Here is a 57,671-nt window from a genome sequence, read left to right on the forward strand (position 1 = left end):
AAAGCAGAATTGATGGTACCCCGTGCCACGTAATCCTCCCCATATTGCCGGTCCGCTAAAAACGTGCCAGCCTCGGAAGTACCGGCGGAGGAGGAGAGCCCATGCCTGAAATTTCAAGCGACCGCGATTGCCAGACCGTCATTACCACTTTCGAAATGACACCGGGCACATGCTACGACCTTCTGGACGAACTGAAGGACGCCTACGAGAATTTCATTAGCCATCAGCCGGGCTTCATTGGTGCCGGGTTGCATGTCAACGATGCTCAAACCCGTATCGCCAATTATTCGCAATGGCGCCGACGGGAGGATTTCCTGGCCATGTTGCGTTCACCGGAAATGCGTGAGCGCAACCGGCGTATCAGTTCATTGTGCAAGAGTTTCGAACCGGTGATGTACGACGTCGTGGACGCCTACGACTGACCTCACCTTCATGACAGAAATCGTGATGGGGCCGGTCATGAACGACCGGCGTAGCACATTGCTCCGGGCTCCTGGAACAGGGACCGGAGGTTCCTTGCGGACCTCCCGCATTATTCGGAAACTTCCATGTCCTACCAGATTGTCGATTGCCGCTCGTTTGGTGCTGACCAGCTGTGCGAGGCCTTGAACATTGCTTTTTCGGACTACGTCACGCCACTGCATCTGAGCGAGAAGGATTTCCGTGAGTTTCAGCGCCAGCGCGGGTTTTCGGCAGAGCTTTCCTTCGTTGCGATGGCAGGGGAAGAGATTGCAGCCTTCTGGTTTTCGAGCTTGCCGAACTCCAGATATGGCGACAGGGCCTATACGTTGTCCGTCGGGACCAGTCCGGCACATCGTCGCAAAGGCCTGTCGAGAAAGCTCCTTGCAGCGGTCCTCGAAAAGCAGCTTGAGGTCGGTGCGAAAGGCCTGCAGCTTGAGGTCATCACGACAAACGAAAAGGCGGTTTCTGCTTATGAAGCCTTTGGCTTTCGCCGCGAAAGGACACTTGGTGTCTTTCGGCTCGTGAACAGCAAGGCGCTCAAGGCGCAGGTCGGAGAGTGGGTGCTAGAGCGGATCGGCTTGAACGATCTTCCTGATGATACCGGCCCCTATTTCGATACCTTGCCGACCCCCCAGAACAGTATTGCCGGGCTTCGTGGTTTGAGCCCGGATATCCATCTTCTGGCTGTTCGTCTGGACGATGAAATTCTGGGGTGGGGGGCGAGTTTTGCCGATGGCGCGGTCGCGCAGATCGCTGTTCACAAGAACCATCGTCGCCAAGGCATTGGCCGAGCCTTGTTGCAGGGGCTGATGGAGGCCCTGGGCGGATCCGAACTTCGGTTTGTCAACGTCGACACCGCTGCGCAAAGCGCCAACGCATTCCTGCGCCTGTCAGGTGCGGAAGAGCTGCTGCAACAATACGAAATGCGGCTTGATTGCTAAGTGCACACCAAGGTTCAGGTCTCTTGGTCGATCTTGCGGAATGGCGCGTGTTCGGCCAGCGCCTCGTTCTCGCGTTCGACGGCAAGGCGTTCGTGTTCCAGAAAATCGGCGACAGCCTGATGTAGCCCTTCATGGGCGATCCAGTGGGCGGAATAGGTTGTGGTCGGCAGATAGCCGCGCGCCAGCTTGTGGGCACCTTGAGCGCCGGCTTCAACGCGCTTCAACTTGTTGGCGATGGCAAAGTCGATCGCCTGGTAGTAGCAGAGCTCGAAATGCAGGAACGGATGGTGCTCGGTGCAGCCCCAATGGCGCCCGAACAAGGTGTGCGAACCGATGAAGTTGAGGGCACCGGCAATGTATTCGCCATGCCGTTTGGCAAGAACCAGCAAGGTGCGGTCAGCCAGCCTCTCATTGATCAGCGAATAGAATTTTCTGTTCAGATAGGGGCGGCCCCACTTCCGTGAACCCGTGTCCATGTAGAATTTGTAGAAGGCGTCCCAATGGGCCTCGGTCAGATCGGACCCGGTGACCCATTCCACCTCAATGCCCTCTGCGCTCAGGGCTTCGCGCCGCTCTTTCTTGACGGCCTTGCGTTTGCGCGACGCCAGATCTGCCAGAAAGCCGTCGAAATTGTCGTAACCGTGGTTTTCCCAGTGAAACTGCTGATCGGTCCGTTGCAGATATCCTAGTTCACCCAGACTGTCCCATTCCGGTTTGGTCAGGAAAGTGGCATGCACGGATGAAGCCCCGGAGCGCTGACACACCTGTACCAGACCGGCGGCAAGCGCTTGCAGGCCCGCTTCACGGTTGACACCGGCACCTGTCAGGAACCGGCGTCCGGTTGCCGGCGTGAAGGGCACGCTGATCTGAAGTTTCGGATAATAGTCACCGCCTGCACGGTAGAAGGCGTCGGCCCAACCGTGGTCGAACACATACTCGCCTTGCGAATGGCTCTTGAGATAAGCCGGCACGGCACCGAGGACCTCGCCGCCGCTATCTTCCAGCACCATGTGTCTGGGCAGCCAGCCTGTCGCTTCCGTTGCACATCCGGAAGCCTCCAGAGCCTCCAGAAAAGCGTGGGACAGAAACGGGTTGAAATCGATGTCCTCACCGGCAAATTCGGAACTGCCGCCAAGTGCCCCGGAAAGCTCGGCCAGCGCCTCGCATTTCGGGTCTTTCTTCAAGAGCCCCCGTCCGGAAAGCTGCCAGCCTGGATTGGCCACCTGATCCCAGTTGGAGGCAGTGACATCCTTCAAGGAAGACAGGATTCGCAAGGTCGCTGTCTGTCCGCCGTCATCTGTAGCCGGGGAGTTGCCGTCCGTGGACCGGGAGGAGGTCATGCGTCAGAAGAAACCAAAGTTTGAAACCATACTCTTGATGTAGCGCTGGCATTTTGCAGTGCAAGAGGTTGATGTCGTGTAATGGTTATTTCTAAAGGGAACGGGCTGCGCTCCTGTCCGGATCAAAGCCCTCGAAAACGATCTGGTCTGCGTAGCGATCAGCCTTTTCACGTTGTTCGGTGGTCCTCACCGTCCAGGACATCAGCGGCACCTTGAACACAGAGCGCAGCAGACTGGGTCCAGCCTTTGGCAGGTCCTTGACACCGTAGGAAATGAAATGCGGGCGCGTGCGCGGTGCATGCAGGATATGGCGCAGGATGAACCGGTCGACACGGCTGTAGCGGGCATAGTCAGGTCCGGGCTCGGCGCCGTCGGCGACGATACCGCGCAGCACCGAGGCGTTGCGTGCCTTTGCTATGGACAACATGTCCGGATCGAATGACTTGATGCATGCAGGGCCCTTATAGCCCGCCACCTGGTCCGTCACGTGCCGGACAAAGTCCATTTGCGCATCACGGCGCATCAACGACTTGATCTCGACCACCAGCGGGACGCGGCCGTCGACAAGATCGAACAGATCCTTCAGGAGCCAGAGCTTGTCTGTGCCGGTCTTCATGTGAATGCTGGTGAGCTCGGATGCGGCCAGATCGATAACCCTGCCGGTTCCCTCCGCAAGGCGCTCCAGCGTGTAGTCATGGAACACAAGAGCTTCGCCGTCTGCCGTTTCCTGAACATCCACCTCGATCGCGAAATTTTTGTCGATCGCATGCTGAATTGCGGTAGGCGTGTTCTCAATGACGCCGTTGTCGGCATCGTGATAACCCCGATGGGCGATCGGGCGGGCGAAGATGGCTTCGAGTTCCGGTGTCATGGCGGGGGCTCGTCAGGAAGGAAAATGCCTCACCGGCCGGTGAGGCTTCGGGAAGAGTGTGGGGGAGGCCTGGCTCCCCGCAATCAGTCAGTCTTCGATTTCGAAAATCGCTTCGATCTCGACAGCAGCACCGAAGGGCAGGGACGCGGCGCTGACGGCGGAGCGCGCATGGCGGCCCTTTTCGCCCATCGCTTCCACCAGGAAGTCGGATGCGCCGTTGATGACCTGCGGCTGGTCGACGAATTCGGCCGTGGAGTTCACGAAGCCGACGATCTTCACCAGTCGGGCAACCTTGTCGAGATTTCCGGTGGCAGCCTTAGCCTGGGCAAGCAGGTTGATGGCGCACAGCTTGGCAGCGGCCTTGCCTTCGTCGATGCCCAGACCGTCACCCAGCTTGCCGGAGATCTGAAGCTTGCCGCCTGCCATCGGCAACTGGCCGGAAACGAACAGCTGATTGCCGGTCTGCAGGAAAGGCACGTAGTTGGCCGCGGGTGCCGCCGCTTCCGGAAGGGTGATGCCAAGTTCGTTCAGCCGGGCTTCGATCGCGCTGCTCATGGGGGTCTCCAAGTTTGAGAGCTTTCGGCGTGTCTTGGCGTAATTCGTCACAGGTGACAAGGTCAAAATGGGGTGTGTACGGTAAAAGGAAACTGTGGAGGAGCTTGGTTTCGATTGCCACGGTCACCACTTGAGAAGGACGATTTGTGAAATAACAGGCCAGCGGGGCTTGGGGCATGGCTGCACATTCGCGGTGGCGGAATGTGCAGTTTGCCGCATAATGTGTGGAACCGGTCCAGGTGGCGTTTCCACCAGGACGAGAATGAGGTTTTTTTGATGCAATGCGTTCCGAAGTCAGTGTCCTCGACCGTTGGTGCGATCGTTTTGGCCGCCGCAGCTTTTGCGGTGTCTGGCGTGACCGACGCCGATGCGAGCGGCACTGCCGGCTTTAAACTCGTGCCCCATCGCGCCGTTTACGACATGAACCTGGGAGACAGCGAGGAGCAAGCCGGGATCGCGGGCCTCAACGGACGCATGGTCTACGATTTCTCCGGAAGCGCCTGCGAGGGCTACAGCGTAAACTTCCGCTTTGTCACCGAGTTCCAGAATACCGACGGTGGTTCACAGATCACTGATCTGCAGACGACTTCCTTCGAAGAGCCACGCGCCGAGAGCTACCAGTTCCTCTCCAAGACCTTTGTCGATCAGAAATTGGTCGAAGCGACCCGTGGAACGGCACGGAGCGGAAAGAAAGCACGTACTGTCGAACTGAAGGAACCTTCGGAAAAATCGCTGGAGATTGGCCGGGAAGTGCTGTTTCCGACGGAGCATCTTCTGACGATCATGAAGTCAGCCGAGGCGGGCGTCCATTTTGTTGCAGCCGACATCTATGACGGCGCCGAAACCGGAGAAAAGGTTTATGCAACGACGACGGTGATCGGTGCCAAAGCCGTCAACGACGCAAAAACCGATGCTGACCACGTGGATGCACCGCTGTCCGGCAAGGGCTACTGGCCCGTTACCGTCGCCTACTTCGACCCGAGTGCCGAAGACGCAAGTGGAGAGCTTCTGCCGGTCTATCAGCTGTCATTCTGGCTGTATGAAAACGGCATCAGCGGACACCTGAAGCTCGACTACGGCGATTTCACCATCCAAGGCAAGATGGCATCGCTGGAGCTTTACGATGAGACCGAGTGCCCGCAGCAGTAACCGGCAAGACCGCTTCTTGAAATGATCGGATGACAGGCGGACTACTTGTCACCCTGCTTCTTTGCTTCCTTCGCCGCGCGCGCTGCGTGCGTAAGGCCGAGTTCGACAGCTGACGTTCCGAACTTGTCCCGAAGCCGATCCACGGCCAGTTCCGCATTCTTCCGTCGTTCGGCCGACTGGTCGAGCAGGTCTCTCGGATCGGCGCGGTCCGCATTTTCCAGATCGCTGACGCCGATGCCGATAAGCCGGAAACGTCGGCCATCGGCTTCGATCTGAAGAAGATTTTCACCCGCCGCGTAGATCTTGTCGGCCAATTGGGTCGGATCGGAAAAATGCCTCGCGCGGGTGATCGTCTTGAAGTCGGCGGTCTTCAGTTTCAAGGTCACACCGCGCCCTGAGAGTTCCGCCTTCTTGAGCCTCGCAGACACTTTCTCGGCCAGGTTTCTGAGTATGGGGCGCAGGGTATCGAAACTCGAGATGTCGGTGAAGAAGGTGGTTTCCGCGGAAACGCTTTTTGCACCCCGTTCAGGAGTGACTTCACGGCTGTCGTCTCCATGCGAAAGACGGGCCAGACGCAGGCCGATGGTGCCGTATCGGCGGGCGAGATCCGTCGCTTCCATTTCCTGCAGCTGTCCGATTGTCCGAATGCCGTCCCTCTCCAGTTTCTGCTGGAACACCTTGCCGACACCCCAGATGCGGCCCACAGGCATGGCCGCCAGAACGTCTTCGGCTTCCGCTGCGCCGATGACGGAGAAACCACGCGGCTTTTCGAGATCGGACGCAAGTTTTGCCAGAAACTTGTTGGGGGCAAGGCCGACAGACGCCGATATGCCGATATCGGCTTCCATGTCGCGTATGAAGCCGGCGAGTGTTTCCGCCGGAGACTTCTTGTGAAGGCGTTCGGTGCCCGTCAGATCAAGAAAGGCTTCGTCGATGGACAAAGGCTCCACCAAGGGCGTGAGCGCACGCATGCGTTCACGGATCTCCTTGCCGACACTCGCGTATTTGGCCATGTCAGGCTTGATCACGATCGCTTGCGGGCAAGCCTCAAGCGCCTTGAACATGGGCATTGCGGACCGCACACCGTAAATGCGGGCGATGTAGCAGCATGTGGAAACCACCCCGCGCTGACCTCCGCCAACGATTACCGGCTGGTCCTGCAGCTCCGGATTGTCGCGTTTTTCGATCGAGGCATAAAAGGCGTCGCAATCAATGTGGGCAATGGCCAGCGTGTCGAGTTCCGGATGCTTGACCAGCCTCGGGCTGCCGCAGCGGGTGCACCTGGCTGCGGACGGGGCGAGGCGTGCACCGCAGTCTCGGCAAAGGGCACGTAAGGGCGGAACGGGTTGGGACACGGTGTTGGCAATCGGCTGCGGTGCGGATGGGCAATCAGCCGCTCTGCTGGTTTCGGTTCGAGCCCTGCAGAATAGCTCCGATAAAGGCGGCCGTCTCCTGCCAATCGCTGCTCAACAGATCGATGTAACCTGCCTTTTCAGTGGTCTGCAGAAATCTGGCGTCAGCTATGAACTGTATCTGGACAGCAGACGGCAGGGTCGCGTTTACGGAGGTGTGGTTGGTCGGACTGTCGTCAATGAAGACAACCGGCTCCGGACGTCCACGAGACAGAGCAGCAACCGCACCACCTTTGGGACCGGAATTCGTCAGCAACGGAAAGGTGATACCGAGCCCGGTGAGCAGCTTTTCCCGCACTGGCTTGTTGTGACCTCCGGGCAGATTGGTCAGCAGGATAACGTCCCATTGCTGTGCAAGTGCATTGAGCGCATCGCCTGCACCGGGGACCATGTCCTGACGATGGCTGACCTCGTCGAAGAACTCCAGAAGCAGTCTGCGAACGTCGTCGGATGACAGGGGTTCACCGTTGTCCTGCCGGCCAATATTGCCGGTCAGCCTGTACTCGTACTTCAGGAAAGCCAGGTCACGAGCGTGAAGATAGTCTTCCAGATGAGCGATCAGATGCAAAATCACTTCATCCACATCGCAGATGATCAAAGGGCGGTTCGAAAACGGCAGTGCCTGGATCTGCGCAAGAACTTCTGGCAGCACTTGCGTCGGTTCAGGCATGGTCTTCCTCTCCGCCGGCAATTGCGTAGCGTGCAGCGGCCATCATCGTTGGCCGTATCCCGGCATTTTCACAAAAGGCAAGCAGCAGCGCTTCATCCATCATGTAGAACTCGAGCACACCGGCAAGAAACCCAGGTTCTCCCGCCGCTTCTCGAATCATTTCCGGTCCAATTCCAGAAAAAGCAAGAAACCTGCCGATCTGTTCCGGGTCACGGCTGAGCTGGAGAAGAGCTTCAGTAGCAATTCCTTGTGCTTCTTCAACGGACAATGACTTGCTCTGTATATTTTTCATTGTGTTTTTTTGCCTTTCTGAAACGATTCCGGGTTAGAAGAAATTTAATGCGGACCGGGGAAGGGTTCTACCGCGGACTAAAAAGTGCTGCGAAGATAAAATGGGACCGGCAAGAGGCCGGGTAAAGGGCCGGACATATGGCAAAATCCGTGTTGATCGTCGAAGACAACGAGCTGAACATGAAGCTGTTTCATGATCTGCTCGAAGCGCACGGCTATAATACATTGCAGACCCGGACCGGCATCGAAGCCTTGCAGTTGGCCCGTGAGCATCATCCCGATCTGATCCTGATGGATATTCAGCTGCCGGAAGTGTCGGGCCTGGAAGTCACGAAATGGATCAAGGAAGACGAGGATATCGCTTCCATCCCGGTTATCGCCGTGACCGCTTTCGCCATGAAGGGTGATGAGGAGCGTATCCGGCAGGGCGGGTGCGAAGCTTACATATCCAAGCCGATCTCCGTAGCGAAATTCCTGGAAACAGTTCGGGCATATCTCGGCGAAGCGTAACGGGCCACCGCCGGCGGTAGAACTGCGGCGGGTAAAGATTTCTGCAAGGTTTCACGGTTGTTTGGCATGGCTGCGTGCAACCAATTCCTGCGAATCGTAAAACCTCGCGTTCACGCGCTCTTCATATTAAGGTTACGGATTTACTAAAACGGCATTGTTTCTGTGCATATTTTGCGGAAAATATTGCAATCAGGCAACATTCAGGTAGTGTGACCGCAGATTAGTGTTTTTCCTGATCGCCTCAATGACGTGGTAAAGAATGCCGTAGCGTCAAAACGGGCAATACAGTTTCCCCTCGGAGTGCTCAGGTCCGCCGCATCTCCTGGGTCCGTGGGGCAGGTCGGCAGGGAACCGGCCGATGAGTGGCCTCCTCGAATGCCGTGTTCCCGCCGACCACTAATCTTTCAACCGAAAATCAAGAAGCAGCACCAGCAGCAATGCTGAAGCTGCGTCGTCGTGCCTCTGCGTCCGCACAGTAATCATTTGTGGAAACAGGTTTCACGACGCTGGCCTGCGCCGACAAAATTTCAAAATCACATTCGGCCACGCATGAAAAAACCCGCCGTTTCCGGCGGGTTCTTTAAAAATCATCAGGAACCAGATCTTACTTGATCTTGGTTTCCTTGAACTCGACGTGCTTCTTGGCAACCGGGTCGTATTTCTTTTTGACCATCTTCTCGGTCATCGTACGGGAGTTCTTCTTGGTGACATAGAAGAAGCCGGTGTCAGCCGTGGAGAGGAGCTTGATCTTGATTGTTGTCGCCTTGGCCATGGCCTTGGATCCTGTTCTCTGTTGTCGGGCAAAGAGTTCTTGCGGCCAGATGGCTGGCGATGAATCTGCCCCAATGTCTGAAATCAGCGCGCAAACTACTCATCGCAGCGCGAAAGTCAAGCACTTGCTATGGTTCAGCCGCCTTTTCGAACCATGTCAGCCATTCTGCCGCAGTGCTGTCAAAGCCTTCGTTATCGTATCAACCGATTGGCCCACGCTCAGGCTGGAACTATCCAGCTGGAGACATGGTTCCGTCCACGGTTCGAATTCATGACTTCGTACCTCAGGCCACCGGGGCAGGGTCAGTCCGTCAATCTCGGTTTCCCTGCTTTCAACGCGCTTGCGGTGTTCGCGCTCATCCGAGCAGACAATCTCGACATTCAGCAGTGTCGCGCCGGTTGATTGAGCGGTCTCCCTCCACAATTGCCTGGATTCGGCAACCGGGTTGACCGTATCGGCAACGACGTTGTGACCAAGTTCCAGGTTTCCGGCAGCGATAGCAGCAAGGGCGAGGTAACCCGCGTCTTCAGCCGGATGAATGTGCAAGACACTGCGTTTGAGGGCAGCTTCAACCGCATCCACACGCAAAAGAAATGCGGGCAGCCGCCCGCTCAGATCCTTTGCTATCGTCGACTTGCCGACGCCGGGTAAACCGGAAAAGGCAATCAGGAAAGGCATAAGCCTGGACACACCTTTGTGTGTTGCAACGGCCGGCAATCCGCCAGGTACAGGTAGCTTCAGAGCTCCTGCTTAACGAAACCGCCCTTGCGAAAGAAATAGTAGGGGACAGGCGTCGTCGGTGAAAGCTCAGGGTCTTTCGCCAGCCTGTCTTCCAGGTCGGTCAGGATCTTGTTGGTGATCATCGGCAGATCCTTCTGCCTCGCCTCTTCGAAAGTCAGCCAGGCACAATCTTCCAGTTCGCCGGACGGGCCGGTTCCATCGGGCAACCTGTCGGCAATGGCGTCCGCCCAGACGGCCAGAAAACGGGTGTCGAAGCGTCGCGGGCGTTGCGGTGGGGTGATGGCCCTCGCAATCATCCGAAGGCCGCTCAGGTCGGGTTGTATGCCGCGCTCGGCAAATGCCTCGAAGCCGGTACCAAGGTGCAGGTGGCTGTTGTGTGCCTGACGGCCGATAAACAGCCCGGCCTCTTCATAGGTTTCCCGAATGGCGGCCAGGGCCAGCGCACGAACGCGTGCGGCCGACTTGGCGTTCTTCAGGTCCTGCGTAAGCTTCGCCTCGACGTCCGGATGATAGGGAAGCACGTTGGTCACACGGGAATCGGAGACATCCACTCTGCCACCAGGGAACACGAATTTTCCCGGCATGAAGGCATGGCGCATGTGACGACGGCCCATCAGCAGCTTCACGGAACCCCGATCGTCGCGGTCCAGAATGAGCAGCGTCGCGGCATCCTTGGGACGGATATACGGGTAGTTTCCGGCTTTTTCGTCTTTTGCCAGCTGCTTTTCGAACGAACCGCTCATGTGATCCTTTCGGAAGGCACCGGAATGGGAGGCGTGTCGTCTTCCGCATCCGGGTCAAAACCATGCATGTAGAGCGCCCACTGCAGACCGATCAGCGCGCCTTTGATCGGTCGCAGAAGCGACAGCGACAGGATCAGCGTCAGCGGTACCCAGAGAGACATATGGATCCACAACGCGGGATGCCACAACACTTCCACGGCCAGAAGGCCGGGAACGATAATGTGGCCGACAATGGTGATTGTGAAATAGGGCGGGGCGTCGTCCGCGCGATGGTGATGGAACTCCTCACCGCAGACAGAGCAGGCATAATGTGGCTGAAGGAAGCCGTCGAACACCTTGCCTTTTCCGCAGTTCATGCACCGGTTGCCGGCACCGCGCAGCATGGCCTGAAGAACATTGCGCCGCGGTTTTTCGGATGCTGCTTCCGGCGTTTCCAGTTTGTCGTGCAGTTCATACCGGACCGTCACGAAGATCTCCTTCGACCCTGTTTCTTCGGTGAGGTCTTGCTGCGTCCGCCCTTCGGCGGCCCGCGCCGTACCTTTGGCGCGGCTTTCCGGATGCGTTTGCCGGCAATGCTGCCGTGGCTCAGCAGCTCGAATGTCAGTGCACCGGCAAAGGGGGCTGCTTCCACCAGCCGGACCTCCACTTGATCGCCAAGTTGGTAGGTCTCGCCGGTTTTGTCACCTATCAGGGCGTGCGACCCTTCGTCATAGCGATAATAATCGAGGCCGATTGTGGAGGCCGGTACGAAGCCGTCGGCACCTGTATCGGACAGGCGAACAAACATGCCGGACTTGACCACCCCTGCAATTCTGCCCTGAAAACTCGCGCCGATCTGGTCGCTCATCCAAAGGGCAATCAGACGGTCGATGGTGTCGCGTTCGGCAAGCATTGCCCGCCGTTCAGCGGCCGAGATTTCAGCGCCGATGGCCTCAAGTTTCGTCTCGATACCTTCCGGCAAGCCATCCTTGCCAAGCCCGAGCGCGGATATCAGCCCACGATGCACGATCAGATCGGCATACCGGCGGATTGGTGACGTGAAGTGCGCGTACCGCCGCAGGTTCAAGCCAAAATGGCCGATGTTCTGCGGGGCGTATTCTGCCTGGGCCTGGCTGCGCAAGACCACCTCGTTGACGAGATTGGCCTGCGGTGTGTCCTTCACCTTGGCAAGTATGCCGTTGAAGGCGGAGGGGCGGAGACCACCGGAGGACGGCAGCTTCATGTTGATCGTCGATAGAAAGTCTTTCAGGCTTTCCAGTTTTTCCGGGGTCGAGGCATCGTGGATCCGGTAGAGCAGGGGCGTTTTCTTCTGCTCCAGCGTTTCGGCGGCTGCCACGTTCGCCTGGATCATGAATTCTTCGATCAGCTTGTGGGCGTCCAGACGCTCCGGAACATAGACATGATCGACAGTTCCATCCGGTTTCAGCTTGATCTTGCGTTCCGGCAGATCGAGTTCCAGCGGTTCGCGCGCCTCACGTCCCCTCTTCAGCACGGCGTAAGCGGCCCATAGCGGCTTCAGGACGCCGTCGAGCAGGGTTTCGGTCTTCTCGTCTGTTGTGCCGTCAATCGCCTTCTGAGCCTGCAGATAGGAGAGTTTTGCCGCCGAACGCATCAGCACCCTGTGAAAGGTGTGCCCGGTCTTGCGTCCGGTCTTGTCGAACACCATCCGCACGCCAAGCGCCGGCTTGTCTTCCTTTTCCCGGAGCGAGCAGAGCTGGTTGGAAATTCGCTCCGGCAGCATCGGGATCACCCGGTCGGGAAAATAGACCGAGTTGCCGCGCAGGTTCGCTTCCCGGTCCATCGGAGAGCCGGGGGTGACGTAGTATGCGACATCCGCAATCGCCACATAGCAAATATAGCCGCCTTCGTTGGAAGGGTCCTCGTCCGCTTCGGCGTAGACGGCGTCGTCGTGGTCTTTTGCGTCGGGCGGGTCGATGGTGATCAGCGGCACCTGCCGCCAGTCCTCGCGCTTGCCGAGTTTCTCCACCGGCTTTGCGCTCTCGGCCTGCGCTTCTACAGCTGCCGGAAAGACATGCGGAATGCCATGCGATTGCAGGGCGATCTCTGAAACCGCCTTTTCCGAATTCATCGAGCCGAAGCGCTCAACCACCGACGCGACGGGATGGCCGTAGCGGCCGGAGCGCGTCACCTGAACGCTGACAAGATCTCCGTCCTCTGAGTCCTTGAGTTCACGCGGATCAATGTCGAGTTCCCGCTGCTTGCGGTCAATCGGTTCGAGATAATGCGGGCGGGTGCCGTCACGCTTCCGCAGAATTCCGAGGATTGCACCCTGACGCTTTTCCAAAACGCGGATGACGCGGGCAACATGTTCTGTTTCGGGGCCGCTCTCAGCTTCGGTCAAGCGCACGAGTGCGCGGTCACCCAGGCCGGGTTGCGTCGCCTTGGTCTTGCCGGTCAGCACCAGAATTTTCGGCGGAGTGCCAGCCTCGTCGTCCCAGTCGACAGGGGTCGCGATCAGCTCACCGTCCCGGTCGCGTGCAATAAGATTGGCCACGAAAACCGGTGGCAGATCGCCAGGACGGATCATGCGCTTGTTGCGCTTTTCCATCAGGCCGTCGTCGGTCAGGTCCTTCAACATCTTTTTCAGATGGATGCGGGCCCCGCCGATAATACCGAAATGACGGGCAATCTCGCGCTTGCCCGCACGCCCCGGGTTATCTGCAACAAACGCGAGAATATCCTCGCGTGATGGCATTTCACCCGGAACCTTGGCGTGTTTTCGATTGGTGTGCTTGCGCGTGTTAATCCGTTTTGCGCTCAACTCGCATCATCCCAGGGCACCTCTTCGGACGACGCATCGACCTTTGCCTTTGCGGATGACTTTGCCGTCGTCTTCTTGGTGGCCGTCTTTTTGGTTGCTGTTTTCTTCGCAGCAGGTTTCTTGGCAGCCGCCTTCTTCTTGGTGCCGCCCTTGGAGGCCTTTGCCGCGATCAGCTCCAGCGCCTGTTCCATCGTCACGGCCTTGGGGTCGGTGTCCTTCGGTAGCGTGGCGTTGATCTTGCCATGCTTGACGTAAGGACCATAGCGCCCGTCATAGACATTGATCGGGCCGCCTTCGGACGGATGCTCACCAAGCTCCTTCAGCGGCGTTGCCGCTGCACCACCGCGGCCACCCCCCTTGGCGCGTTTCTGCGCCAGCGCATCAACTGCACGGTTGATGCCGACGGAGAAGACTTCGTCTGGCGTGGACAGGTTGGCATAGGTGCCTTCATGCAGCACGAACGGCCCGTAGCGACCGATGCCGGCCGAGATCATCTTGCCGTCTTCCGGGTGCGGCCCCACCTCGCGCGGCAGCGACAGAAGCTGCAGCGCCTTTTCCAGATCCATGTCCGGTGCGGACCAGCCACGGGGCAGCGAGGCTCGCTTCGGCTTGGCTTCCTCGCCCAGCTGAACATAGGGGCCGAAGCGGCCGTTGCGCAGGGAAACGTCAAGGCCGGTTTCCGGATCGGTGCCGAGAACCTTCGGGCCGTCATCACCTTCGCCGTCTTCACCGCTCGGCTTGCCGAGCTGCCGTGTAAAGCCGCACTCGGGATAGTTGGAGCAGCCGATGAAAGCGCCCCAGCGGCTGACCTTGAGCGATAGCTGACCTGTGTCGCAGGACGGGCACTTGCGCGGATCGGTGCCATCTTCCTTCGGCGGGAAGATATGCGGCCCGAGCAGTTCGTTCAGCGCGTCGATGACATGGGCAACGCGCAGGTCCTTGATTTCATCGACCGCGCCGGAGAACCCGGTCCAGAAATCACGTAGCACGTCGAGCCAGGAAAGCTCGCCTGCGGAAATCTTGTCGAGCTGTTCTTCCAGGCTCGCTGTGAAGTCGAATTCGACATAGCGCTGGAAGAAGCTTTCCAGGAACGCGGTAACAATGCGGCCCTTGTCCATCGGAACAAGCTGCTTCTTGTCGAGTTCGACATAGTCACGGTCGCGCAGGGTCTGAAGCGTCGAGGCATAGGTGGACGGCCGGCCGATGCCAAGCTCTTCCATCTTCTTGACCAGGCTCGCTTCGGTGTAGCGCGGCGGCGGTGTCGTGAAATGCTGCGAGGCTTCGATGGCTTGTGCGGTCCCGTCGACAGAGGCAGCCGTCAGCGCGGCACCTTCATCGACTGCCGGCAGGCGCTTGGAGTTCTCGTCTTCCTCGTCGTCCCGACCTTCCTGATAAAGCGCAAGAAAACCGTCGAAGCGGACGACGGAGCCAGTGGCACGCAGATTAGCGCGTTTACCGGAACCGTCGGCGAGAATCTCGATGGTGGTCCGTTCCAGAACGGCTGACTCCATCTGAGAGGCCATGGTCCGTTTCCACACCAGCTCATAAAGCTTGGCCTGGTCCGGATCCAGGAACCTGGCGACATCCTTCGGGCGACGCGAAAGGTCCGTTGGCCGGATCGCTTCGTGTGCTTCCTGGGCGTTCTTTGCCTTGGAGGTATAGACGCGCGGGCTTGCCGGAACGTAATTGTCACCGAAATCCTTGGCGATTACGGAGCGGGCGGCAGCGATCGCTTCGCCGGCAATCTGAACGCCGTCGGTACGCATGTAGGTGATGAGACCGGAAGTCTCGCCACCGATTGAGATGCCCTCATAAAGCTTCTGCGCCACCTGCATGGTGCGCGATGCGGAAAACCCGAGTTTGCGTGAGGCTTCCTGCTGCAGTGTGGAGGTGGTGAACGGTGCCGCCGGATTGCGCTTCGCAGGTTTGGAAGCCACGCTGTCGACCTTGAAGCTGGCACTTTCCAGCATGGTCTTGATCGCGGTGGCTTCCGCTTCGTTGTTGATGTCGAGACGGCCGATTTTCTTGCCGTCAAACCCGGTCACGCCAGCCTGGAACATGTCCCCGGTCGGTGTTTTCATGTTGGCGAAGATCGACCAGTATTCCTGCGGCGTGAAGGTTTCGATCTCCATTTCCCGGTCGCAGATCAGCCGCAATGCGACAGACTGCACGCGCCCGGCGGAACGGGCGCCGGGCAGCTTGCGCCACAGGACCGGAGACAGGGTGAAACCGACCAGGTAATCCAGTGCTCGGCGGGCGAGATAGGCATCGACCAGCGGTGTATCCAGCTGGCGCGGATTGTCCATCGCTTCCAGGATCGCCTTCTTGGTGATCGCGTTGAAGACCACGCGCTCGACCTGCTTGTCCTTCAGCACCTTCTTCTTTTGCAGCACTTCCAGAACGTGCCACGAAATTGCTTCCCCTTCGCGGTCGGGGTCAGTCGCGAGAATGAGGCGGTCGGCATCCTTGACCGCATTGGCGATTTCGCTCAGCCGTTTCTGCGCCTTCGCATCCACTTGCCAGCTCATGGCGAAATTGTCGTCCGGCAGCACCGAGCCGTCCTTGGCCGGCAGATCTCGCACATGGCCGTAGGAAGCCAGCACCGTATAGTCGGAACCGAGATATTTGTTGATCGTCTTGGCTTTCGCCGGCGATTCGACAATGACGACGTTCATTCTTACCCAAAATATTTTTGCCGGATACGGAGCCCCCGCCCGGTGGAGAAGGTGATCTGAGTGCTAATTCAGTGGCGCAGACGATCAAGGATCAAGCGCCGCCTGTCAAATGGACCTTTGATCCTTCCGGGTCAAGCGGTTCGGTCCAGATACGGGTTATCCACTGAGATTCAAGGAAAAACGGCCCCTTACATCAAAGCGGAGATTTTGTTGCCGCGGTGTCTTTCGAGGCGCCCGGCAAGTTCGAGTTCCAGCAGCACGACATGAACCGACCTCGCATCACCATCCGCAAAGCGTATCAATTCATCCATGTCCACCGGGGTTGGACCAAGCGCCGCAAGGACGCGGTCACGCAGCTTTCCGTCCGGTTCGGAGCGGGAAAGAGGAGCAGTTTCGCTTTCTTCGCGGAACTGCCTGCCAAAGGGAAGGGTTGGTGCCAGTCGACCACCAAGACCTTCCAGCACATCGTCGGCGGTCGAGACAAGTGCCGCACCCTGCCGGATCAAGCCGTTGGCACCTTCCGAACGCGGATCCAGGGGGGAACCCGGTACGGCGAAGATGTCCCTGTTCTGCTCAAGAGCATAACGAGCGGTATGAAGAGAGCCGGAGGCCTTGGCGGCTTCGATAACGATGACCCCCAGAGACAGTCCTGAAATCAGCCGGTTGCGCCGGGGAAAATCGCGGCTGCGGGGTTTCCAGCCAAGAGGCATCTCGCTGATGACGGCGCCCCCTGTGTCGAGAACGGCAGCAAGCAACCTGTCGTGTTCCGGCGGGTAGAGCACATTGATGCCTCCCGCAAACACGGCAATGGTACCTGTTTGTAGTGAGGCTTCATGGGCGGCAGCATCGATCCCGCGGGCGAGGCCGGACACGATTGAAAAGCCTTCTGCTCCAAGCCCCTGTGCAAACCTTGTCGCAAGTTTTCTGCCCGAGAGTGAAGCGTTGCGGGCACCGACGATCGCAATCATCCGTTCCCGGGTCAGCGCGGAGGTGCCGCCCATTACGGACAGGAGCGGCGGTGGACCGTCGATATGTCGAAGATGTTGCGGATAGTCGGGTTCATGCAGGCCAATCAACCGGGCCCCGATCCGCCCATGGGCGTCCAGCTCGGCTTCAGCGTCTTCAAGCGGACAAATCCGGCTTGCCTTACCGCCGCGCCTTGCAAGATCGGGAAGCAGCTCAAGCGCTCGTTGAGCGGAGCCTGCGTGTTTCAGAAGTTCCGCGAATGTAACGGGACCGACGTTTTCCGATCGTATTAGGCGGAGCCACGCCAGACGTTCCGCCTCGGAGAGGTTGCCGGGAGTTATATTTTCAGGGACGCGGTTCACGCGCTTTCATCGCCGGACGGAGACGAAGCATTGGCCGCCGGTTTGGATTTCGAGCCGATCTTGCTTTCTTCCCCGCGCAGAAGCCGGCCAATGTTCTCGTGATGCTTGGCCCATAGCAGCACCGACAGCAAGACGAACATCTGAGCTATCTGGACCTGATGGAAAACGAGATAGAGCACGATCGGGGTCAGCAGGGTAGCCGTCAGTGCGGACAGAGACGAATAACGGAACAGAAAGGCCATACCGATCCAGATGCCTGCCGCGAGCAGGAACATTGGCCAATAAAGGCCAAGCAGAATGCCTAGGTAGGTTGCGACACCCTTGCCGCCCTTGAACTTCAGCCACACCGGGAAGAGATGCCCGAGAAACGCCCCAAGGCCGGCGATAAGAGCCATTTCCTGGCCGTAGAAGTGATTGACGATCAGAACGGCAACGGTGCCCTTCAATCCATCCCCCAGCAACGTGGCAGCTGCCAGAGATTTGCGGCCGGTGCGCAGAACGTTGGTGGTGCCAATGTTGCCCGAGCCGATTTGGCGGATGTCTCCAAGTCCGGCCATGCGCGTGAACAGCAGGCCGAAAGGAATCGAACCGAGCAGATAGCCGAAGGCGAGGGCGGCGAGATAGTAGGGCCAGGCAAAGGCCCAGCTGATCGGTTCTGGCACGCGATACTCCAATGACGTGCATAATAAATAGCCATCGCAATGTAACGGCATGGCAGCCCGGATCAAGTCCGGCAACTGAGAAAAGAGTGTCTTTGCAGGGAAATAGCGCGGGGTCTATTCCGACAGCTTGTATTTTTCCGCTTCCACCAGCAGCGATCCGAACGGAAGGGAAATACTCGCCCGGAGCGGGACGAGATACGGCTTGTCACCAACCGGTGCGAGCCAGACTTCCATGGACTTGTTTGCCGCGAGTTGCTGGATCGACTTGCGCTTCGGCCGGTGGCCGGAAATGGGTTCGTACCGGACACCGCAGACTATGACGTCGCCCTTGAACCGGCCATCAGACGTTCTGGTGGCCTTGCGGGATTTGTACTGCAGGTGAACGTCGTAACGTTCCTTGCCGTCGAAGATGCGCAATGTCCTGTTGCAGCTCTCCTTGGCAAGGCCTTGCGGGGCAGGAAGCACGGCGGCGGTCAGGGGATCGAGAACACTCTTAAGATGCTCTGCGGTTACCTTGACCCGTTCCTTCATCCGATCCTGCGGCGGCCGAACTTCGATAGCATCGATACTGCCCTTACGCATCCGCATGGTGATGGTTCCGGTCTCGTCTTCACTCTTGAGGTCAAGAGCGTAGCGGGCTGGCTCCAGGTCGAGTTTTTGTGCGGTTCCCGCGACTTCAACTGTGCCTTTGCCGTCAGACACCAGCCGTCCGAAGGCGGCGGTCTGGCCGTTGGCACTGACGGAATAGGACTTGCTGTCGACATCCAGTGACAGGACGCCGGAGCCGATAGGCAGCCCAAGGGCGTAAAGCTTGTACTTAATGTAGAGATCAGCCGCCGAAGCGCTGCCGGTAAACAGCGCGGTTATCAGAAAGGCAAGGGCGATCGGGCGCATCAGCATGTTCCGTTGGAAGTTCCGTTCGCGCCAGATTCAGGGAGAATTGTGGCGCGAACAGGATCAACGTTGGAACGGAAACAAGGGCTTGTTCAGGTGTGGCTGAAAACCGTTTTCCCACCGACAACCGTGCGCAGCACCCGCCCCGAGAACCGTGCATCCTCGAAGGGAGAATTTTTCGAACGTGACTTGATGGTACTCTTTTCCAGCACCCAGGGACGCTCGGGATCGAACACGGTCACATCCGCCGGAGCTCCCTTGGAGAGACGTCCGGTTTCCAGCCCCAGCCGGTCCGCCGGGCGGCAGGTCATCGCGCCAAGCAGGGTGACAAGGTCGACCTGCTCGGAATGATAAAGCCGCAAGGCCGCCGCCAGAAGGGTTTCAAGGCCGATGGCGCCGTCTTCTGCTTCCGCCCACGGATGACGTTTGGTTTCCACGTCCTGCGGGTCATGATTGGAGCAGATGATGTCGATTGTGCCGTCGGCAACAGCCGCGATCATCGCTTGCCGGTCGTCTTCATCGCGCAGCGGTGGCGACATCTTGAAGAACGTTCGATAGGCGCCGATGTCGTTTTCATTGTGGGTCAGGTGATTGATCGACACACCGGCGGTGATGTCCAGCCCTTTCGCCTTGCCTGCTCGAACCACGTCTGCGCTGTCGGAGGTGGAAATGAGGTTTGCGTGGTACTTGCCCTTGGACATGGCAACCAGGCGCAGGTCCCGCTCCAGCATGATGATTTCCGCTTCACGCGGCACACCGGAAAGACCTTTCCAACTGGCGTTCAGGCCTGCGTTCATGACCCCGCCGGCGAGGTCCGGGTCTTCCGTGTGGTGGATGACCAGCGCGTCGAAATCGCGGGCGTAGGTCATCATGCGACGCATGACCTGGGCATTCTTGACCGACTTGTGGCCATTGGTGAAGGCAACGGCTCCCGCTTCCTTCAGCAAGCCGATTTCGGCCATTTCCTCGCCCTTGAGGCCCTTGGTCAAGGCGGCCAGTGGCAACACGTTGACGATGGCCGTGTCACGCGCCCGGCGCAGGATGAAATCGACCAGTGCGGGATCATCAATCACCGGATCCGTGTCGGGCATGGTGCAAATTGTCGTCACGCCGCCGCTTGCGGCAGCCTGGGAGGCACTGGCGAGCGTTTCCCGGTGCTCTGCACCCGGTTCTCCGACGGAGACGCAGAAGTCGATCAGGCCCGGAGAGGCGATCGCGCCCTTGCAGTCGATGATTTCCGCACCGTAGGGAGAGCCCTGGTTGGCAGCTTCCGGCCCGGCGGCGAGAATGGTGCCGTCCGCGATGATGACGGAACCTGGAGCATCCAGGCCGCGTACCGGGTCAATCACTCTGGCGTTTGAGAGAACCAGGGGTTTGGGTGTGTCGTAGGCCACGTGTCTTGTCCCCTGGATCAATTGTTCGGCAGATTGGCGGCAAGGGCTTCAAGCACGGCCATGCGCACGGCAACGCCCATTTCCACCTGTTCGCGAATAAGGCTTTGGGCGCCATCGGCAATCGAGGCATCGATCTCGACACCGCGGTTCATCGGTCCCGGATGCATGACAAGGGCGTCTTCCTTGGCATAGGCGAGCTTTTCCGCGTCCAGTCCGAAGTAGCGGTAATATTCCCGTACAGATGGAATGAAGGCACCGTTCATGCGCTCGCGCTGCAAGCGCAGCATCATGACGATGTCGGCACCCGCCAGGCCTTCCTTCATGCTGGTAAAGACCTCGACACCCATCTTGGCGATGCCGGACGGCAGGAGAGTGGTGGGGGCAACAACACGGACGCGCGCTCCGAGCGCGTTCAAAAGAATGATATTGGATCGGGCAACGCGAGAATGGGCGATGTCACCGCAGATGGCCACGGTCAGCCGCGCGATCTTTCCCTTGTGTCGCCGGATGGTAAGGGCGTCGAGCAGGGCCTGTGTCGGGTGTTCATGCGGGCCGTCGCCTGCATTGACAACGGAGCAGCCGACCTTGCGCGCCAGAAGATGCACCGCACCGGCCGCGTGGTGGCGAACCACCAGAAGGTCGGGGTGCATGGCGTTCAGCGTTGCCGCCGTATCGATCAGCGTCTCGCCCTTTTTCACCGACGACTGGGACACTGCCATGTTCATCACGTCCGCCCCGAGCCGTTTTCCGGCCAGTTCGAAAGAACTTTGGGTGCGGGTTGAGTTCTCGAAAAAGAGGTTGATCTGGGTTCGTCCCTGCAAGACCAGCCGTCGTTTGCTGATCTGGCGGGAAACCTCTACGGCTTCCTCCGCCCGGTCCAGAAGGCCCAGAATTTCGTGGGGGTGAAGGCCCTCTATGCCCAGCAAATGACGATGGGGGTAAGGGCTGTCTCGATGGGTGTTGCTCGCGGTCATCGAGACCATTCCTATAAGGAGGAACGCCCGGTTCGACAAGTCAGGAAATCACATCATGCCCGCTGTCCACATACCTGCTAAATATTTTATCGGCTGGACAAAATATGGCTGCGTGCGCGGTGGTAAACGGCAGAGGTTTCAAAGGCAGCACGCGCAGGCGCCGCCAAAGGATTGAAACTATTGTGTTCCACTCAAAATCACGACCGAATCTCGGCGAGAATACTGTCGTAACAGTCGCAAATAGCCTGCAGGTTTCTATCCGCTTCCAGCTTGCTGTTGCACTGGTGGGGAACAACTGACAAGTTGTTGGAATTTATAGACAACTGCCAGTTTCTGCCAGGCGTTGCGCACGGCTCGGTGACTGTGCGGGTGTAAAGCAAACTGACGCGGCTACGATTTTGCGCAACTGGGCGAGCTTCTACTGCCAAAGAGCCTGATCAAGTGACCAGCAGCAGGGCGAGCGGGATCGTCAGGGTCGCTGCCAGGGTCTGAAGCGTGATGATCTCGGCCATCAGCTTTGCGTCGCCGCCCATCTGACGGGCGAGCAGGTAGGAGTTGCTGGCACAGGGCACTGAACTGGCAATGATGACCACGACCAATGCGGGGCCGGTAACGCCGAAAAGACTGGCAAATCCAAAGGCAAGCAACGGCATGAATATCGGACGCAAAAAGGTGCCGAGCGCGAGCGCCGGTCCCGGTCTGCGGAGTGAGCCGAGGTCCAGCCCGGCTCCGACGCAGATAATGCCGATGGGGAGCGCGGCCCTGGAGAAAATCTCCAGGGTGTCATCGACCACGAAAGGCAGGGAGATGCCACCCGCGTTCATGATGCCGCCTGCGCCGATCGAGAGGATGAAGGGGTTGGTGAACAGGTCTTTCAGGATCTTGGCGCCACTTGGTGACGTTCCGCTTGCGTAGTGCGACAGTACCAGGATGCTGGCGACGTTGAGCAACGGGATCATGAACACCATTGCGACCGCAAGCATGGCCAGCCCTGTTTCACCGACCACATTGTCGGCAATCGCGAGCGCGATCATGGCGTTCCAGCGCAAGGTGCCCTGGAAAATGGAGGTAAAACGCGGCGCGGCGATGCCCCAGGCACGCTCGATGGTCGTGCGTGCCAGAAGCAGAAGCAGCGCCATGGACAAGATGGAGGCGAGCAGGGCACCGCCCATGTTGAGCGTCGGAAAACTGGCGAAATCCGCTTGCGAGATCGTGCGGAACAACACCGCCGGAAACAGGACATAATAGGCAAGCCGTTCGACACCACGCCATTGCTCGCCGGTAATCAGTCCGGTGCGGGCGATCAGGTAGCCGGAGGCAATCACGAGGATGACCGGCATCAGGGCGGCAAGTGTGGTCAGCATGTGTTCGGCTTTCGCGTTCGACAGGCCTTGAAACAAGGGCCCGTACCCTGCAGCGGTGGGATCAGCCGTTATCTAAGCCCATAAAGCCGAGTCGGTCCAGAAAGCCCTGCAGGATGTAGGCAGCGGCCATCTTGTCGACCACGTCGGCCCGTTTCGCACGGCTCGTATCGGCTTCCAGCAGGGTGCGCGTCACGGCCGCCGTCGACAGCCGCTCGTCCCAATAGGTGATCGGCAGGTCCGTTTTCTGCGAGAGGTTTCTCACAAAGGCGCGCGTCGCCTGGACACGGGGTCCTTCGGAACCATCCATGTTGAGCGGCAGACCGAGCACCATGCCGCCGACGCCCTGCTTGGCGCAGATAGCCAGGAGTTGTTCCGCATCCAGGGTGAACTTCTTGCGCCGGATCGTTTCCATGGGAGAGGCGATGCCACGTCCGAGATCTGAAAGCGCCAGACCAATGGTCTTGGTGCCAAGATCCAGGCCGATCAGCCGGGTGCGGTCGGGCACGGCGGCCATGAAATCTTCCAGGGAAAGTGCGGGGTCATTTGCCATTCGGCGGCTTTACCAGCGAGCCATGGAAAACGCCAGTTCGATTTTCACTCAGAACCCGATGGCAACACGAAGTTGCCCTTCCCAAACGTCCAGCCCGTTCTGTCCCAGGCTGAGATAGCCTCCCTTTGCATCAAGCGTAACGTTCTCCGCAATCAGGGCAGTCGCCCCACCGCGCAACGTAAAGCTCCAGGCCGATGCTGTGACAAAGTTCAATTCATCATCGAGGATCTTGCCGTCGTTCGGTCGCAAATATTCGTAGACCGCGCCTGCTTCCACATAGGGCTGGATCAGAAGACCGTCCTGCAAGGTGAATTGACGGCTGAATTCGGTCGTAAGTTCAATTGTACCCAGAGAGGCTGCATTGCCCGAGATGGGAACGCTTATGGCCCGGTTGAGTATCGTCCCGTTCAGATCGTAACCATCGGAAAAAACGCGGTTGAAGGTTACGGTCGCCTTGGGGCGTACCTGGATCTCGCTTAGCGAATACTGACCGTGAACACTGAAAGTCGCGCCGAGTTCATGGGTATTGTATTCGCCGCTCAATACCGAGATATCCGACTGGCTGTTTGAAAAGCCATAGCTCAGCGAGCCATCAACGGCCCAGTGCTGTGAAATTCGTGCGGCAACATAGGGGCCGATTTCAAAGCCCTGGGTGTCGATTGTCAGGTTGGAATTGAAGCCGTCGGTGTCGATGGTTTCAAAGGTTACGGAAATACCGCCGACGATATCTTCGGTAAGCTTGCGGTCGGCACCAAAGGCCGCGGTTCCGCTGAGTGTCTGAAAGTCCCTGCCGAAACGCCTGTCGTCGCTGTAGACGCCGGTTACCGTGCTCCAGGCATTCCAGAGTGTCGGTTCAATCAGATCCCGGCCAGGTGTGATTGGAACTTCATCCTGTGCCTGCAGACGTCCGGCGGCCAGCAGTTGTTCCCGGGTGCAGAATGTCTGTGCATTGTCAGTCTTTGTCTCTTCGGCTGATCGTGGATCGACGCAAAAACTGATGACCTGACCATCAGCGCGCCTGACCGGCACAAAGCCGGCCGGAAGGCTCGGTTGATTTGGATTGCGGCTGCCGGGCGGCAGGGTTCCGATTGGTGGCGTGACCGTGCCTGGCCCTCCAGGAGAGCCGGGTAGGCCACCGGATGGAGGAAGCGTGCCGATGGGAGGTGTTACCCCTCCAGGTGCCCCTGGCAAAACGCCCGAAGGCCGCACAATGCCGATTGGCGGTGTGGCTGTTCCGGGACGTCCAGGTGAAAGTCCGGCCGGTGGCAGTGTCCCTATTGGCGGAGTAACGCCGCTAGATGGTGGCGAAATCGGACCTGGCAGTCCGGGCATTACTCCGCTGGGAGGAAGGACCGCGATCGGCGGGACAGGCCGTCCAAAATCCGGAAACAGCCTGCCTATTGGAGGCTTTACCAGGCTTGGCGGCTTGATGTTGTCGGGCAGCTGGAAATCGCGTTTCTGGTTCTGCGTATCGATAAGACAATCGGAACCGCCGTCGACACTGTAAAGCTTGTGCGTGCCACCGTTTCCGTTCGAAACGACCGGAGAAGTTGATAAATGCAGGCCGGTGCTGGAGCGGGACCAGGTGTCGACAGTCTGGTTACCCTGAGCGGCGTCCAGTCGGTAACCTCCTGCGACCGTTCCCGAAATCCAGATCGAACGGCTATCGGATTTGTTGGTTCCCAGAAAAAGCAGGCCGCCATCATTTTTGCAATTGGCGGCAAGGGCGGATGTCGAAAGGCTGCTGAAGAGCAGAGCTGCCGGGCAGATGACGTCCAGCCAGGCACGTTTCGAACGCAAACGCATCGGCATTGCTCCAAAGTCTCTCGAATCCCCAACGTCATCTTGCGTTGAAGTAGAAGGAGAAACCAGCTCTGGTTGTTGAAATAATCAAGGCGTTGCCATAATTGCACAGATGCACTGTCAAAAATATCGATAACAAGACCGTGCCCTGCAAGGCAGATTGAACGCATTCAACTTGTTGCGGACCGGCTGCCGCTGATAGGGTCCTGAAAACCTGTCGTCGAATTAGGAGACCGCGATGAAACTGACCTGGTATGGCCATTCCGCCTTCAAGATCGAGATTGAAGGAGCATCCATCCTGTTCGATCCGTTCTTTAGCGGAAATCCGTCTTTTCCCGAGAACCTGTCAGTCGATCAGGCGTCAGATGGCGTAACGCATGTCATCCTGACCCATGGTCACAACGATCATATCGGTGACGCTGTCGACATCCTGAAAAAAACCGGCGCGCAGCTGACGTCCAATTTTGAAATCTGCATGTGGGCCAACCGGCAGGGGATCGAGAATATCAGTCCCATGAATTCCGGCGGCAAGGTGAACGTTGGACCGTTCAGCGTCGCGCTGACGCGCGCCGATCACTCGTCGTCCTTCCAGGCTGGCGGTGAGGCCGTCTATCTGGGCAATCCACATGGTGTCATCATCGAAGCCCCTGGAGAAAAGACGCTCTATCATCTGGGAGATACCGACATCTTCTCCGACATGGCTCTGATCGACGAGATCTACCAGCCGAAAATCGGGCTTGTTCCCATCGGAGACCGCTTCACGATGGGTGGCAAGACGGCAGCGCTCGCCTGCACCCGTTTCTTCAACTTCGATACGATCATTCCCTGCCATTACGGCTCGTTCCCGATCATCGACCAGACGGCGGATACGTTCCTTCAGGCAATGGGCGGCGATCGCGACAAGGTGGCAAAGCCAAAACCCGGTGAACCGATTGACGTCTGACGGGGGCTGCCGAGGGAAGCAATCTTTGCTTGTCTCACTTGGATGTAGAGGTTTAGTCTTTTTCCGAGAAATTTAAGAAGTAGGGGTGGTTTTCTTGTTTTGTGACGCTGGGACCTTTGGTTCCAGCGTCCAGCGGAGGATAATATGCCGACTGTAAAAGACGTTACCTTCGATCTGCTTCGCAAGCTCGGCTTGACAACTATCGTCGGCAATCCCGGGTCCACTGAAGAAACCTTTCTGAAGAATTTTCCGGACGACTTCCGCTACGTGCTTTCATTGCAGGAAGCCAGCGTCGTCGGTATCGCTGACGGCCTGGCGCAGGGACTGCGCAAACCTGTCATTGTGAATGTCCATACAGGAGCAGGCCTCGGTAACGCGATGGGCTGCATCCTGACCGCCTACCAGAACAAGACACCACTCATTCTGACCGCCGGACAGCAGACCCGAGACATGCTGCTGCTCGAGCCGCTTCTTACCAACATCAATGCGACGCTTTTGCCCCAGCCATGGGTGAAGTGGAGTTATGAACCGGCAAGGGCCCAGGACGTGCCGGCCGCTTTCATGCGCGCCTACGCAGCAGCCGTCCAGCAGCCGAGCGGCCCGGTGTTTCTATCGCTCCCGCTGGACGACTGGGACAAGGAAATGGAGGGACCCGCAGAAGTCCGCTCCGTGTCTCTGCGCTCGGCCGCCGACCCTGCCAGAATCAAGGATTTCGCTGAGCGTATCAACGCAGCAAAAACTCCGGTTCTGGTCTACGGCTCGGACATTGCCCGGTCTGAAGCCTGGGACGAAGGGATCGCTTTCGCAGAAGCGCTGTCTGCCCCGGTTCTGACGGCGCCTTTTGCGGAGCGCACGCCATTTCCCGAAAGTCATCGGCTCCACGCCGGCACATTGCCTTCGGCCATCGGCCCCATCTGCAAGCGGCTCGAGGGGCACGATCTGGTCATCACCGTCGGCGCACCGGTCTTCCGCTACTATCCATATGTCGCGGGAGACTACCTTCCGGCAGGAACAAAGCTGCTGCAAGTTACCGACGATCCGGACATGGCGGCCAAGGCCCCGGTTGGCGACAGCCTGGTCTCGGACAGCAGGCTTTTTCTTCAGGCAATCCTGCCTCAGCTGGATCGACGAGAGGAAAAGCCCAATCCCTACAAAAAGGATCCGGTACCGGTACCTGACTACTCGGCCCTGCCACTGACGCCGGATGCAGTCTACAGCTTGATCAGGGAGGCTGCGCCGTCAGATTTCGTGTTGGTAGAGGAATCTCCATCCAACGTCATCGAGTTGGAGCGGCAAATTCCGATCGACAAGCCGGACACGTTCTACACTTTTGCTTCCGGAGGTCTCGGCTGGGATATGCCGGCTGCTGTCGGTCTCGCGATTGCAGAGGAAACGAGCGGACGCAACAGACCCGTAATTGCCGTGATCGGCGACGGCTCTTTCCAGTATTCGGTGCAGAGCATCTACACCGGCGTGCAGGAGGAGGCGCATGTGGTCTTCGTTGCCATGCGCAACAGTCAATATGCGATCCTGAAGGAGTTCGCGATCCTGGAGGAAACGCCGAACGTTCCGGGATTGGATCTGCCAGGGCTTGATATCGAGGCACTGGGACGAGGATACGGTGCGAAGACCGCGAAGGTGAAGACCGCCGACGAATTCAAGGCCGCTCTTTCCTCAGCTTTGGCCTACAGGGGAACGACCGTGGTCGAGGTGGAGATATCGCCCAAGCTTAGATCGTTACTTGGATAAACGTTCAAAGCAGCACTCATCGTGCAATGCCATTTTTACCGGCGTGCGAGGGGATTTCGCCTCACGTGAAGTCAAGAACTCCAAGCCGTAGGCTAGGTCAGGCGATGCGCTGAAGCTTTAGGAGAGGCGATTTGGCTGACCGGCAGCTGACTTGCCACCAGCCAACACGTTGCTGAAGCCATCAGGCTGCATCCAGACGGGCGAGGAAGTCGTCCAGAGATTTCCTGAGATTGGTCGATTGATCCTGAACGGAGGAAGAAGACCCTCGGAGCTGGTCGGAGGATTGAACAAGCGCCTGAATGGCTTCCTGCATCTGCATCATGTTGCGGGAAACGACGCTGGTATCCGAAGACGTTTCCTGCGCGTTTGCGGCAATTTCGGTTGTTGCCGAGCCCTGCTGTGACACCGCGGCGGAAATCGTTGTCGTATGAGTGTCGACTTCTGTCATGGTCGTTGAAATTTGTTCGATTGCGAGCACAGCCTCTCTGGTTTCCGATTGAATGGCTGCAATCTGCCCGCCGATTTCCTCGGTCGCCTTTGAGGTTTGGGTCGCCAGCTCTTTCACTTCCGCCGCGACCACCGCAAATCCCTTGCCTGCTTCACCGGCCCGCGCCGCTTCGATGGTTGCGTTCAGTGCAAGCAGGTTCGTCTGCTCGGCGATAGCCTGGATAAGAACGACAACTTCGCCAATCTTGTCGGCTGCGTCGGCCAGGTTAGAAATCTTCTCGTTGGTCAAGCTGGCCTGGCCGGTGGCCGAGGCAACCACGGACGCGGTCGCTTCCACCTGTCTGCTGATGTCCGCAATGGAGGCGGTAAGCTCTTCTGCGGCGGCGGCAACCGTATCGACCTTGCCGGATGCATTGTCCGCGGCGTGAGTGGTCGATTGCACGATTGAGCCGGAGTCCTCGGCGGCCTTGGTGGACATATCAACGGCGACCTGCAGACCCTCTGTGGCATTGTCGAGTGCCGCGAGGACCGCTTCGGTGCTGGCACGGAAATCTTCTGCAAGCCTGTGCATCAGCTTCTTGCGGTCTGCTGCCTGGACCTCGCGCTGCCGGTCGACTTCTTCTGCCAACTGGCGTTGTTCAACCAGAGAGCCCTGGAAGACGTCCAGCGTGTCGCGGAGCTGGCCCAGCTCATCTGCTGCCCGCCAGGTCGGTCGCTCGATTTCAAGCTGGCCGGATGCCAGCAGGTTGGCATTTTCGGAAAGCTGCCGTGCGCGGTGACCGATAGTGCGGCTGAAATAGAACCAGGCTGTTGCCGCAAATAGCGCAAGCACCAGCGTGCCGCCGACCTGAAGTGCATTGGACGTTTCTGCGGCTGAGCGCAGGGATGACAACCCATTATCCATTTCCTGGTGAATGAGCGTTTCGGCGTCATCCGCCAGGGCGATGAAACGTTCGAAGGTTTCGTCAAAGGCAACATCGGCTCCCGAGCCGGCTTTCTCGGTTGAAAGCATGGCCTGGTGTCGAACGTTCGCAAGGTCGATCAGTTCGCCGATCTGGGCGAGAACGTCCTTGCTCTTCTGAAGGTCCGGATGGGCCTCAAGCGCTTTCCGGGCGTTTTCGAAACTGCCCAGAGCTTCTGCGAATTCCTCACCGGCATCACCGCCCAGGATTTCCGCGACCAGCAAATGTCCATGCGCAAGATTGAACCTTGCTTCACCTGCCAGGGCTTGCGCCTTCGCATCATTTGTCAGCGGTGCGGAGATTGCAGCGATCTTCTGTTCCAGATCGTCGTAGATCGCATCGAACTTCTCGTCAGCTGAACTGCCGACACCCTGATCGCCTGCGAGGGAAGCGTATCGGCCTTGAGCGGAGGCAACAAACTCGTCGACTGCGGCCAGAACTTCCTTGATCTTTTCGCGGACTTCCGGGGAGCGGGAAGGGTAGAAGGTTCCTTCTTCGTTGCTCGCGCCGTTTAATATGGCGTTCGCGTAAAACCGTGTTTCGTCGAGGAGATTCCAGACTTCGTCGATGCTCTCGCCGTCGTCACCGGACATGATTTCCTCAAAAAGCAAATGCGCATGCGTCGCGGTGAGCTTGATCTCCATCGCGGCATCTCCAAGCGGCGCCAATTCTGCTCCCAGGTGTTCCCCTTCGCTCGCGACACTTTTCATGAGACTGTAGGAGAAGAACCCCATGGACAGGGAAACCAGAACCAGGGCACCAAATACCAGCGCCAGCTTGCGGGAAATTCCGAATCTCATGAGAGCCTCAACATGTCTGAAGTGAGTTCTCTGATGGTATGGGGCTTGGATTAAATAAGTATTTCGCCAGATGGTAGGAGAAAAGAACATTGATAGTTTTAAGTATATGCTTCAGAGAGCAGTAAAAATATTTGGTGTGTTTGTCGCTGGGGTATGACGATGCTTCTGTACACCCGAATGGCTGAATGCGCTTTGGTGTGTGATAAGTTGTTCAAGTCATTGTGAGAATATTGTTGTGCCTTCAATCGTCAGGCACAATGCAAGCACATTTTGATGGTAGCCAAGCCGTCGTTTTGGCCCAGCCACCCAAGCAAGTGAATAACCGGGGACTTATCATGAAGCTGTCCAGCTTTGCTTTCATTGCGGTACTGAGCGGCGCCCTTTGTGCGACGCCAGTCTTGTCGGCAGACAAGTCGATCACGCCTGACGGCAAGCCCGCGCCGTCCAAGCCGCATGCCAAGCCGGGGTCCAAAGCCGCGCAGGACGAAGAAGCTGCCGCCAAAACGCCTTATGCAACGGTACGGGACGTGTTTTCCGGAGATACGACGGTTGCCGGCGAAAAGGTCGCCTTTCCGCAATCGAACCCTTCGATAAAAGCCATCGAGATTACCATGGAGCCGGGCGAGGAGACACAGTGGCACCAGCATCACGCGCCGCTCTTTGCCTACATTCTGGAAGGCGAGATTACCGTCACTTACGAGGAACTTGGCAAGAAGGTCTACCGTGCCGGCGACGGTCTTCTGGAAGCAATGGATGTCACCCACAAAGGGCAGAATACCGGTGAAGGGCCTGCCAAGATCCTGGCTGTTTTCCTGCTCGGGGATGACGGTGTGGCAACGGTCGCCGAGGACAAGCCGGGTGCAAACAAGAACAAGGTCGAATAGCGGCGAGAAATCTCGCTTTGTTGTCCTATACACCCATTGATTGAATGGACTCTTTTCGATTTCCGATACATTCGGGAATACGAACTTTCTGTAAAATATCGAAAATCGCTTGTCAGATCCAAAAGCTGACCTAAGGTAAGTGAAGACGGTCTGCCGGATGATGCAAAACGCGTCTGCAATCTGGGGGCGCAGTCTAAGCAACCATTCAGGTGGGAGTTTTCATGAGCTATTTTCGCACGTTGCCGCGTTTGTGCGCGGTGGTTCTCGGACTCGCGGCAGCTTTTGCCGTAACATCCCAGACAAGTCTGGCGCAGGAAGCGCAGAAGCCGAATATTCTCGCAATTTGGGGGGATGACATCGGCACATGGAACATCAGTCACAACAACCGTGGCATGATGGGCTACCGCACGCCCAACATTGACCGGATTGCGCAGGAAGGCGTTGCCTTTACCGACTATTATGCCCAGCAAAGCTGTACGGCCGGCCGTGCCGCCTTCATCGGCGGCAATGTGCCAGTTCGGACAGGCATGACAAAGGTAGGGCTGCCGGGTGCCGAACAGGGCTGGCAGGAAACCGACGTCACCATGGCAACTATCCTGAAGTCGCAAGGGTACAAGACCGGCCAGTTCGGCAAGAACCACCAGGGAGACCTGGACGAACACCTGCCGACAAACCACGGTTTCGATGAGTTCTTCGGCAATCTCTACCATCTGAACGCCGAAGAAGAGCCGGAAAACCGGGACTACCCGGGTGACATGGTTCTGGCGAACGGCAAGACTTTCCGCGAACAGTTCGGTCCGCGTGGTGTTCTCCATACCTGGGCCAATGCAGACGGAACGCAGAAGATCGAGGACACCGGTCCTCTTACGAAGAAGCGCATGGAAACCGTCGATGAGGAATCGCTTGCGGAAGCCAAGCGTTTTATTCGTGAAGCGGTGGAAGAGGACGTACCTTTCTTCGTCTGGTGGAACGGAACCCGCATGCATTTCCGCACACATGTGAAGGAAGAGCATACGGGGATTGCCGGTCCGAGCGGAGATACCTACCACGACGGCATGGTCGAGCATGACATGCATGTCGGCGAACTGCTGGACCTGTTGGACGAACTCGGCATCACCGACAATACGGTGGTGATGTATTCGACCGACAACGGCCCGCATTTCAACACCTGGCCGGATGCCGGTACGACGCCGTTCCGCAGTGAAAAGAACTCCAATTGGGAAGGTGCTTACCGTGTACCCGCCTTCATTCGTTGGCCTGGTGTCTTTCAGGAAAACGTGACGCTGAACGGTATCGTTGCCCACGAAGACTGGCTGCCGACCTTCGCTGCGATTGCAGGGGCGACGGATATCAAGGAACAGCTTCTTGAAGGTGTTGAACTCGGTGGCCGGACTTACCGCAACTACATCGATGGTTACGACCTCAACGCCTATCTGAAAGGCGAGACGGATGCCTCGCCGCGTCATGAATTCTGGTACGTAAATGACGATGGTCAGGTGGTTGCTGCCCGGTACGACGACTGGAAGGTCGTTTTCCTGGAAAACCGTGGTCAGGCCTTCGGCGTCTGGCAGGAGCCCTTCACCGAACTGCGTGTTCCGGCGATCTTCAACCTGCGCCGGGATCCTTTCGAAAAGGCGCAGCACAACGCCAACATCTACTTTGATTGGTTGCTTGACCGTGCGTTTGTGATCGTTCCGATCCAGGCACTGGCCTCAAGGTTCCTGCAAACCATGCAGGACTATCCGCCGAGCCAGACACCTGGATCCTTCAATCTGACGGCGATTGAGGAAAAGCTGAAAGCCGGCATGAGCGGCAGCAACTGAGTCAAGCTTGTCACGACAATAAAAAGCCCGGAGCTTCGCAAGGCTCCGGGCTTTTTTCGCATTTGCCAATGTGTCGTCCAGAACCGCAGCAATTAGCGGTCTTCTGATTTTGGACCTCAGAGACGGTTCAACAGTTCAGGTGTCGGCCAGGCATCGGCCGGCATGCCAAGCTTCTGCTGCACCTGTTGCACGGCATTTCGGGTGCCGGAACCGAGGATGCCGTCGATTTTGCCGACGTCATAACCCATGCTGGATAGCTTCGACTGAAGTTGCTTCATCTGGGCGTCGTCCAGGCCAAGGTCAGGGTTGCCTTCCGTGTAGACCGGTGCGCCGGCGAGCCTTGTCGCGAAATAGGCGGCAGTGGTCGTGTAGACGAACGACTGGTTCCATTCCAGATAGATGTTGTAATTCGGATAGGCGAGGAATGCCGGCCCCTTGCGGCCCTGAGGCAGGAGCAGCGAAGCGGGCAGGTTGCCGGAAATCTGACCCCAGCGCGGCTGCACGCCTAGAGCAGCCCACTGGGCACCGGTCTTGGTCTTGTCGAGACCGCTTTCGGCCCAGTTGAGGTTCTGCGGTACCTTGACCTCCTGCAGCCAGGGTTCGCCGCGGCGCCAGCCCAGATGCTGGATGAAGGCACCGGCAGTCAGAATGGCATCGGCGGCACTTTCCTTCAGCTTCACGTGCCCGTCACCATCGCCGTCGCGGCCGAACTTGATGATGTCTTCCGGCAGCATCTGAACCATACCGATCTCACCTGCCCAGGCGCCGGTTGTGCTGCGCGGATCAAGATCACCGTGCTGGACCATCTCGATGGCAGCGATCAGTTGCGGCCGGAACAGTTCCGGGCGGCGGCAATCATGAGCGAGCGTGGCCAGTGCGTTGACGGTGTTGAAATCGCCCTGAACCGCGCCGAAATCCGTTTCAAGCGCCCAGAAAGCGGTAATGACAGGTGCCGGAACGCCATATTCGGATTCGGTACGCTGGAACACGCTCGCGTATTTCTTCATGTTCGCGGCACCGTTTTTCATCCGGTAGCCGGAGATGACCCGCTTGGAAAAGTCCAGGAAGGTCATCTTGAAGACACCCTGCGCCCGATCGCGCGACAGCACCTTGCGATCGACCTGCGCGCCCGCCAGGGTCTGGTCTGCCGCATTCGCGGAAAGGCCCTTGGCAATCGCTTCCTGTTTCACGCCTGCAAGGAACTGCCGGAAGTCGCCGCCACACTGCTGCGCCTGAGCAGGCGCGGTGGCGAGCCAGAAACCGGCGAGGGCGGTGGCAGCGATTTTCGGGGAGAAGCGGAGTGTCATGAAAAATCCTGTCGTTGGGCGCAAAGGCAGGCCGGAGCCTTTAAAAATCGGCCATAGTTGACTGTGCTTCGCCTGTAACGTCAACCCGTTGGCAGGGCGAGCTGCGCTCTTCCACCAAGTCTTTGGCAGCAAGCTGCGGTGCTAACGGCAATTGCCGAAATCAGAGCCGACCATGATGCCGCCGTTCGGGGATCTTTTCAGCGGCGCGTTGACGCTGGCTGAAGAACGACAGTCGGAGGAAGACGTTCCGACGCTGGGGGACTGGTAATAGGGGGCGTTTACCCCGGACGTCTGCTGCTGGCACATCTGGTAGGCCATGTCGTAAAGAGCCTGCCAACCGCCGGGCATTGAGCCCATGTTGTCCAGGACGCCAAGCGCTGCACCGGCGCGGGCGCCACGATAAGCGCCCGAAGCCCCGCGCCATTCGCCGCCAACAACCGCTCCGGCCATGCCGCCGGAAACAGCATCTCCGACGACATCACCGCTGCCCATGCGGGCGTTGGCATAGTCAGTCGCATAGACTGTGCAATCGGTTCCATCCGCCTGAGCTTGCGTGATTGCGGCCGGGAAAATGAAGAGAAGGGAAGCGCTGAGGCTGAGGGCTGCGCGGTTCGCCATGGTCCGTCTCCTGTCTGCAGTGCCAGACTTGCACCGCGAAAGCGCAACAATCCAAATGCCGAGACCGGCCGGAAGAATGTTGCGACATATCGAGAGCAATCGACACAGGCGCTGCTGATTGCGCCCGTCGATGCAGCTGTCCCCGCGGTCCGCAGGGCAAAACTAAATCGACGGGATATTACGCTTCGACACTTAACAAGGCTCTACCTGGCAAACGCAGGTTTTACTCATGGCTGCTGCTGGGGTTCCAGGAAACTTTCACCTACGTAGCCGGTCTTGCCGTCATACTGAACGCCGCACCACCAGTTGCCGCACGTGTTGAAACGAACCTCGGCTCCAGCCGGGATGACGGCCAGAACCGTCGCATCCTTGTTCTGCGCTTCACGCAGGTTCACGGATGACTTGATTTTTGCCGAAAGCGGAAAGTCCGACGCGGCGGCGCTGGTTTCCGGAGTAGAGGCGGATGCGGTGTCGGTGTCAGGTGCCGTGACAGCCGGAATGTCAGCTCCCAGCGGCGATGCATCCGATACCGGATTTTCGTCGGTCTCCTGCACTGCTGCAGCAGCGCTGGCAACGAGGGTGTTGGTGGTACCGCGTGCCGATTGGCTATTGGTTCTGACGGGGGCGGGCTGAGCTGGAGCAAGTCGCGACTGGATCTTGTCGTCGGCAACCTTGTTGGTGTCATGACCCAGCGGGTTGGAATGGTCTTCAGGTGCAGTGGACGCTATCGACCTTGAGGCGAATACCTCGCGGATACGGTCCTTGGCCGACTTTACCTGCTCTGCGCTCGCGGTCGGTGTTGCGGTCAGATCCGTCCTGCCCTGGTATTCGGGATCTGCGCCGGCAATCAGGCTCTCGATCGTCGGTTCGGTATTGATCTGCTGGGTCTGGACCGTGCGGCTGTCTGCCTCTTTGCCGGCCAGCAGGTCGCTCAGGCTCAAATAGATTGCTCCTGCGCCGACGCCGACAATCACAAGTGTACTGACCAGCAGTGTTCTGAAGCTCGGACCATGCCGGAAATTGGCTGCCGCTTTGGAAACGGCTGCAGGTGCGGGGACTTGTTCAGGCTGAAGACCGATATTCCGGGAGCCTCGTACCGGAGTGCGCAACACGCCTGGCATATCGAAGCCGGTTTCGTCCGTTGCACCTGTCAGTGTCGGGCGGCGGGAGGCTGTCGGCTTCAGTTCGTCGGCGGTTGCATGCATCTGAAGGATCTTGGCGGCAAGTGTGCTGGCGTCAGAACCTGTGTCTGCCGCCACTGTGTGAACTTCGGTTTCGCTAACAGGGACTTCATCGTCCTTGGACGGATCGTTGGGAACGACGAGCTTCAGCTCGTTCTTTTGAGGTGCATTGTCCGGATCGTGGCCTTCGGGGAAGTCGCAAGTGTTGGCTGGCGCGGTGACGGAATACATGTGGCCCTCCTGGTTTTGCGGTTCGGGCACGCTCGGAGCGGTTGCCATATCTGGGTACCGAAGCATTAATCTTCGTTAATGCGTCGGCACGCAGGCCGGATTGCGGCGGCAGTAGGGAATTTTGCATGAAATGTGACGGGTCTGTGGTCTTGCGGGGCCAAATGGATGTGCGTTTGCAAAAGCCTAACCTGTCTCTGACAAACTGCGCGCAAACGGCCTGCCGGTAGAATGAACGGCAGGCATTTCGCCCGGGCAGGGCGAAAGGCGAAGCCAGAAACGACAGGCAAAAAGATCATGACGCGCTGGATCTCTCACCTCATCTCTCGAACGGTCGGATTGGCGGCGGGCGTTGCTGCTGGAATGGCGCTCACGTGCCACTCGGCGGCCGCGCAGGATGTGCAGGAATTGAAGATCGGTCTGTTGGCGACACTGTCCGGCCCGGCGGCCGTCTACGGTGAACACATGCGCGACGGTTTCATGCTGGCCGTCGAGCAATCCAATGGCGCGCTTGGTGGCTTGCCCACCAATGTAATCGTGGTCGATGACAAGCTGGATCCGGACAATGCGCTGGAGCAGGCAACGAAACTGATCGAGGAAAATGGCGTCGATCTCATCGTCGGAGTCAATTTCTCCAAGGTGATGCTTGCCGTGCACGATCCTATCGTGCGGTCGAAGACCTTGTTTATCGGAACGCATTCCGGGCCAGCGCCGATCGCCGGGCGCAATTGCAGCCGTTATTTCTTCTCCACCGCGTCACAGGACGATCAGGTCCACGAGACGATGGGGCGTTACGCCAGCCTAAAAGGATACCAGGACGTCGTCACGATCGCTCCTGACTATGAAGCTGCCCGGGATGCCGTTGCCGCGTTCCGTCGCCATTTCAAGGGACAGATCGCCCGCGAACTGTTCCCGAAACTGGGTCAGACCGATTTCTCGGATGAATTCAAGCAGATCGAGGAAATCGAACCTGATGCGATTTTCACCTTCATGCCGGGCGGCATGGGTGTGGAACTGGTGAAACAGTTCCACACTTCCGGGCTGAAGGGTATTGTACCGTTCCTCTCGTCCGACACGGTCAATGCCGTCACGCTACCCTATACGGCGGAGATGGCTGAGGGACTTTACAGCGCATCTCATTGGGCGCCAAACCTTGATAATCCGGCCAACAAGAGGTTCGTGCGGGAGTTCAGCAAGGCCTACAAGTACGAACCCTCGGTCTACGCTGCCCAAGGCTATGATGCTGCCAAGCTGATCCATTTTGCCCTGGAACTGACCGGGGGCATCAAGGACCAGGAAGCGTTGATCTCGGCTATCAGTGCGGCTCCCTTTGAAAGCGTTCGAGGCGACTTCCGCTTCAATTCCAACCAGTTTCCCATTCAGGATTTCTATATTGTGGAAGGGGTCCGGCGCACCAGCAAGCTCTATGAGATGGAAGCCGTTGCCCGGGTCTTCGACGATGTCGGCGATGCCTATGCCGGTTCGTGCCGTATGTAATTTTATCCTGCACAGACCAGGCATCGGGATGATCTGAAACGATCGGTCCAGAAATCAGACTTGCTCCTCTTGCATTCTGGACTGCGTAGTCCATATCAGAGGCATGAGAAACGCAGAGGTCCATATTTCCGGCTCGGAAAAACGCACGGCAGGTCCGGGCAGGCCGCGCAGCTTCGATGAAGCGGCGGCGCTTGAGGCGGCCATGCATGTCTTCTGGCAGAAGGGCTTCGAAGCGACGTCTCTGGACGATCTCACCAAGGCAATGGGGCTTAGCCGTTCCAGTTTCTACGCCACTTTCGGCTGCAAGCAGACGCTGTTTCTGCGAGCGCTGGAGCATTATTCGAAAAACGGAATCCGTGGCCTGAAGGAAGTTGCCGAAACCGCTGAAGATGACGCGGTGGACGCGATGATGCAGGCTTTGTCCGATCCGAAAGGGGGGCCAAGGGGCTGCCTTCTGGTCAATTGCATCACCGAACTTGCGCCCCATGACGACAAGGTTGCCGAGATTGGCCGTCGTCACCTGGAAAATATCGAAGACCTCTTTGCCAGGGCGATCGACCCGGACAACCCGGATGCTGTCCGGGATAGGGCGAGCGCCTATTCATCGCTTGCCATTGGAACCCTGGCGCTGCGCAAGGCTGGAGTTCCGGCAGAGCGGATTGCCAGAACCCTGAAGCAGGCAAGGACCGTCCTGATGCCATAATCGCCCGGGCGGTGTGGAAGCGTTCATGAAGAACCACGGAGTTGTGCGCATAATATTGGACTGTTTAGTCCAGAAATAGTGAAGCAGACAAACTTCAAAAGGAAAGAAGAACATGTCAGAAGCAAAACTGTTTTCGCCCGCAAAGGCAGGGGCAATCGAACTGAAGAACCGTATCGTGATGGCACCGTTGACCCGCAACCGGGCTCGGCACGAAGACGATGCACCGCATGATCTGACAGTGAAATATTACGATCAGCGTGCCGGAGCGGGATTGATCATCACCGAGGCCTCGCAGATCTCGCCGCAGGGCAAGGGATATGCATGGACGCCTGGCATCTATTCAGATGCGCAAGTGGCGGGCTGGAAGAAGGTCACCGATGCGGTTCATGCAAAAGGTGGCAAGATTGTCATTCAGCTCTGGCATGTCGGCCGTATCTCGCATCCGGTTCTCCAACCGGGTGGCGCAGATCCGGTGGCTCCTTCTGCAATTGCTGCCAAATCCAAGACGTTTGACGGGACGCAATTCGTCGATACGCCGACACCGCGTGCGCTGGACGCCAGCGAGATCCCGGGCATTGTCGAGGACTATAGAAAAGCCGCCGAAAACGCGAAGAAAGCTGGCTTCGACGGTGTCGAGGTGCATGCTGCCAACGGTTATCTGATCGACCAGTTCCTGCGCGATGGCTCCAACAAGCGTGACGATGCCTACGGCGGATCCATCGAGAACCGGACCCGCTTCCTGAAGGAAGTCATGGATGCCGTTGTTGGTGTGCTGGGTGGTGACCGGGTCGGCATCAGGCTGAGCCCGTTCTCCAGCGCCAACGACATTGCCGACAGCAATCCGCAAGCGACCTTCTCGCACGCGATCAAATTGCTCAACGGCTATGGTCTTGCCTACCTGCATCTGGTTGAAGGCCAGACCGGTGGTCCGCGCGATATCCCGAATGGTGGCGATTTGTCAGCTCTCTACGCACTCTTCGACGGCGCCCATATGGGCAACAACGGTTACGACCGTGCTTCCGCAATCGAGGCAGTGGAAACAGGCGCAGTCGATCTGGTCGCGTTCGGCCGTCCGTTCATTTCCAATCCGGATCTGGTCGAGAGGCTGGAGAAGAATGCTCCGTTGAACGCGCTGGATACCGATACGCTCTATGGCGGCAGCGAAAAAGGCTACACGGATTATCCCACCTTGGCAGAAGCGTCTGTCGCGGCGGAGTAATCCAGAAGGTTTCGGGCCGCCCGACATCCACCCCCTCCGGGGCGGTCTGAAGGATAGCCGGTGCAGGGTTTCGACCCGCACCGGCTTTCTTTTTATGCGTGCAAAGGGGGATTTGCCCTGCTGGCAAGCAGGTGAGCGGCACACCAGCAGCCAAGTCCCAACTCCACTGCGGTCGCGGCGACAAGTGGTGCAGGGGGCATGCCGTCGAGGGCCAGGCTGACAAGCCGGCCTGTGCCATAGCCAAGCAGCAAGGCGGCGGACACCAGCAATCCGATTGTCTCCCACGAACGATAGAAAAGACCCATCGAAGCGGCGAAACACGCCAGCAAGATGAGAACGCCGGGTGAGCGAACTTCGCTCATCATCGCCGCGGAAGGATTGAGGGTTATTCCGTTTGAAGAAAACAGTAGCTCCGGCGCAAAGACGATGAGGGAGCCGATCACCAGAAAGGTCAGGGCGGACAGGGCGAGGGCGGCTTTTTTGCTCAGGGTGTTCATTGGCTGTCTCCGGTTCGTTTGAACTGGAATCCAGGATCTGATACGTGCGTCAGATGATCTATGATATAAAGAATAAGAAAACTTGCAGATCGTCCAGATTTCTGGGCGGGTGACCAGCGTTCAAGTGGGAGTTCCTGATGTCCTTGCCGAGCCCGGTCTTGCAAGCCGACCAATCCTCGCCCTCGCTGGATTTTGCCCCGCTTGGCGATGTGTTGCATCTTCTAAGGCTCACGGGAACCTTCTACTGCAATCCCGAACTGTCAGCTCCCTGGGCGATTGATGTTCCGGACATGGGTGGGCAGATGGTTCTTCTGGTGGTGACCGAGGGGAGTTGTTTGCTGCAGACGGAGCACTGCGAGACGATTTCCTTGACCGCCGGGCAGCTTGTGCTGTTGCCGCATGGCAAACCGGTTGTCATGAAAAGTGATGCCGAAGCTGTCGCAACGCCTCTGTTCGACATTCCTGCCATCCGACACAGTCCGTCATACGAAACCATGATTTTTGGTGGGGGCGGGGCCGTCACCCGGATGACCTGTGGTGTGTTGAAGCTCGACCACGCGGCTGCCGAACGACTGCAGCAGCTGTTGCCCCCGGTCATACGATTGGACACCTTCGCTCAGCACGCCGGCCCATGGATCTACAGCACGTTGAATTACCTGGCAGAAGAGGCGCGCAATCCGCAGCCTGGCGGAGAAACGGTGCTGACACGCCTGACGGATATTCTCGTTGTACAGGCGATCCGGGCGTGGCTGCAGAGCAACGAGGCGCTTGAAACAGGTTGGCTTGCAGCCTTGCGCGATCCGAAGATCGGGCGGGCCCTGCAGGCCTTTCACCGGGCTCCGCAGGAAGGCTGGACCATTGCCAGATTGGCGGAAAGGGCTGGTATGTCACGTTCCGCATTTGCCGCGCGCTTCAAGCAACTGACCGGGGAAGGTGCCATGCAGTATGTCCTGCATTGGCGCATGCAATTGGCACGAATGGATCTGAGGGAAGGAAAGCGTACACTGGCGGAGATTGCCATCGGGCTCGGCTACGAGTCCGAAGCAGCATTTGCAAGGGCCTTCAAACGAATTGTCGGGACGTCGCCGGGGGCGTATCGAAGGCAATAAACCGGAGTGATTTCAGCATCGGCCACGGCTGTGACTGGTAACCGTACCGGAGCGTACTCTTTTTTCCCATTCCGGCCTTTCGTTCGGCAAAAAAACCTGTCAAACCCATATCAGAGCTAAATCGGGCGCGGAAACCTGATCCGCTCCGGCAGCACGTCGCGCCGGAGGGACAAAGGCCTGCACACGTAGGGAGAAACGAAAATGCCCCCGTATCGTTCCAGAACATCCACTCACGGCCGCAACATGGCTGGTGCGCGCGGCCTTTGGCGCGCGACCGGCATGAAGGACGACGACTTCGGCAAGCCGATCATCGCCATCGCCAACTCCTTCACACAGTTTGTGCCGGGCCACGTCCATCTGAAGGACCTCGGCCAGCTGGTTGCCCGAGAAGTGGAAAAGGCTGGCGGTGTCGCCAAGGAATTCAACACCATCGCGGTCGATGACGGTATCGCCATGGGTCACGATGGCATGCTCTATTCGCTGCCCTCGCGCGAAGTGATTTCCGATGCGGTTGAATACATGGTCAACGGCCATTGCGCAGATGCGCTGGTCTGTATATCCAACTGCGACAAGATTACCCCGGGCATGCTGAACGCTGCCATGCGGCTCAACATTCCGGTTGTCTTCGTTTCCGGCGGGCCGATGGAAGCCGGCAAGGTGGTGCTGGAAAATGGCGTTGCCAAGTCTGTCGACCTGATCGACGCGATGATTGCCGCTGCCGACGACCGGATGTCCGATGCAGACGTTCTGACAATGGAACAGAATGCCTGCCCGACATGCGGCTCCTGCTCGGGCATGTTCACGGCGAACTCCATGAACTGCCTGACGGAAGCCCTTGGCCTGGCCTTGCCGGGCAACGGTTCGACGCTGGCAACCCACGCAGATCGCGAACGGCTTTTCGTGGAAGCAGGGCATCTGATCGTCGATCTTGCTAAACGCTACTACGAGCAGGACGACGAAAGCGTGCTGCCGCGGAACATTGCGAACTTCAAGGCGTTCGAGAACGCAATGAGCCTCGATATCTCCATGGGTGGATCCACCAACACGATCCTGCACCTTCTGGCAGCGTCCCATGAAGGTGAAATCGGCTTCACGATCGATGACATCGACCGTCTGTCGAAACAGGTTCCGGTGCTCTGCAAGGTCGCGCCCGCGGTCGAAAACATCCACATGGAAGATGTCCACCGGGCGGGCGGTATCATGGGTATTCTCGGCGAACTGGACCGGGCAGGGCTGCTGCACACGGACCTTCCGACCGTCCATTCCGCAACGATGAAGGAAGCTCTTTCGCGTTGGGATATTCGCCAGACGAATTCCGAGAGCGTGCACAATTTCTTCCGGGCAGCGCCGGGTGGGGTGCCGACACAGGTTGCCTTCAGCCAGGAGCGTCGCTGGGACGATCTCGACATCGACCGCAAGGCAGGTGTCATCCGCGAAGCAGAGCACGCCTACAGCAAGGACGGTGGCCTCGCCGTGCTTTACGGCAACATTGCCGAGGACGGCTGTGTGGTGAAGACCGCCGGCGTTGACGAAAGCATCCTGAAGTTTTCCGGTCCGGCTCGGATCTTCGAGAGCCAGGACAGTGCCGTCTCCGCGATCCTGACCAACAAGGTCAAGGAAGGCGACGTGGTGCTGATCCGCTACGAAGGTCCGCGCGGTGGTCCGGGCATGCAGGAAATGCTCTATCCGACCAGCTACCTGAAATCCAAGGGACTCGGTAAAGCCTGCGCGTTGATCACCGATGGCCGTTTCTCGGGTGGTTCTTCGGGCCTTTCCATTGGCCACATTTCGCCGGAAGCTGCCGAAGGCGGCGCTATCGGACTGGTTGAGGAAGGCGATCCTATCGTGATCGATATTCCGAACCGTGTTCTGAAGGTCGATCTGCCGGATTCAGTCTTTGCCGAACGCCGCGCTGCAATGGAAGCAAAGGGCGATCAGGCCTGGAAGCCGGTCGAGATCCGCAAGCGCAAGGTTTCAACGGCACTTCGCGCCTACGCCAAACTGACCACCAGCGCTTCCAAGGGCGCCTTCCGGGTGGTCGACTGACGACGAGCTGAACTGAATTTTGGCAAACCGCAACTGCAACGCCCTGCGCCCGATAGGCCGCGGGGCGTTTGTCATTTCAAGGTTATGACAAGGCAAGACAATCGCTTCAGACCGAAGGCTTGTTGGTGGTTCTGGAAATCAATTCGCCCAAACCCTTGTCATTCGCATGCTTCCGCCGCACATATCCGGCTTATCTTCCGGTTCAGATCCAAGGCAGTAGATGGATTCTCTTACCCAGTTTGTTCTCGGCGCAGCCGTCTCCACAGCACTCCTTGGCAAAAAACTTGGCCCCAGAAAGGCTGCTCTTGTCGGCGGGGTCCTCGGGACGTTGCCGGACCTGGATGTCCTGATCCCCTATGACGATCCCATCGACAGTTTCGTCTACCATCGCGGCTGGACCCATTCGGTCTTTGTGCATGCATTGGCGGCGCCATTGTTGGGCGAGGGGCTCATAAGGCTGTTCAAGGGCCTGAGGGACTGCCGCTGGCTGACCTGGCTCACTGTCTTCCTGTGTCTTGCCACCCATGCAGGCATTGATGCAATGACGGTCTACGGCACGCGGCTGTTCTGGCCTTTTTATCCGGATCCCGTCGGCGTCGGGTCGGTGTTTATTATTGATCCGCTCTATACCCTGCCTCTTCTGGCCGTCGTGATCTGGGCTCTGTTCAGGAAAAACTGGACACGGCGCTTTCAGGCCTGGATGACGGCTGCGCTGGTGGTTTCGACCGGATATCTTGGCCTGAGCGTCGTCCTTCAGCGTCATGTCGAGCAGAAGGCGCAGGATCTGTTCAGGCAGGAAGGCATTCTTCCGGACAAGGTTTTTGCAATTGCGGCTCCCTTCAACATTCTCGTCTGGAAGGTTATCGGCCTTCAGGAAGACCGCTACGACAATCTGTATTATTCGCTTCTGGACGAGGGCGGGAAACCGGAGATCTATACCCATCCGCGACACCCGGAACTCGTTGCCTGTGTTGAAGATACGCAAGCCTTCCGGAAACTGGACTGGTTCAGTCGTGGCTACTACAGGGCCGAATTGGACGACGGAAAACTCGTCATCTCCGATCTGCGCATGGGCATGACCCCGAACTATGTTTTCCGCTTTGCGATTGCCGACGCCCAGGACGATGGCTTCCGGGAGATCCCTCCGCGTAGTGCAACGGGAGAGGTGAGGGTGGATCCTCAAGACTGGACGTGGCTGACTGCCAGGCTCAAGGGTGTGGTAGCGGTGCGCCAGGCGGAGGCAGCTGTTGCAGGAACTGGTGAGGCCATTGCCGGGCAGGCATGTGCGCTTGCTGGTGAGACTTCCGGTTAGATACTGCAGGGTCTTTGAAACAGATGCCCCTGCAATCCGCTTGTGTGAGTTGATGTGAAGCCGCCTGTTGGCAAGTAACAGCGGAAATTCTTCAGGTTTTACAGATTGTTAGCTGCTTTAATTTTGAGCATGTTTTTTGATGGAATATACCCGGCACGTCGTTGGAGTTGGCGTGGTTGAGAGGGTTTTGGTCAAGTATTTCAATTACTTAAATTGAAATTTTTGCTCATTGGAATTTTGGCGGGTCTGCCGAAGAATTGGGCATCCATTTTGCAGTAAAAGACCTGACAAAATTAGCAAGACAGAATTAACCTCTCGGCGAAATCATGCCTGTGTTTTCGAACAGTGGGGCAAATACATCATGAGCCGGGCGGCATACACTAGATCCGTTCTCTGTGGTGCCGGTATTCTGGTGGCGGAACCGGCAATGGCCACGCAGACAATGGAGCTGGCGACTTTCCAGAAGAGCCTGGACATGGTCTGGGTGCTGTTTGCAGCCGGGCTGGTTTTGTTGATGCAAGTTGGCTTCATGTTGCTGGAAGCTGGCCTCGTCCGTTCCAAGAACTCGATCAACGTTGCCCAGAAGAACCTTCTCGATCTCGCCGTCTCCGTTCTGATCTTTGCGGTCTTTGGCTTTTCGCTGGCATTCGGCGCCGGCGGAAGCTGGTTTGCGGGATTTGACACGCGGCTGTTCGGTCTTTCGGAGCTTGACCCCTGGGGCCTGACCATCTTCGCCTTCCAGGTCATGTTCTGCGGTACGGCGGCAACGATCATTTCCGGTGCGGTGGCTGAACGCATGCGCCTTTCGGCGTACATCTGGTGTTCCGTGCTGACCGCCGGGCTGATCTACCCTGTGTTTGCGCATTGGGCCTGGGGACAGGCGCTGTTTTCAGATGCCACGGCAATGCTTGCCAACATCGGCTTTGTCGATTTCGCGGGGTCAACGGTGGTCCATGGCACGGGCGCGTGGATCGCGCTGGCTGCCTGTGTGATCCTGGGGCCGAGATCCGGCCGCTTCGGAGTCGACGGTCGGGCCTATCGCATTCAGGGCCACAGTTCCGTTCTTGCAACGTCTGGTGCGTTGATCCTTTTTGTCGGTTGGCTTGGCTTCAACGGCGGCTCCACACTTGCCGCCTCCTGGCATGTGCCGATGATCCTCGCCAATACCGTTCTTGCCGCCGCGGCTGGCACCGGGGCGGGGTATCTTCTTGGCCGGCAGAAAGACAAGGTCATTCTGCCGGAAAACTCGATCTCGGGGCTATTGGGTGGCCTGGTTGCCGTGACTGCCGGTTGCCATCTTCTGACCCCGGTCGGTGCATTGGTGATCGGCGCCGCCGGTGGTGCCGTTGCCATTCTCGGTGCGGTCCTTCTGGAACGTGTCCTGAAGATTGACGATCCCGTCGGTGCAATCAGCGTACACGGATTTTCAGGCGTTGCCGGTACGCTGGGCCTGGCGCTTCTGGCACCCGCAGACCAGTTGCCGCTGGGAGCGCATCTACCGCAGTTTCTGGTCCAGTTCACCGGAGCGCTTGCCTGCTTTGTCTGGAGTTTCGGGTCCGGTTGGCTCGTGCTGTCCGTCCTGAACAAGATGCAGCCGATCCGGCTCGACCTTGCAAGCGAGGATCTTGGCCTCAACGAGGCGGAGCACGGCACGCGGCTCGGTATCGGACATGTGGAAGATGCCCTTGATCGCCTGATTGCCGGCAAGGCGGACCTCTCGATGAGGCTGGAAGTTGCCAAGGGCGATGATTCAGAGCGCCTGACGCGTCTGTTCAATGCGCTCATGGATACCGTTCAGAACGAGGAACAGGCTCACAATCGTGCCGCAGATGCCAAGCGCACGCGCGAAGAGGCCGAACGCCTGTCGGCCCTTGCCAATGCCACATTCGATGCAATCGTCATTTCGGTCGACGGACGGATCCTGGACGGTAACAAGACCTTCGAGGATCTCATCGGCTATCCGATCGACGAACTCGAGATGCGAGGACTGTACGAGTTTGTCGACAATGAACTCGCCGGCACGCTCGAGGAGCATCTGGTCAAGGCGGAAAAGGAACCGAGGGAAGTCACTCTGATCAACCGCTCCGGTGAGCGTGTGCCCGTCGAGATCCGCACCCGTGTCATTTCCTATCGCGGCATTCCGACCCGCGTCTCCGCTCTGGTTGACCTGAGGGAGCGCAAGAAGGCTGAGGCACAGATCCTGCACCTTGCCCAGCACGATCCGTTGACAGACCTGCCCAATCGCGCCGTCTTCAATGCCGAGCTCAAACAGACCATCGGCAAGTGCAAGCAGCACGGTATGTCGGCAGCCCTTCTGATCATCGATCTGGACCGCTTCAAGGATATCAACGATCTGCACGGTCACCCGGTCGGTGACATCGTCATCCGGGTTACCGCCGAGCGTTTGCGCCACTCGTGCCGCCACGGCGATACCGTTTCACGCCTCGGCGGCGATGAGTTTGCGATCATCCAGAACGGCATCCAATTCGCCAATCAGGCAGAGGATATGGCCATGCGTCTGGTCAAATCCCTGTCGGAGCCTATCGACTGTGGTCACGGGCTAATTCTGAAACCGGGAGCAAGCATCGGTGTTGCACTGATGACCGGATACGACGCCGAAGACCAGGTCATCTCCAATGCCGACATCGCGCTTTACAACGCCAAGAACGGCGGACGGCATACCTACTGTGTCTTCCAGCCGGGCATGGGGGATGAAGTCCGCCAGCGCAGGGCCTTGGAAAAGGACATGAATACGGCACTCTCGGCGGGCGAATTCGAGTTGTTTTTCCAGCCGCGCATGTGCCTGGCATCCGCACGTATCGTCAGCTATGAAGCGCTCATCCGCTGGAACCATCCCGAGCGCGGGCTTGTCAGTCCTGCCGAGTTCATTCCCGTCGCGGAGGCTTCCGGACAGATCGTTCCGATCGGCAAATATGTGTTGGCTGAAGCCTTGAGGATAGCCTCCTCGACAATCACGACTGCCAGCATCAGCATCAACGTCAGCCCGGTTCAGTTCCGCGATCGGGATTTTGTAGATGACGTTCGCAGAGCCATCGAAACGTCAGGTGTTCCGGCTGAGCGGATCGAACTGGAAATCACAGAAAACACCCTGATTGAAGACGACGCCAGAGCATTGGCGGTGCTGACACGCCTGAAGGAAATCGGGGTGAAAATAGCGCTGGACGATTTCGGCGTCGGTTATTCCTCCCTCAGCTACCTGAGCCGCTTTCCCTTCGATTGCATCAAGATCGACCGGTCCTTCGTTTCCGAAGCACAGCGCAATTACGGTTCATTGGCGATCATCGAAACGGTGGTCAGGCTCGGCAAGGCTCTCAAGATGCGCGTCGTCGCCGAAGGCGTGGAAGACACGGAAAAGCTCTGCCTGTTGGCACAGCGCGGATGCCACGAAGCTCAGGGTTATCTGATCGGAATGCCCGCACCGACGTCCAAACTTGTCCGGAGTATCCCGGAAGAAGTGAGTGAGGCACTCGATCGGCTGAAGTTCGGCGGGCTGCAGGTGTTTGAAGCGGCCAACCAGAAGAACCTGGCCAGCTAGACGCCTGCTTCAGTTCACGTTGGATTCCGACAGTGGCAGAAGCACGGTCCTGTTCAGCAGGGCATCCGGATCGTGTATTTCCGGCACCTGGGTGCAGTCGGGCTGCGGTTCGGTTGTCTCGCCGCGCTTTTCCTTGAGTTCCGCGCAGATGGGAATGGCCGCCTGCCGGGTGCCGTTGACAGCCGTCGTCACGATGTCTTGCAGCGTGCCTTCGCCAGCGTGCAACGCGACAGCGAGATGCTTCCCGAACAGCGATATCGTGCGGTCTGCGGAATAATTGGCTGACTGGCCTGGACCAGAGGAAATGACCAATGCTTCCGGCCTGTTCTTGTTATCGACCGAATGATGTTCAAGAAGGCCAAGGTCGAACGCTTGAGGATTGTTGGTGTCGAGTATCAAAATGACTTCACCAGCAGGAATGGCGTGGATCAGCGCCGCAAACGCGGAAGCAGACATCCAGGTTCCGTCGCTGATCGCCTGAAGCGTTGTCTCGGGCTTGGCACTGGCCCAGAGTTCCAGTGCATAGTTGGTTTGGTCAGCGGTGCCGGTTTGCTCGACAACACCAAGTGGCAAGTTGGCATAGATCACCAGCCGGTCTTCAGGCCCGAGCTTGTTGGCAAGTTCGGTTGCCTTGAGTTTGAGAGCCGCAGCACTGGCGCCCTCGTTGACAAGCAAGTGTTGCCGGTCGGGCCCGGCGTCGAGCCTTGGGGCCAGTGAGGACATCACCTTGTCCACACTGTAACGGCAGATTTCGACCGATTGCGGGTTCCAGGGAGGGCAGGTTCCAAGACCAAGGATGTGGTTCTTCAACGACGTGCCATCTTCGGCTGCGGAAGGTTGACCATAAAAGGGAAACATCACAATGGCTGCCGCCACGAGGCGGCGGCATGCGTCACCCCACGACCGAACCCTGCGTGTCCTTGCCTCTGGTCCGCTTACGGCCATCATGTCTCCCTGAAACCTGTTTTGACAGGATTTGGTATTTATACTTTTCAACAGTGAAGGCTGAATAAACCAGACTGCGTATATCTATAGAACTCTGTTGTAATCTGTTAATCAACTTTCTTTTGGCAAAGCAGTCTTCAAATCATGCTGAAACATGCGAAACGAAGATGCAGAACTTATCTTTCGATACTAAAGTTACGTAACGTAAAATTAGATCTCAGGCATTCAGTTGTTTGAGACGCTCGATCACTTGTTGGGTGTCGTCTGTAAGGGTTCCGGTATCGGCCTTTCCCACCGCACTGACCATGCGGATCAAATCTGGCAGAGTGTCGCGACCGCCAAGATTTACCGTACGTTTGATGAGGCGCCGGATCATGTCGTCCGGATTGCTGCTCTGATTGGCGAGCCATTTGGCAAACTGGAACAGTTCCTCCACTTCACCGGCAGGCATTGCAAACACCGACTGAAGCTGTTCCAGGATCATATCCTGTTCGGCTCTGGAAATGCCGCCATCGGTTTCGGCGACGAGGACCAGGAGAGCAGCAGCCGAAACACGAGGGTCATCGACACCTTCCGCCGGGTGCTGGTTTGCTCGTGTCCTGAACCCGAAACGCCGCGCGGCTGCCTTGATGTCTTGAGCAGCATCAAGCACCACCCTGGTGTTGTCGGCGACCCTGCGAACTCGATAGATCCAAAAAGCGCCAGCGGCTAAAATGCCAAGAGCTGCAAGCAGAATATGCAAGGAAAATCTCCTTCAAAAAAACTGCGTCAGCTTTACCTCAGGTTGCGGGAAAAATCGTGACAAAAATCACGAGGGTGCCGGGAGTTGAAAGAAAAAAAGCCGCGCCGGTTCGGCGCGACTGTTTTTCGACGGCTCAATTAGGAATCGTTGCCGTCGGTCTTGTCCATGAGCGGCTGGTTGGTTGCCTGATTGCCGTCCAGGTCCATTTTGGTTGAAGCGTGGTTTTCAACACGGCCTTCAACCTGCTGTTCGGCGGTCAACGGTTCGTCACCGTCAAGATCGCCCACCATTGCCTTGGGGGCATCAACCGGTGCGTCAGCCGCAGCTGCTGCGTTTGCTTCAGGACATGCAACAATTGGCTTGTCGCCGCTTCCGTCGCTGCCGCAAGGATCTTCCGCCTGTGCGAAGCTGACCATTGCCGTGGAGGCGATGAATGCGCTCATGAGCGGAACGATTGTCTTCTTAAGGGTAAGCATTGGTTTTCTCCTTTGCTTCGTGAGACACCTGCAACTCGCTGAAACCTGACTTGAGGTCCGTGCCGTTGAGGCGGTCGGGGAGAAAATGCAATGACACCCGGTATCGTTCCTGATTTTTCAGTCACGAAATTTTCAGATGAGGAACATCAAGTTTCAGGAACGAAATGGACCGGCACTTTTCGCGCGCGTGGGTAAACGGTATTGAGAAACAAGACGTTGAATGGAAAAAGTGAAACGGCGCCATCAACGGCGCCGTTCGGGATTTCAACGTTTGGAGAGGGCTGACATTGCCCTGCTGCTCGCAAATCAGGAAGCTGCAGCCACCTGTTGGTCTTTTGACGCAACAAGGCGTGTAACCACGTTTTCTATAATCTTGTGGCCGGCATCCTGATCCAGAGACATGATCGACTCCGGATGGAATTGCACCGCCGCGATCGCTTCTTTCTCGTGTTCTATCGCCATCACGATCCCGTCGTCGGTTTCCGCAGTCACGCGGATATCTGCCGGCACCGTTTCCCGTTTGGCGTAAAGCGAGTGGTAGCGGCCGACGACCACCGGGGCGTTGAGGCCTTCAAACAGCAGCGAGTTTCCGGAAACGGAAATCGGCGAAGGCTTGCCGTGCATCGGTACGTCAAGCTGGCCCAGTTCCGCCCCGAAGTATTCGGAGAGCGCCTGCAGCCCGAGGCAGACACCGAAAATAGGCAAGGCGCGCGCGCGAGCTCGGCCGATGGTGGCGGCACAGTCGAAGTCCTTGGGATTGCCTGGGCCGGGAGACAGGACCACCAGATCCGGATTGACGTCGTGAAAGACGTGGTCTGCCACCGGGGTTCGGTAGGTAACGACATCTGCGCCGGTCTGGCGGAAATAGTTGGCAAGCGTGTGCACGAAACTGTCTTCGTGGTCGACCAGCAGGATCTTCATACCCTTGCCGGGTTTCCGGTCCTCGCGCTTCTCCTGCGCGTTGACGGCAAGACCGGCCTCGCGAACGGCTGCCCGCATGGCTTCCGCCTTCAGTTCGGTTTCGGCTTCCTCGTCTTCCGGAACACTGTCGTACAGCAGGGTCGCGCCGGCACGGATCTGGGCTGTGCCATCCTTGATGCGCACGGTGCGCAACGTCAGGCCGGTGTTCATGTCTCCATTGAAGAGCACGGCACCAATTGCGCCGCCATACCAGGCGCGTGGGGACTTTTCGTGGTCTTCGATAAACTGCATGGCCCAGCGTTTGGGTGCGCCTGTCACGGTTACCGCCCAGGTGTGGGAGAGGAAAGCATCGAGCGCATCCATGTCTTCGCGCAGGATGCCTTCTATGTGGTCCACCGTATGGATCAGGCGGGAGTACATCTCGATCTGCCGCCGCCCGATCACCCGAACGGAGCCGGGAACGCAGACGCGGCTCTTGTCGTTGCGGTCGACATCGGAACACATGGTCAGTTCCGCTTCGTCCTTGGCAGAGTTCAGCAGCTTGCGGATCTGGGCTTCGTCTTCAATGGCGTTCTTGCCGCGCCGGATCGTTCCGGAAATCGGGCAGGTTTCCACCCGGCGACCACCGGTGACCCGTACGTACATCTCCGGCGAAGCGCCGACGAGATATTCCTGATTGCCGAGATTGAAGAAGAAAGAATAGGGGGACGGGTTGATCTGGGCGAGGCGCCGCGAAACTGCGGACGGTGGATTGGCGCAGGGCTCGTAGAAGGTCTGGCCGGGCACGGTCTCGAACAGATCGCCCCGGCGGAAGTAGTCCTTGGCCTTTTCGACGAGCTTTGCATATTCGCCAGGTTCATGATCGCCGCGGCCCGGGTCGCGGTTCGCCGGCGTATATTGCTGCTTGGCTCCCGTCCGCTCCATTCCCTTGGTGGTACGACCACCGACAACAAAATCATATTCCAGAACGTAGGCGCGTTTGCCGTGGTGATCGACGATCAGGATCTCATCCGGCAGAAACAGGACGACGTCGCGCTGGTCGTCCGGTCGGTCGAGCTTCTGTTCGATGGGCTCGAACTGAAAGGCAACGTCATAGCCGAAGGCGCCGTAAAGCCCGAGCTGGTCATCGCCACAGGCGAACATGTCCTTCAGGGCACGGATGATCGAAAAGGTAGACGGCTGGCGTGAGCGTTCTTCCTCGTTGAACAACCGGTCGGGCCGCTTGACCGTTAGCTGGATCTTGCCGGTGTCGGCATTGAACGTGTCCACATCGTCATGTTTTTTCAGCACTTCGGCAATTGCCGGCAGCAGCAGGCCGCCGCGGTCGTTCAAAGCACGGATCTCGACGTTTCTGTCCGTTGCTTCCATCACCAGGGGCGGGTTCACCAGCGCCATGTCCCAGCGAGTATACCGTCCGGGATATTCATAGGAGGAGGAAAGGACCGCCCCCATTTCGGCATCCAGCCGGTCGATCCATTCCGACGTTCCGGTTTCGTAGTCGGAAGGGCGCGATGTGCGCAGGATGGTGATCCCGCAATCGGTTTCATAGGTCTGGTCTGCCAGCACCGGCATGTCTCTGGTCCCGTTCTGGTGGCTGCCTTTGTGACGGCCTTATAAAGAACCAAGGCCGCCAGCGGTGTCCCGCGGCGGCCTTTGGTTTGATACTCGATCCCTTCAGAGCATGACTGATCGCTGGCCGCCTATTTCGCGCGACGCCACCACCAAGCTGCTTTCAGGTTCATGTTCATGGCAAGAGGGATAGATTATACGCTTCTGGATGGCAATGAAAAAAGACTACCTGACGTTTTACCGGCTTTTCCAGTACGGCGCGGGGCGCCCATCCTTCAGACCGTGCTTCAGCCATTCGTCCCAGGCTGCATCGATATCATCATAAGTCCCATTCTCCTGTATGGCGTGCAGTCCCTCATCGAGAAGGGCTGCTACCGCGCTTGAGCGCTCGGGCGTCAATTTGGAAAACGACACGAAAAGACCGAACCTTGCGAGTTCGTGGACAGCCTTGGGGGCCGGGGAAATGAGATCCTGACTGTTGCTGATGTGAAAGTCGGCGACCTTTTCGTAAGCGACGGCGTAGTCGGTTCGCCTCTTCGCTACGAGCGCAAGTGTCTGCAGATCGGAATCCACTTCAACCTTCGAGATCCTCTCATCGGCATCGAAGGCGTCGGTGTAGGTGTACCCTCTGACCACGGAGAAGGTCTTGTCTTTCAAGAAATCGGGATGAAATTTCGCCGTGTTGTCCGGATGGCTGTAAACCAGGATCCTTCCGAAAAACAGCGGTGTCTGGTGAAAAATGAAATTACGCTTGTTTTCGTCCGAGCCGGTGGTGTCGAAGCAGCCAAGCTGTCTGCCCTGCGCGACCTCGCGTATGCACCTGTTGTACGGCATGACGTGAAGCGTGACGTCGCAATGTTTTGCGCTCAAGGCGGCGGTTACTAGATCCACTGCAAATCCGCGTAGCTCTCCCTCATGAAGGCCTGAATAGGGAAAAAAGGCATCTTCCGCGGCAAGAACGATCTCTTCATGCATCGGGCATTGGTCGGATTGTTCCGCCTTCGCGTTATCGATCGGCGACAGCAGCATCGCACTGAATAGAACCAACGCATGCGGCAGCCTGACTGTAATACATTCAAGCAATGCCATTGCCCGGCACGCCGTCTGGGAAGGCGATAATCCCATTTCGGTGGTCGACCCTTTCAGTGTTGGGAAACCCGTTCACGCCTGGCTGTCGTGAAGGTCCTTCATATTTACGTTTCGCTCTCGAACTTCAGCTTCCTGAAAGGTCGCATGAAATGTGAGGGGAATGGCTCGGCAGAGACCGAGAATCTCATCGATGGCGAGTATATAGACGACCGACCGTGTTTGTCTTGCAACCTGGATACAAGTTCTGGTCAGGACCGGCTTCTCCACCAAAGCTCACGGAAAACCTTCATTTTCCGCTTGCCTTCTTGACCCTTCCGCCAAGATGCTGTTTTTGCAGTGCAGCGATTTTCAACAAGGTGCCTCCGCACGAACGGAGGCCGAGTGGCTGACAGAAAACTGGCAGTGAGGGGCACATGGAACACTACGATCTGGTTGTGATCGGCAGCGGACCGGCCGGGCGCCGGGCGGCGATTCAGGCGGCAAAATTCGGATACAATGTTCTGGTGGTGGAACGCGGACGGCGGGTCGGCGGCGTTTCGGTGCACACCGGGACCATTCCTTCCAAGACTTTGCGTGAGACCGTGCTCAACCTGACCGGATGGCGCGAACGGGGCTTCTACGGTCGCTCCTACCGGGTGAAGGAAGACCTGACGGCTGCGGACCTTCGTGCGCGGTTGCACATCACCCTCAATCACGAGGTCGAGGTTCTGGAGCACCAGTTTGCCCGAAACAAGGTCGATACGATCCGGGGCGAGGCAAGGTTCATCGAGCCGCACAAGATCGAAGTGGAGGGCGATGCCGGGGAAGTTCATTTCATCACCTCGGACAAGTTCATCATCGCCGTCGGCACCAAGCCCTTCCGCCCCGACTATGTTCCCTTTGATGGCGAGTATGTTCTCGACAGCGACGAGATCCTCGAGCTTGGCGAATTGCCCCGGTCGGTCGCTGTCATCGGCGCAGGTGTTATCGGTGTCGAATATGCCTCGATATTTTCCGCGCTCGATGTACACGTGACGCTGATCGAGCCGCGCGATACGATGCTCGACTTCCTGGACAAGGAGCTCGTTGCCGATTTCACGCATCAGCTCCGAGACCGCGGAATTGCGCTGCGCTTCGGGGCAAAGGTCCAGAAGATCGAAAAACACGGTCCCGCAGAATGTGAAATCACGCTGGAAGGCGGCCGTAGTGTCCGGTCCAACGTCATCCTGTTCGCGGCAGGGCGTATGGGCGCGACCCCGAACCTGAACCTGCAAAGCTGCGGCCTGGAAGTGGACCACCGTGGTCGTCTGAAGGTCGATCCGATGACTTTTCAGACCGACGTAGCGCATATCTATGCGGCTGGTGATGTCATCGGTTTTCCGAGCCTTGCCTCGACATCGATGGAGCAGGGGCGCATTGCAGCCTGTCAGGCTTTGGGAGAAAAGGCCTACGATCCGCCAGAGTATTTTCCCTATGGCATCTATGCGGTTCCGGAAATTTCGACCGTCGGCATGACCGAGGAGGAGATCAAGGAACGCGGCATTCCCTACGAGTGCGGCGTTGCCCGTTTCCGCGAAACGTCACGCGGCCATATCATGGGTCTCGATACCGGCATGCTGAAGATGATCTTCTCGCTCAAGACACGCCGGCTTCTGGGATGTCATATTGTGGGCGAGGGCGCGACCGAACTGGTTCACATCGGTCAGGCCGTGCTCAATCTGCGTGGTACGCTGGAGTATTTCGTCGAAAACACCTTCAATTACCCGACACTGGCCGAGGCCTACAAGATCGCCGCGCTCGATGCCTGGAACCGTATGCCGCCACTGGATCACTGAACCAGCGGTGGTGGCCTTGTCTGACGAGCTCTTGCAGATCAACTGGAATAAGGCGGACGATGCGAACTCAGCAGAGCCAGCAATTCTCCGGCAAGGCTGCCTGGGTAACTTCGCCGCCATCTTCGATCCAGTGTGCAATTCCCTTTTCGACGTTGACCACGTTTGTGAAGCCGGCCTGTCCGGCGAGATATTCTGACAGAGCCTGGCTTCGTTGCCCCGTCTGGCAGATAAACACCACTTCGTCCGAGGGGCCGGAAATCAACTTCTGAAGTTCGCTGCCGAAGGCAGGGTTCACCTGGCCACTGTCATTGAAGAACGTAACCAGATGGCTGCCCGGAATGACGCCGGTTTGCTTCCACTCGTCAGGACGCCGGATATCAATGACCGTGGTGCCCGAGGCGAGCTTTGCCTTCAGGGTGCCGTTGTCGATATCAGAGAATTTCTTCGCCTTGACCTCAAGCAGTTCGATTTCGAATTTCAATGTTGCATCCGGCGGAATGATCCCGCCTGCGCCTTGCGACCCGTAAGCCATGTCCGGCGGAATGATCAGCTCGCGCTTGCCGCCAACCTGCATGCCCTCGACGCCTTTTTCCCAACCGGGAATAACGCGCCGCTCACCCAGCGTGAACGAAAATGGTGTGCCTCGGTCGACGCTGGAGTCGAACTTCGTTCCGTCCATCAGCCAGCCGGTGTAGTGCACCACCACGGTTTCACCGACGTTTGCTTCTTCGCCGGTTCCTTTTTCAATATCCCGGATCTGCAGCTCTTCCTGTGCCTGTGCCGGCAGGACGAAAAGCATGATGGCGAGGATGCGCGTAACCCATTTGAGCATGATGTGTGGTCCCGGTGTGTTGTTACGGACAAGAATTGGTCATCTGGGACAGGAAAACAATCCGGGTTTCGATCACAGTGACGGTAAGTCACAAGGCCGGGGTGGCTTGTGGTTTCCAGACCAGAGGCGCCTGGCTAGCGTATGCGCCAGTCAGGTCTTTCCAAGAGGATCGTTGACGGAGCGAATGAGCTTTTCCAGAAGGTCTGACAATTGCTGTTGTTCTTTTTCGCTTAACCCGCTCACCGCCTGCTGCTGTTTTGCAATGTAGTCGGGCATTTGCCCCTTTATCAGGTCCAGTCCCTTTGGGGTCAGGCAAACGGTGAGTGCCCGCCTGTCATCTGGATGCGGGCAGCGTTCAACCAGACCTGCTTTCTCCAGTTTATCGACCCGGGCCGTCATGCCGCCCGAGCTCATCATCGTGGTCCGGTACAATTCCGTCGGTGTCAGCTTGTAGGGTGGTCCGGACCGCACGAGGGTCGCCAGAACATCGAATTCACCCGTCTTCAGTCCGATATCCGCGTAGGCAGGGGCAAGATAGTCGCGGCCCATCACCTGAGACGCTTCGTTCAATCGACCAAGCAGAACCATTGGCGACAACTGCTCCGCGATCTCGGGTATTTCCCTTTGCCATTGCCTGCGCGCGCGCTCCGCACGGTCGATTAGCAGGTCTTCCGGATCTCCGAACAGGTGATCCGATGGCTTCTTGGTGTCGCTTGACCGGGTGGTCATGGTCGGAAACTCCAGATCATTTCCAGTCAGATGACGCACTTTTTTACAAGGGAACAAGAGGTTGCGTAACTAGCTGACATATCGACTGTTTTTGTTGTTCAGATACTCGCTGTTTCGGGTGGTTCTGTCAACTGATGTCAAGAATCTTGAAATTAAGTATCTTGAAATCAAGATAAAATGCGTTATCTCTTCTGGTAACGGTGCAGCATCAAGCCAGCGCCAAATTGTGAGGAAGGACAGTCCCATGGTGGACACGACCAGATTAGGAACATCCGCAAGTGCGGCTTCCCTGCAGCAACAAGCTTCTCTTTCAGGCGAGAGGCGTGAAAGTCCTTTGGATCAGCCGTTGGTGCTGTTGTTGATTGTCGGTGGTTTTCTCGCCGTATCCACGGTGATTGCCAAGGCCGCCCCCATGACCGGGTGGCATCCTTTGGCCTTGTTGCAATGGTCCATCCTTGGCGGTGCTGGGGGTCTGTTCGTTATTAGCAGGATTGCGTCCGGAGGAAGTATGGCCGCCAAAGGGGACACAGGTGTCAGCCGGGGCCAGTTTGCCTTCTACCTGCTGGTCAGCGGTCTCCTGTTCATTGCCCCGAACATGATCGCAGTGGTTGCTGCGCCAAAGGTCGGGGCGGGGTTTGTCTCCCTGAGCTACGCTTTTCCGCTGGTTCTGACTTATGGATTTGCTGTTCTGTTGCGCCTGGAGAAGTTTCAGGTTCTGCGTGGGGTCGGCGTTCTGTTCGGTCTGGCTGGTGGCATTTTGCTGGCAGCGTCTGGACGTCAGCTTTCCGTG

At 58.0% G+C, this 57,671-nt stretch carries 49 protein-coding genes (1 of these 49 only partly in view); 17 read left to right on the forward strand and 32 right to left on the reverse strand.

The annotated features are described in order from the left end of the window. Positions 1-101 precede the first annotated feature (101 nt). Both ACVDG9_RS10145 and ACVDG9_RS10150 read left to right on the forward strand, forming a co-directional pair. Positions 102-422 carry an antibiotic biosynthesis monooxygenase family protein gene (locus tag ACVDG9_RS10145; protein ID WP_055653719.1) on the forward strand — a complete coding sequence of 107 codons (321 nt, stop codon included), beginning with the start codon at positions 102-104 and terminating at the stop codon, positions 420-422. Positions 423-548: 126 nt separating this feature from the next. Then, a complete protein-coding gene (locus ACVDG9_RS10150) occupies positions 549-1,403 on the forward strand; it encodes a GNAT family N-acetyltransferase (RefSeq protein WP_447237884.1) in 855 nt (284 codons plus the stop codon). A gap of 14 nt (positions 1,404-1,417) precedes the next feature. Here ACVDG9_RS10150 and ACVDG9_RS10155 read toward each other — a convergent pair whose 3' ends face one another. From ACVDG9_RS10155 to ACVDG9_RS10165, 3 genes are all read right to left on the reverse strand, one after another. Beyond that, positions 1,418-2,743, reverse strand: a complete 1,326-nt coding sequence (locus ACVDG9_RS10155) for a GNAT family N-acetyltransferase (protein WP_447237885.1) — start codon at positions 2,741-2,743, stop codon at positions 1,418-1,420. A 91-nt stretch (positions 2,744-2,834) separates the two neighbouring features. Next, a complete protein-coding gene (locus ACVDG9_RS10160) occupies positions 2,835-3,614 on the reverse strand; it encodes a glycerophosphodiester phosphodiesterase family protein (RefSeq protein WP_023004041.1) in 780 nt (259 codons plus the stop codon). Positions 3,615-3,701: 87 nt separating this feature from the next. Further along, positions 3,702-4,169, reverse strand: a complete 468-nt coding sequence (locus ACVDG9_RS10165; protein ID WP_023004042.1) for a RidA family protein — start codon at positions 4,167-4,169, stop codon at positions 3,702-3,704. 276 nt (positions 4,170-4,445) lie between these two features. On the opposite strand from ACVDG9_RS10165, the gene ACVDG9_RS10170 reads away from it, so the two are divergent. Continuing rightward, positions 4,446-5,318 carry a cell envelope integrity EipB family protein gene (locus ACVDG9_RS10170; protein WP_023004043.1) on the forward strand — a complete coding sequence of 291 codons (873 nt, stop codon included), beginning with the start codon at positions 4,446-4,448 and terminating at the stop codon, positions 5,316-5,318. 41 nt (positions 5,319-5,359) lie between these two features. Here ACVDG9_RS10170 and ACVDG9_RS10175 read toward each other — a convergent pair whose 3' ends face one another. From ACVDG9_RS10175 to ACVDG9_RS10185, 3 genes are read right to left on the reverse strand one after another with little or no spacing between them, the layout of a single operon-like run. Continuing rightward, positions 5,360-6,673 carry a DNA polymerase IV gene (locus ACVDG9_RS10175; protein WP_075281596.1) on the reverse strand — a complete coding sequence of 438 codons (1,314 nt, stop codon included), beginning with the start codon at positions 6,671-6,673 and terminating at the stop codon, positions 5,360-5,362. A 34-nt stretch (positions 6,674-6,707) separates the two neighbouring features. Continuing rightward, complete coding sequence (locus ACVDG9_RS10180; RefSeq protein ID WP_447237886.1) at positions 6,708-7,400, reverse strand: HAD family hydrolase; 693 nt, start codon at positions 7,398-7,400, stop codon at positions 6,708-6,710. Beyond that, positions 7,393-7,692 (reverse strand): DUF3572 domain-containing protein, encoded by a 300-nt coding sequence (locus ACVDG9_RS10185; RefSeq protein WP_447237887.1) that lies wholly within the window; start codon positions 7,690-7,692, stop codon positions 7,393-7,395. Before ACVDG9_RS10185 ends, ACVDG9_RS10180 begins: the two co-directional genes overlap by 8 nt. 137 nt (positions 7,693-7,829) lie before the next feature. Here ACVDG9_RS10185 and ACVDG9_RS10190 point away from each other — a divergent pair, with 137 nt between their 5' ends. Next, positions 7,830-8,201, forward strand: a complete 372-nt coding sequence (locus tag ACVDG9_RS10190) for a response regulator (protein WP_006934912.1) — start codon at positions 7,830-7,832, stop codon at positions 8,199-8,201. A 604-nt stretch (positions 8,202-8,805) separates the two neighbouring features. Here the strand turns inward: ACVDG9_RS10190 and rpmG are convergent. The 14 genes from rpmG to ACVDG9_RS10260 all read right to left on the reverse strand — a co-directional run bounded on the left by rpmG (position 8,806) and on the right by ACVDG9_RS10260 (position 24,886). Further along, positions 8,806-8,973, reverse strand: a complete 168-nt coding sequence (gene rpmG, locus ACVDG9_RS10195; RefSeq protein WP_023004047.1) for a 50S ribosomal protein L33 — start codon at positions 8,971-8,973, stop codon at positions 8,806-8,808. A 156-nt stretch (positions 8,974-9,129) separates the two neighbouring features. Beyond that, a complete protein-coding gene (locus tag ACVDG9_RS10200) occupies positions 9,130-9,651 on the reverse strand; it encodes a P-loop nucleotide/nucleoside kinase family protein (RefSeq protein ID WP_228865982.1) in 522 nt (173 codons plus the stop codon). Between the two features lie 59 nt (positions 9,652-9,710). After that, positions 9,711-10,457, reverse strand: coding sequence for an NUDIX hydrolase (locus ACVDG9_RS10205; RefSeq protein ID WP_447237888.1), 747 nt, complete (start codon positions 10,455-10,457; stop codon positions 9,711-9,713). Then, positions 10,454-10,924, reverse strand: a complete 471-nt coding sequence (locus ACVDG9_RS10210; RefSeq protein WP_447237889.1) for a DUF983 domain-containing protein — start codon at positions 10,922-10,924, stop codon at positions 10,454-10,456. Before ACVDG9_RS10210 ends, ACVDG9_RS10205 begins: the two co-directional genes overlap by 4 nt. Continuing rightward, entirely contained in the window at positions 10,921-13,173 is a 2,253-nt protein-coding gene (gene rnr / locus ACVDG9_RS10215; RefSeq protein WP_447238300.1) for a ribonuclease R, read from the reverse strand. Before rnr ends, ACVDG9_RS10210 begins: the two co-directional genes overlap by 4 nt. A 62-nt stretch (positions 13,174-13,235) precedes the next feature. Then, positions 13,236-15,914, reverse strand: a complete 2,679-nt coding sequence (gene topA, locus ACVDG9_RS10220; protein ID WP_447237890.1) for a type I DNA topoisomerase — start codon at positions 15,912-15,914, stop codon at positions 13,236-13,238. Between the two features lie 188 nt (positions 15,915-16,102). Continuing rightward, on the reverse strand, positions 16,103-17,242 hold the full coding sequence (dprA, locus tag ACVDG9_RS10225) for a DNA-processing protein DprA (protein WP_447237891.1): 1,140 nt from the start codon (positions 17,240-17,242) through the stop codon (positions 16,103-16,105). After that, positions 17,239-17,904: a glycerol-3-phosphate 1-O-acyltransferase PlsY gene (gene plsY, locus ACVDG9_RS10230; protein ID WP_447237892.1), complete on the reverse strand. Its 666-nt coding sequence runs from the start codon at positions 17,902-17,904 to the stop codon at positions 17,239-17,241. Before plsY ends, dprA begins: the two co-directional genes overlap by 4 nt. 114 nt (positions 17,905-18,018) lie before the next feature. Then, positions 18,019-18,798, reverse strand: a complete 780-nt coding sequence (locus ACVDG9_RS10235; protein ID WP_189640077.1) for a DUF3108 domain-containing protein — start codon at positions 18,796-18,798, stop codon at positions 18,019-18,021. A gap of 92 nt (positions 18,799-18,890) precedes the next feature. Beyond that, the gene (locus tag ACVDG9_RS10240; protein ID WP_447237893.1) at positions 18,891-20,192 is read right to left on the reverse strand and encodes a dihydroorotase; all 1,302 of its coding nucleotides are present in this window, start codon (positions 20,190-20,192) and stop codon (positions 18,891-18,893) included. 17 nt (positions 20,193-20,209) lie between these two features. Continuing rightward, positions 20,210-21,166 (reverse strand): aspartate carbamoyltransferase catalytic subunit, encoded by a 957-nt coding sequence (locus tag ACVDG9_RS10245; protein ID WP_447237894.1) that lies wholly within the window; start codon positions 21,164-21,166, stop codon positions 20,210-20,212. Between the two features lie 437 nt (positions 21,167-21,603). Further along, on the reverse strand, positions 21,604-22,530 hold the full coding sequence (locus ACVDG9_RS10250) for an AEC family transporter (protein WP_023004058.1): 927 nt from the start codon (positions 22,528-22,530) through the stop codon (positions 21,604-21,606). Positions 22,531-22,591: 61 nt separating this feature from the next. Then, positions 22,592-23,080: a Holliday junction resolvase RuvX gene (ruvX, locus tag ACVDG9_RS10255; RefSeq protein ID WP_023004059.1), complete on the reverse strand. Its 489-nt coding sequence runs from the start codon at positions 23,078-23,080 to the stop codon at positions 22,592-22,594. A 48-nt stretch (positions 23,081-23,128) separates the two neighbouring features. Then, positions 23,129-24,886, reverse strand: a complete 1,758-nt coding sequence (locus ACVDG9_RS10260) for an autotransporter outer membrane beta-barrel domain-containing protein (RefSeq protein ID WP_447237895.1) — start codon at positions 24,884-24,886, stop codon at positions 23,129-23,131. A gap of 235 nt (positions 24,887-25,121) precedes the next feature. Here ACVDG9_RS10260 and ACVDG9_RS10265 point away from each other — a divergent pair, with 235 nt between their 5' ends. Beyond that, positions 25,122-25,826, forward strand: coding sequence for a metal-dependent hydrolase (locus tag ACVDG9_RS10265; protein ID WP_447237896.1), 705 nt, complete (start codon positions 25,122-25,124; stop codon positions 25,824-25,826). Between the two features lie 144 nt (positions 25,827-25,970). Next, complete coding sequence (gene mdlC / locus ACVDG9_RS10270) at positions 25,971-27,575, forward strand: benzoylformate decarboxylase (RefSeq protein WP_447237897.1); 1,605 nt, start codon at positions 25,971-25,973, stop codon at positions 27,573-27,575. A 181-nt stretch (positions 27,576-27,756) separates the two neighbouring features. On the opposite strand, the gene ACVDG9_RS10275 is transcribed toward mdlC, so the two are convergent. Continuing rightward, a complete protein-coding gene (locus ACVDG9_RS10275) occupies positions 27,757-29,784 on the reverse strand; it encodes a methyl-accepting chemotaxis protein (RefSeq protein WP_228865979.1) in 2,028 nt (675 codons plus the stop codon). Between the two features lie 335 nt (positions 29,785-30,119). Between ACVDG9_RS10275 and ACVDG9_RS10280 the strand changes: the two genes are divergently transcribed. Together ACVDG9_RS10280 and ACVDG9_RS10285 are read left to right on the forward strand one after the other, a co-directional pair. Then, positions 30,120-30,668, forward strand: coding sequence for a cupin domain-containing protein (locus ACVDG9_RS10280; RefSeq protein WP_062489002.1), 549 nt, complete (start codon positions 30,120-30,122; stop codon positions 30,666-30,668). Between the two features lie 221 nt (positions 30,669-30,889). Further along, entirely contained in the window at positions 30,890-32,491 is a 1,602-nt protein-coding gene (locus tag ACVDG9_RS10285) for an arylsulfatase (protein WP_447237898.1), read from the forward strand. A gap of 116 nt (positions 32,492-32,607) precedes the next feature. Here ACVDG9_RS10285 and ACVDG9_RS10290 read toward each other — a convergent pair whose 3' ends face one another. The 3 genes from ACVDG9_RS10290 to ACVDG9_RS10300 all read right to left on the reverse strand — a co-directional run bounded on the left by ACVDG9_RS10290 (position 32,608) and on the right by ACVDG9_RS10300 (position 35,828). After that, complete coding sequence (locus ACVDG9_RS10290) at positions 32,608-33,798, reverse strand: lytic murein transglycosylase (RefSeq protein ID WP_077290062.1); 1,191 nt, start codon at positions 33,796-33,798, stop codon at positions 32,608-32,610. Positions 33,799-33,939: 141 nt separating this feature from the next. Further along, the gene (locus ACVDG9_RS10295; protein ID WP_447237899.1) at positions 33,940-34,416 is read right to left on the reverse strand and encodes a hypothetical protein; all 477 of its coding nucleotides are present in this window, start codon (positions 34,414-34,416) and stop codon (positions 33,940-33,942) included. 227 nt (positions 34,417-34,643) lie between these two features. Further along, positions 34,644-35,828, reverse strand: coding sequence for an SH3 domain-containing protein (locus tag ACVDG9_RS10300; RefSeq protein WP_296602966.1), 1,185 nt, complete (start codon positions 35,826-35,828; stop codon positions 34,644-34,646). A gap of 294 nt (positions 35,829-36,122) precedes the next feature. On the opposite strand from ACVDG9_RS10300, the gene ACVDG9_RS10305 reads away from it, so the two are divergent. The 3 genes from ACVDG9_RS10305 (at position 36,123) to ACVDG9_RS10315 (ending at position 39,244) form a co-directional block, all read left to right on the forward strand. Beyond that, positions 36,123-37,322: an ABC transporter substrate-binding protein gene (locus ACVDG9_RS10305; protein WP_055653752.1), complete on the forward strand. Its 1,200-nt coding sequence runs from the start codon at positions 36,123-36,125 to the stop codon at positions 37,320-37,322. 103 nt (positions 37,323-37,425) lie between these two features. After that, complete coding sequence (locus ACVDG9_RS10310) at positions 37,426-38,025, forward strand: TetR/AcrR family transcriptional regulator (RefSeq protein WP_023004070.1); 600 nt, start codon at positions 37,426-37,428, stop codon at positions 38,023-38,025. 112 nt (positions 38,026-38,137) lie between these two features. Beyond that, entirely contained in the window at positions 38,138-39,244 is a 1,107-nt protein-coding gene (locus ACVDG9_RS10315; protein ID WP_228868590.1) for an alkene reductase, read from the forward strand. A gap of 92 nt (positions 39,245-39,336) precedes the next feature. On the opposite strand, the gene ACVDG9_RS10320 is transcribed toward ACVDG9_RS10315, so the two are convergent. Continuing rightward, entirely contained in the window at positions 39,337-39,741 is a 405-nt protein-coding gene (locus ACVDG9_RS10320; protein WP_447237900.1) for a DUF4345 domain-containing protein, read from the reverse strand. A gap of 137 nt (positions 39,742-39,878) precedes the next feature. On the opposite strand from ACVDG9_RS10320, the gene ACVDG9_RS10325 reads away from it, so the two are divergent. The 4 genes from ACVDG9_RS10325 to amt all read left to right on the forward strand — a co-directional run bounded on the left by ACVDG9_RS10325 (position 39,879) and on the right by amt (position 47,764). Beyond that, complete coding sequence (locus ACVDG9_RS10325; protein WP_447237902.1) at positions 39,879-40,850, forward strand: AraC family transcriptional regulator; 972 nt, start codon at positions 39,879-39,881, stop codon at positions 40,848-40,850. A gap of 201 nt (positions 40,851-41,051) precedes the next feature. Continuing rightward, entirely contained in the window at positions 41,052-42,896 is a 1,845-nt protein-coding gene (gene ilvD / locus ACVDG9_RS10330) for a dihydroxy-acid dehydratase (RefSeq protein ID WP_031270774.1), read from the forward strand. 220 nt (positions 42,897-43,116) lie between these two features. Then, entirely contained in the window at positions 43,117-44,208 is a 1,092-nt protein-coding gene (locus ACVDG9_RS10335) for a metal-dependent hydrolase (protein WP_447237903.1), read from the forward strand. Between the two features lie 361 nt (positions 44,209-44,569). Beyond that, positions 44,570-47,764 (forward strand): ammonium transporter, encoded by a 3,195-nt coding sequence (gene amt, locus ACVDG9_RS10340; protein WP_447237904.1) that lies wholly within the window; start codon positions 44,570-44,572, stop codon positions 47,762-47,764. 9 nt (positions 47,765-47,773) lie between these two features. Here the strand turns inward: amt and ACVDG9_RS10345 are convergent, their stop codons facing one another. The 5 genes from ACVDG9_RS10345 to ACVDG9_RS10365 form a co-directional block, all read right to left on the reverse strand. After that, on the reverse strand, positions 47,774-48,712 hold the full coding sequence (locus tag ACVDG9_RS10345) for a hypothetical protein (protein WP_447237905.1): 939 nt from the start codon (positions 48,710-48,712) through the stop codon (positions 47,774-47,776). Between the two features lie 214 nt (positions 48,713-48,926). After that, positions 48,927-49,451 (reverse strand): TerB family tellurite resistance protein, encoded by a 525-nt coding sequence (locus tag ACVDG9_RS10350; RefSeq protein ID WP_023004079.1) that lies wholly within the window; start codon positions 49,449-49,451, stop codon positions 48,927-48,929. 137 nt (positions 49,452-49,588) lie between these two features. Next, positions 49,589-49,927 (reverse strand): hypothetical protein, encoded by a 339-nt coding sequence (locus tag ACVDG9_RS10355; protein WP_023004080.1) that lies wholly within the window; start codon positions 49,925-49,927, stop codon positions 49,589-49,591. Positions 49,928-50,233: 306 nt separating this feature from the next. Then, positions 50,234-52,420 carry an anthranilate synthase component I gene (locus ACVDG9_RS10360; RefSeq protein WP_075281616.1) on the reverse strand — a complete coding sequence of 729 codons (2,187 nt, stop codon included), beginning with the start codon at positions 52,418-52,420 and terminating at the stop codon, positions 50,234-50,236. Between the two features lie 234 nt (positions 52,421-52,654). After that, the gene (locus tag ACVDG9_RS10365; RefSeq protein ID WP_447237906.1) at positions 52,655-53,506 is read right to left on the reverse strand and encodes a substrate-binding periplasmic protein; all 852 of its coding nucleotides are present in this window, start codon (positions 53,504-53,506) and stop codon (positions 52,655-52,657) included. A 413-nt stretch (positions 53,507-53,919) separates the two neighbouring features. Between ACVDG9_RS10365 and sthA the strand changes: the two genes are divergently transcribed. After that, positions 53,920-55,320, forward strand: a complete 1,401-nt coding sequence (gene sthA / locus ACVDG9_RS10370) for a Si-specific NAD(P)(+) transhydrogenase (protein WP_447237907.1) — start codon at positions 53,920-53,922, stop codon at positions 55,318-55,320. Between the two features lie 67 nt (positions 55,321-55,387). On the opposite strand, the gene ACVDG9_RS10375 is transcribed toward sthA, so the two are convergent. Beyond that, positions 55,388-56,152, reverse strand: coding sequence for an FKBP-type peptidyl-prolyl cis-trans isomerase (locus tag ACVDG9_RS10375; protein ID WP_055653771.1), 765 nt, complete (start codon positions 56,150-56,152; stop codon positions 55,388-55,390). Between the two features lie 150 nt (positions 56,153-56,302). Then, complete coding sequence (locus tag ACVDG9_RS10380; protein ID WP_023014493.1) at positions 56,303-56,881, reverse strand: MarR family winged helix-turn-helix transcriptional regulator; 579 nt, start codon at positions 56,879-56,881, stop codon at positions 56,303-56,305. Positions 56,882-56,975: 94 nt separating this feature from the next. On the opposite strand from ACVDG9_RS10380, the gene ACVDG9_RS10385 reads away from it, so the two are divergent. Further along, positions 56,976-57,671: the 5' portion of a DMT family transporter gene (locus tag ACVDG9_RS10385; protein WP_447237908.1), read on the forward strand. It continues 456 nt past the right edge of the window; 696 of the gene's 1,152 nt are visible here — the first part of the coding sequence; it begins with the start codon at positions 56,976-56,978; the stop codon falls past the right edge of the window.

Source organism: Roseibium sp. RP-7, assembly GCF_053005225.1.

Bases quoted from the DNA above. Each gene is read 5' to 3' on its own strand.
- ACVDG9_RS10365 (WP_447237906.1), bottom strand. From the start codon at position 53,506: ATGGCATTGCTTGAATGTATTACAGTCAGGCTGCCGCATGCGTTGGTT.
- amt (WP_447237904.1), top strand. From the start codon at position 44,570: ATGAGCCGGGCGGCATACACTAGATCCGTTCTCTGTGGTGCCGGTATT.
- ACVDG9_RS10360 (WP_075281616.1), bottom strand. From the start codon at position 52,420: ATGCCGGTGCTGGCAGACCAGACCTATGAAACCGATTGCGGGATCACC.
- ACVDG9_RS10200 (WP_228865982.1), bottom strand. From the start codon at position 9,651: ATGCCTTTCCTGATTGCCTTTTCCGGTTTACCCGGCGTCGGCAAGTCG.
- ACVDG9_RS10320 (WP_447237900.1), bottom strand. From the start codon at position 39,741: ATGAACACCCTGAGCAAAAAAGCCGCCCTCGCCCTGTCCGCCCTGACC.
- ACVDG9_RS10300 (WP_296602966.1), bottom strand. From the start codon at position 35,828: ATGTATTCCGTCACCGCGCCAGCCAACACTTGCGACTTCCCCGAAGGC.
- ACVDG9_RS10345 (WP_447237905.1), bottom strand. From the start codon at position 48,712: ATGATGGCCGTAAGCGGACCAGAGGCAAGGACACGCAGGGTTCGGTCG.
- ACVDG9_RS10190 (WP_006934912.1), top strand. From the start codon at position 7,830: ATGGCAAAATCCGTGTTGATCGTCGAAGACAACGAGCTGAACATGAAG.
- topA (WP_447237890.1), bottom strand. From the start codon at position 15,914: ATGAACGTCGTCATTGTCGAATCGCCGGCGAAAGCCAAGACGATCAAC.
- ACVDG9_RS10305 (WP_055653752.1), top strand. From the start codon at position 36,123: ATGACGCGCTGGATCTCTCACCTCATCTCTCGAACGGTCGGATTGGCG.
- ACVDG9_RS10185 (WP_447237887.1), bottom strand. From the start codon at position 7,692: ATGAAAAATATACAGAGCAAGTCATTGTCCGTTGAAGAAGCACAAGGA.
- ACVDG9_RS10375 (WP_055653771.1), bottom strand. From the start codon at position 56,152: ATGCTCAAATGGGTTACGCGCATCCTCGCCATCATGCTTTTCGTCCTG.
- sthA (WP_447237907.1), top strand. From the start codon at position 53,920: ATGGAACACTACGATCTGGTTGTGATCGGCAGCGGACCGGCCGGGCGC.
- ACVDG9_RS10145 (WP_055653719.1), top strand. From the start codon at position 102: ATGCCTGAAATTTCAAGCGACCGCGATTGCCAGACCGTCATTACCACT.
- ACVDG9_RS10265 (WP_447237896.1), top strand. From the start codon at position 25,122: ATGAAACTGACCTGGTATGGCCATTCCGCCTTCAAGATCGAGATTGAA.
- rnr (WP_447238300.1), bottom strand. From the start codon at position 13,173: ATGCCATCACGCGAGGATATTCTCGCGTTTGTTGCAGATAACCCGGGG.
- ACVDG9_RS10290 (WP_077290062.1), bottom strand. From the start codon at position 33,798: ATGACACTCCGCTTCTCCCCGAAAATCGCTGCCACCGCCCTCGCCGGT.
- ilvD (WP_031270774.1), top strand. From the start codon at position 41,052: ATGCCCCCGTATCGTTCCAGAACATCCACTCACGGCCGCAACATGGCT.
- ACVDG9_RS10295 (WP_447237899.1), bottom strand. From the start codon at position 34,416: ATGGCGAACCGCGCAGCCCTCAGCCTCAGCGCTTCCCTTCTCTTCATT.
- ACVDG9_RS10170 (WP_023004043.1), top strand. From the start codon at position 4,446: ATGCAATGCGTTCCGAAGTCAGTGTCCTCGACCGTTGGTGCGATCGTT.
- ACVDG9_RS10165 (WP_023004042.1), bottom strand. From the start codon at position 4,169: ATGAGCAGCGCGATCGAAGCCCGGCTGAACGAACTTGGCATCACCCTT.
- ACVDG9_RS10310 (WP_023004070.1), top strand. From the start codon at position 37,426: ATGAGAAACGCAGAGGTCCATATTTCCGGCTCGGAAAAACGCACGGCA.
- ACVDG9_RS10315 (WP_228868590.1), top strand. From the start codon at position 38,138: ATGTCAGAAGCAAAACTGTTTTCGCCCGCAAAGGCAGGGGCAATCGAA.
- ACVDG9_RS10285 (WP_447237898.1), top strand. From the start codon at position 30,890: ATGAGCTATTTTCGCACGTTGCCGCGTTTGTGCGCGGTGGTTCTCGGA.
- ACVDG9_RS10355 (WP_023004080.1), bottom strand. From the start codon at position 49,927: ATGCTTACCCTTAAGAAGACAATCGTTCCGCTCATGAGCGCATTCATC.
- ACVDG9_RS10250 (WP_023004058.1), bottom strand. From the start codon at position 22,530: ATGCTGACCACACTTGCCGCCCTGATGCCGGTCATCCTCGTGATTGCC.
- ACVDG9_RS10155 (WP_447237885.1), bottom strand. From the start codon at position 2,743: ATGACCTCCTCCCGGTCCACGGACGGCAACTCCCCGGCTACAGATGAC.
- ACVDG9_RS10160 (WP_023004041.1), bottom strand. From the start codon at position 3,614: ATGACACCGGAACTCGAAGCCATCTTCGCCCGCCCGATCGCCCATCGG.
- ACVDG9_RS10205 (WP_447237888.1), bottom strand. From the start codon at position 10,457: ATGAGCGGTTCGTTCGAAAAGCAGCTGGCAAAAGACGAAAAAGCCGGA.
- ACVDG9_RS10275 (WP_228865979.1), bottom strand. From the start codon at position 29,784: ATGAGATTCGGAATTTCCCGCAAGCTGGCGCTGGTATTTGGTGCCCTG.
- ACVDG9_RS10260 (WP_447237895.1), bottom strand. From the start codon at position 24,886: ATGCGTTTGCGTTCGAAACGTGCCTGGCTGGACGTCATCTGCCCGGCA.
- ACVDG9_RS10235 (WP_189640077.1), bottom strand. From the start codon at position 18,798: ATGCGCCCGATCGCCCTTGCCTTTCTGATAACCGCGCTGTTTACCGGC.
- ruvX (WP_023004059.1), bottom strand. From the start codon at position 23,080: ATGGCAAATGACCCCGCACTTTCCCTGGAAGATTTCATGGCCGCCGTG.
- ACVDG9_RS10245 (WP_447237894.1), bottom strand. From the start codon at position 21,166: ATGACCGCGAGCAACACCCATCGAGACAGCCCTTACCCCCATCGTCAT.
- ACVDG9_RS10325 (WP_447237902.1), top strand. From the start codon at position 39,879: ATGTCCTTGCCGAGCCCGGTCTTGCAAGCCGACCAATCCTCGCCCTCG.
- mdlC (WP_447237897.1), top strand. From the start codon at position 25,971: ATGCCGACTGTAAAAGACGTTACCTTCGATCTGCTTCGCAAGCTCGGC.
- ACVDG9_RS10180 (WP_447237886.1), bottom strand. From the start codon at position 7,400: ATGCCTGAACCGACGCAAGTGCTGCCAGAAGTTCTTGCGCAGATCCAG.
- ACVDG9_RS10380 (WP_023014493.1), bottom strand. From the start codon at position 56,881: ATGACCACCCGGTCAAGCGACACCAAGAAGCCATCGGATCACCTGTTC.
- ACVDG9_RS10280 (WP_062489002.1), top strand. From the start codon at position 30,120: ATGAAGCTGTCCAGCTTTGCTTTCATTGCGGTACTGAGCGGCGCCCTT.
- ACVDG9_RS10335 (WP_447237903.1), top strand. From the start codon at position 43,117: ATGGATTCTCTTACCCAGTTTGTTCTCGGCGCAGCCGTCTCCACAGCA.
- ACVDG9_RS10150 (WP_447237884.1), top strand. From the start codon at position 549: ATGTCCTACCAGATTGTCGATTGCCGCTCGTTTGGTGCTGACCAGCTG.
- rpmG (WP_023004047.1), bottom strand. From the start codon at position 8,973: ATGGCCAAGGCGACAACAATCAAGATCAAGCTCCTCTCCACGGCTGAC.